General features: G+C 72.6%; 56 protein-coding genes and 1 riboswitch (2 of these 57 cut by a window edge). Of the genes, 26 read left to right on the top strand and 30 right to left on the bottom strand.

What is annotated here, in order from left to right; genetic code table 11:
* The 3 genes in view from ACGFI7_RS08520 to ACGFI7_RS08510 are tightly spaced (at most 6 nt apart) and all read right to left on the bottom strand, a layout consistent with a single transcriptional unit that may run on beyond the window.
* Positions 1–861: the 5' end (the start) of a hydantoinase B/oxoprolinase family protein gene (locus ACGFI7_RS08520; RefSeq protein WP_393400890.1), read on the bottom strand. The gene continues 948 nt to the left of window position 1, outside the view; the window shows 861 of its 1,809 coding nt (coding positions 1–861); it begins with the start codon at positions 859–861; the stop codon falls past the left edge of the window.
* Positions 854–2,857: a hydantoinase/oxoprolinase family protein gene (locus ACGFI7_RS08515; RefSeq protein WP_393400888.1), complete on the bottom strand. Its 2,004-nt coding sequence runs from the start codon at positions 2,855–2,857 to the stop codon at positions 854–856. The genes ACGFI7_RS08520 and ACGFI7_RS08515 overlap by 8 nt, the downstream gene beginning before the upstream one ends.
* A 6-nt stretch (positions 2,858–2,863) precedes the next feature.
* Entirely contained in the window at positions 2,864–3,235 is a 372-nt protein-coding gene (locus ACGFI7_RS08510; RefSeq protein WP_393400885.1) for a hypothetical protein, read from the bottom strand.
* 74 nt (positions 3,236–3,309) lie between these two features.
* Between ACGFI7_RS08510 and ACGFI7_RS08505 the strand changes: the two genes are divergently transcribed.
* Positions 3,310–3,948, top strand: coding sequence for a thymidine kinase (locus ACGFI7_RS08505; protein WP_393400883.1), 639 nt, complete (start codon positions 3,310–3,312; stop codon positions 3,946–3,948).
* On the opposite strand, the gene ACGFI7_RS08500 is transcribed toward ACGFI7_RS08505, so the two are convergent.
* The gene (locus ACGFI7_RS08500; protein WP_393400881.1) at positions 3,909–4,346 is read right to left on the bottom strand and encodes a MarR family winged helix-turn-helix transcriptional regulator; all 438 of its coding nucleotides are present in this window, start codon (positions 4,344–4,346) and stop codon (positions 3,909–3,911) included. The genes ACGFI7_RS08505 and ACGFI7_RS08500 overlap by 40 nt on opposite strands.
* Positions 4,347–4,401: 55 nt before the next feature.
* Here ACGFI7_RS08500 and ACGFI7_RS08495 point away from each other — a divergent pair, with 55 nt between their 5' ends.
* Entirely contained in the window at positions 4,402–5,277 is an 876-nt protein-coding gene (locus tag ACGFI7_RS08495) for an LLM class flavin-dependent oxidoreductase (RefSeq protein ID WP_393401907.1), read from the top strand.
* Here the strand turns inward: ACGFI7_RS08495 and ACGFI7_RS08490 are convergent.
* The 3 genes from ACGFI7_RS08490 to ACGFI7_RS08480 all read right to left on the bottom strand — a co-directional run bounded on the left by ACGFI7_RS08490 (position 5,262) and on the right by ACGFI7_RS08480 (position 7,648).
* Entirely contained in the window at positions 5,262–5,930 is a 669-nt protein-coding gene (locus ACGFI7_RS08490) for a DsbA family protein (RefSeq protein ID WP_393400878.1), read from the bottom strand. The genes ACGFI7_RS08495 and ACGFI7_RS08490 overlap by 16 nt on opposite strands.
* A gap of 38 nt (positions 5,931–5,968) precedes the next feature.
* Complete coding sequence (locus ACGFI7_RS08485) at positions 5,969–6,865, bottom strand: hypothetical protein (RefSeq protein ID WP_393400876.1); 897 nt, start codon at positions 6,863–6,865, stop codon at positions 5,969–5,971.
* Between the two features lie 123 nt (positions 6,866–6,988).
* Complete coding sequence (locus ACGFI7_RS08480; protein WP_393400873.1) at positions 6,989–7,648, bottom strand: carbon monoxide dehydrogenase subunit G; 660 nt, start codon at positions 7,646–7,648, stop codon at positions 6,989–6,991.
* Between the two features lie 264 nt (positions 7,649–7,912).
* Here ACGFI7_RS08480 and ACGFI7_RS08475 point away from each other — a divergent pair, with 264 nt between their 5' ends.
* Together ACGFI7_RS08475 and cydB are read left to right on the top strand one after the other, a co-directional pair.
* Entirely contained in the window at positions 7,913–9,256 is a 1,344-nt protein-coding gene (locus tag ACGFI7_RS08475; RefSeq protein ID WP_393400870.1) for a cytochrome ubiquinol oxidase subunit I, read from the top strand.
* Position 9,257: 1 nt separating this feature from the next.
* A complete protein-coding gene (gene cydB, locus ACGFI7_RS08470; protein ID WP_393400868.1) occupies positions 9,258–10,163 on the top strand; it encodes a cytochrome d ubiquinol oxidase subunit II in 906 nt (301 codons plus the stop codon).
* Here the strand turns inward: cydB and ACGFI7_RS08465 are convergent.
* The 8 genes from ACGFI7_RS08465 to ACGFI7_RS08430 all read right to left on the bottom strand — a co-directional run bounded on the left by ACGFI7_RS08465 (position 10,157) and on the right by ACGFI7_RS08430 (position 18,232).
* Entirely contained in the window at positions 10,157–10,603 is a 447-nt protein-coding gene (locus tag ACGFI7_RS08465; RefSeq protein ID WP_393400866.1) for a hypothetical protein, read from the bottom strand. The two genes, cydB and ACGFI7_RS08465, sit on opposite strands and share 7 nt — an antisense overlap.
* A 32-nt stretch (positions 10,604–10,635) precedes the next feature.
* A complete protein-coding gene (locus tag ACGFI7_RS08460) occupies positions 10,636–11,694 on the bottom strand; it encodes a leucine-rich repeat domain-containing protein (protein ID WP_393400864.1) in 1,059 nt (352 codons plus the stop codon).
* Between the two features lie 25 nt (positions 11,695–11,719).
* Entirely contained in the window at positions 11,720–14,068 is a 2,349-nt protein-coding gene (gene cutA / locus ACGFI7_RS08455; RefSeq protein ID WP_393400862.1) for an aerobic carbon-monoxide dehydrogenase large subunit, read from the bottom strand.
* Complete coding sequence (locus ACGFI7_RS08450) at positions 14,065–14,547, bottom strand: (2Fe-2S)-binding protein (RefSeq protein ID WP_393400859.1); 483 nt, start codon at positions 14,545–14,547, stop codon at positions 14,065–14,067. The genes cutA and ACGFI7_RS08450 overlap by 4 nt, the downstream gene beginning before the upstream one ends.
* Complete coding sequence (locus ACGFI7_RS08445) at positions 14,544–15,410, bottom strand: FAD binding domain-containing protein (protein WP_393400857.1); 867 nt, start codon at positions 15,408–15,410, stop codon at positions 14,544–14,546. Before ACGFI7_RS08445 ends, ACGFI7_RS08450 begins: the two co-directional genes overlap by 4 nt.
* Positions 15,407–16,765, bottom strand: a complete 1,359-nt coding sequence (locus tag ACGFI7_RS08440) for a uracil-xanthine permease family protein (RefSeq protein ID WP_393400854.1) — start codon at positions 16,763–16,765, stop codon at positions 15,407–15,409. Before ACGFI7_RS08440 ends, ACGFI7_RS08445 begins: the two co-directional genes overlap by 4 nt.
* A gap of 166 nt (positions 16,766–16,931) precedes the next feature.
* Positions 16,932–17,141 (bottom strand): RNA-binding S4 domain-containing protein, encoded by a 210-nt coding sequence (locus ACGFI7_RS08435; RefSeq protein WP_393400851.1) that lies wholly within the window; start codon positions 17,139–17,141, stop codon positions 16,932–16,934.
* A 23-nt stretch (positions 17,142–17,164) separates the two neighbouring features.
* Positions 17,165–18,232, bottom strand: coding sequence for an aldo/keto reductase (locus ACGFI7_RS08430; RefSeq protein WP_393400848.1), 1,068 nt, complete (start codon positions 18,230–18,232; stop codon positions 17,165–17,167).
* 95 nt (positions 18,233–18,327) lie between these two features.
* Between ACGFI7_RS08430 and ACGFI7_RS08425 the strand changes: the two genes are divergently transcribed.
* Positions 18,328–19,260, top strand: coding sequence for a LysR substrate-binding domain-containing protein (locus ACGFI7_RS08425; protein ID WP_393400845.1), 933 nt, complete (start codon positions 18,328–18,330; stop codon positions 19,258–19,260).
* Here ACGFI7_RS08425 and ACGFI7_RS08420 read toward each other — a convergent pair.
* Together ACGFI7_RS08420 and ACGFI7_RS08415 are read right to left on the bottom strand one after the other, a co-directional pair.
* Positions 19,226–19,993: a hypothetical protein gene (locus ACGFI7_RS08420; RefSeq protein WP_393400842.1), complete on the bottom strand. Its 768-nt coding sequence runs from the start codon at positions 19,991–19,993 to the stop codon at positions 19,226–19,228. The two genes, ACGFI7_RS08425 and ACGFI7_RS08420, sit on opposite strands and share 35 nt — an antisense overlap.
* Before the next feature lie 81 nt (positions 19,994–20,074).
* Complete coding sequence (locus ACGFI7_RS08415; RefSeq protein ID WP_393400839.1) at positions 20,075–21,676, bottom strand: PucR family transcriptional regulator; 1,602 nt, start codon at positions 21,674–21,676, stop codon at positions 20,075–20,077.
* A 131-nt stretch (positions 21,677–21,807) separates the two neighbouring features.
* On the opposite strand from ACGFI7_RS08415, the gene ACGFI7_RS08410 reads away from it, so the two are divergent.
* The 6 genes from ACGFI7_RS08410 (at position 21,808) to ACGFI7_RS08385 (ending at position 30,036) form a co-directional block, all read left to right on the top strand.
* Positions 21,808–22,683, top strand: a complete 876-nt coding sequence (locus ACGFI7_RS08410; RefSeq protein WP_393400836.1) for a DUF2877 domain-containing protein — start codon at positions 21,808–21,810, stop codon at positions 22,681–22,683.
* Positions 22,680–24,032, top strand: a complete 1,353-nt coding sequence (locus ACGFI7_RS08405; protein WP_393400833.1) for an FdrA family protein — start codon at positions 22,680–22,682, stop codon at positions 24,030–24,032. The genes ACGFI7_RS08410 and ACGFI7_RS08405 overlap by 4 nt, the downstream gene beginning before the upstream one ends.
* Entirely contained in the window at positions 24,029–25,426 is a 1,398-nt protein-coding gene (locus tag ACGFI7_RS08400; protein WP_393400830.1) for a DUF1116 domain-containing protein, read from the top strand. The genes ACGFI7_RS08405 and ACGFI7_RS08400 overlap by 4 nt, the downstream gene beginning before the upstream one ends.
* Before the next feature lie 138 nt (positions 25,427–25,564).
* Positions 25,565–27,820, top strand: coding sequence for a protein kinase (locus ACGFI7_RS08395; protein WP_393400827.1), 2,256 nt, complete (start codon positions 25,565–25,567; stop codon positions 27,818–27,820).
* 59 nt (positions 27,821–27,879) lie between these two features.
* Positions 27,880–28,695, top strand: a complete 816-nt coding sequence (locus tag ACGFI7_RS08390) for an MOSC domain-containing protein (protein WP_393400824.1) — start codon at positions 27,880–27,882, stop codon at positions 28,693–28,695.
* Between the two features lie 51 nt (positions 28,696–28,746).
* Entirely contained in the window at positions 28,747–30,036 is a 1,290-nt protein-coding gene (locus ACGFI7_RS08385; RefSeq protein ID WP_393400821.1) for an MFS transporter, read from the top strand.
* A gap of 106 nt (positions 30,037–30,142) precedes the next feature.
* Here ACGFI7_RS08385 and ACGFI7_RS08380 read toward each other — a convergent pair whose 3' ends face one another.
* Together ACGFI7_RS08380 and ACGFI7_RS08375 are read right to left on the bottom strand one after the other, a co-directional pair.
* Positions 30,143–31,726 (bottom strand): bifunctional 3'-5' exonuclease/DNA polymerase, encoded by a 1,584-nt coding sequence (locus ACGFI7_RS08380; protein ID WP_393400818.1) that lies wholly within the window; start codon positions 31,724–31,726, stop codon positions 30,143–30,145.
* A 20-nt stretch (positions 31,727–31,746) separates the two neighbouring features.
* Positions 31,747–33,231 carry a metallophosphoesterase family protein gene (locus tag ACGFI7_RS08375; protein ID WP_393400816.1) on the bottom strand — a complete coding sequence of 495 codons (1,485 nt, stop codon included), beginning with the start codon at positions 33,229–33,231 and terminating at the stop codon, positions 31,747–31,749.
* 130 nt (positions 33,232–33,361) lie between these two features.
* Between ACGFI7_RS08375 and ACGFI7_RS08370 the strand changes: the two genes are divergently transcribed.
* Positions 33,362–33,769: a hypothetical protein gene (locus tag ACGFI7_RS08370; protein ID WP_393400813.1), complete on the top strand. Its 408-nt coding sequence runs from the start codon at positions 33,362–33,364 to the stop codon at positions 33,767–33,769.
* On the opposite strand, the gene ACGFI7_RS08365 is transcribed toward ACGFI7_RS08370, so the two are convergent.
* Positions 33,770–35,323: an FAD-binding oxidoreductase gene (locus ACGFI7_RS08365; RefSeq protein WP_393401905.1), complete on the bottom strand. Its 1,554-nt coding sequence runs from the start codon at positions 35,321–35,323 to the stop codon at positions 33,770–33,772. It lies immediately after the preceding gene.
* Between the two features lie 31 nt (positions 35,324–35,354).
* Here ACGFI7_RS08365 and ACGFI7_RS08360 point away from each other — a divergent pair, with 31 nt between their 5' ends.
* The 4 genes from ACGFI7_RS08360 to ACGFI7_RS08345 all read left to right on the top strand — a co-directional run bounded on the left by ACGFI7_RS08360 (position 35,355) and on the right by ACGFI7_RS08345 (position 38,959).
* Positions 35,355–35,996 carry a TetR/AcrR family transcriptional regulator gene (locus tag ACGFI7_RS08360; protein ID WP_393400810.1) on the top strand — a complete coding sequence of 214 codons (642 nt, stop codon included), beginning with the start codon at positions 35,355–35,357 and terminating at the stop codon, positions 35,994–35,996.
* Positions 35,993–37,579: a glycerol-3-phosphate dehydrogenase/oxidase gene (locus ACGFI7_RS08355; protein WP_393400807.1), complete on the top strand. Its 1,587-nt coding sequence runs from the start codon at positions 35,993–35,995 to the stop codon at positions 37,577–37,579. The genes ACGFI7_RS08360 and ACGFI7_RS08355 overlap by 4 nt, the downstream gene beginning before the upstream one ends.
* 52 nt (positions 37,580–37,631) lie before the next feature.
* Positions 37,632–38,546: a sucrase ferredoxin gene (locus tag ACGFI7_RS08350; RefSeq protein ID WP_393400805.1), complete on the top strand. Its 915-nt coding sequence runs from the start codon at positions 37,632–37,634 to the stop codon at positions 38,544–38,546.
* A 101-nt stretch (positions 38,547–38,647) separates the two neighbouring features.
* The gene (locus ACGFI7_RS08345; RefSeq protein ID WP_270159808.1) at positions 38,648–38,959 is read left to right on the top strand and encodes a WhiB family transcriptional regulator; all 312 of its coding nucleotides are present in this window, start codon (positions 38,648–38,650) and stop codon (positions 38,957–38,959) included.
* A 337-nt stretch (positions 38,960–39,296) separates the two neighbouring features.
* Here the strand turns inward: ACGFI7_RS08345 and ACGFI7_RS08340 are convergent, their stop codons facing one another.
* Positions 39,297–39,530 (bottom strand): DUF397 domain-containing protein, encoded by a 234-nt coding sequence (locus ACGFI7_RS08340; RefSeq protein ID WP_270159809.1) that lies wholly within the window; start codon positions 39,528–39,530, stop codon positions 39,297–39,299.
* Between the two features lie 126 nt (positions 39,531–39,656).
* Positions 39,657–40,553, bottom strand: a complete 897-nt coding sequence (locus ACGFI7_RS08335; RefSeq protein ID WP_393400801.1) for a helix-turn-helix domain-containing protein — start codon at positions 40,551–40,553, stop codon at positions 39,657–39,659.
* A gap of 126 nt (positions 40,554–40,679) precedes the next feature.
* Between ACGFI7_RS08335 and ACGFI7_RS08330 the strand changes: the two genes are divergently transcribed.
* On the top strand, positions 40,680–41,153 hold the full coding sequence (locus ACGFI7_RS08330; protein WP_393400798.1) for an ATP-binding protein: 474 nt from the start codon (positions 40,680–40,682) through the stop codon (positions 41,151–41,153).
* Positions 41,154–41,330: 177 nt separating this feature from the next.
* Here the strand turns inward: ACGFI7_RS08330 and ACGFI7_RS08325 are convergent, their stop codons facing one another.
* Entirely contained in the window at positions 41,331–41,963 is a 633-nt protein-coding gene (locus ACGFI7_RS08325; RefSeq protein WP_393400795.1) for a phosphoribosyltransferase, read from the bottom strand.
* Between the two features lie 103 nt (positions 41,964–42,066).
* A complete protein-coding gene (rsgA, locus tag ACGFI7_RS08320; protein ID WP_393400792.1) occupies positions 42,067–43,164 on the bottom strand; it encodes a ribosome small subunit-dependent GTPase A in 1,098 nt (365 codons plus the stop codon).
* Positions 43,165–43,506: 342 nt separating this feature from the next.
* Here rsgA and ACGFI7_RS08315 point away from each other — a divergent pair, with 342 nt between their 5' ends.
* The 4 genes from ACGFI7_RS08315 to ACGFI7_RS08300 all read left to right on the top strand — a co-directional run bounded on the left by ACGFI7_RS08315 (position 43,507) and on the right by ACGFI7_RS08300 (position 46,092).
* Positions 43,507–43,995 carry a sigma-70 family RNA polymerase sigma factor gene (locus tag ACGFI7_RS08315; RefSeq protein WP_393401902.1) on the top strand — a complete coding sequence of 163 codons (489 nt, stop codon included), beginning with the start codon at positions 43,507–43,509 and terminating at the stop codon, positions 43,993–43,995.
* Complete coding sequence (locus tag ACGFI7_RS08310; protein ID WP_393400789.1) at positions 43,992–44,696, top strand: anti-sigma factor family protein; 705 nt, start codon at positions 43,992–43,994, stop codon at positions 44,694–44,696. Before ACGFI7_RS08315 ends, ACGFI7_RS08310 begins: the two co-directional genes overlap by 4 nt.
* On the top strand, positions 44,689–44,919 hold the full coding sequence (locus ACGFI7_RS08305) for a PadR family transcriptional regulator (protein WP_393400786.1): 231 nt from the start codon (positions 44,689–44,691) through the stop codon (positions 44,917–44,919). Before ACGFI7_RS08310 ends, ACGFI7_RS08305 begins: the two co-directional genes overlap by 8 nt.
* A 627-nt stretch (positions 44,920–45,546) precedes the next feature.
* On the top strand, positions 45,547–46,092 hold the full coding sequence (locus ACGFI7_RS08300) for a YciI family protein (protein ID WP_393400784.1): 546 nt from the start codon (positions 45,547–45,549) through the stop codon (positions 46,090–46,092).
* 112 nt (positions 46,093–46,204) lie between these two features.
* Here the strand turns inward: ACGFI7_RS08300 and glyA are convergent, their stop codons facing one another.
* From glyA to ACGFI7_RS08270, 6 genes are all read right to left on the bottom strand, one after another.
* Positions 46,205–47,455, bottom strand: a complete 1,251-nt coding sequence (gene glyA / locus ACGFI7_RS08295; protein WP_393400781.1) for a serine hydroxymethyltransferase — start codon at positions 47,453–47,455, stop codon at positions 46,205–46,207.
* Between the two features lie 27 nt (positions 47,456–47,482).
* A riboswitch (ZMP/ZTP riboswitch) is annotated at positions 47,483–47,566 on the bottom strand.
* Positions 47,567–47,588: 22 nt separating this feature from the next.
* On the bottom strand, positions 47,589–48,983 hold the full coding sequence (locus tag ACGFI7_RS08290) for a serine/threonine-protein kinase (protein WP_393400778.1): 1,395 nt from the start codon (positions 48,981–48,983) through the stop codon (positions 47,589–47,591).
* A gap of 48 nt (positions 48,984–49,031) precedes the next feature.
* Positions 49,032–50,552, bottom strand: coding sequence for a protein kinase (locus tag ACGFI7_RS08285; RefSeq protein WP_393400775.1), 1,521 nt, complete (start codon positions 50,550–50,552; stop codon positions 49,032–49,034).
* Between the two features lie 25 nt (positions 50,553–50,577).
* The gene (locus ACGFI7_RS08280) at positions 50,578–51,516 is read right to left on the bottom strand and encodes a YihY/virulence factor BrkB family protein (RefSeq protein ID WP_393400773.1); all 939 of its coding nucleotides are present in this window, start codon (positions 51,514–51,516) and stop codon (positions 50,578–50,580) included.
* A 61-nt stretch (positions 51,517–51,577) separates the two neighbouring features.
* Complete coding sequence (locus ACGFI7_RS08275; RefSeq protein WP_393400770.1) at positions 51,578–51,952, bottom strand: YccF domain-containing protein; 375 nt, start codon at positions 51,950–51,952, stop codon at positions 51,578–51,580.
* 37 nt (positions 51,953–51,989) lie between these two features.
* Positions 51,990–52,769 (bottom strand): TIGR03084 family metal-binding protein, encoded by a 780-nt coding sequence (locus ACGFI7_RS08270; protein WP_393401899.1) that lies wholly within the window; start codon positions 52,767–52,769, stop codon positions 51,990–51,992.
* A 43-nt stretch (positions 52,770–52,812) separates the two neighbouring features.
* Between ACGFI7_RS08270 and ACGFI7_RS08265 the strand changes: the two genes are divergently transcribed.
* The 5 genes from ACGFI7_RS08265 to ACGFI7_RS08245 all read left to right on the top strand — a co-directional run.
* Positions 52,813–52,944 carry a hypothetical protein gene (locus ACGFI7_RS08265; RefSeq protein ID WP_393400767.1) on the top strand — a complete coding sequence of 44 codons (132 nt, stop codon included), beginning with the start codon at positions 52,813–52,815 and terminating at the stop codon, positions 52,942–52,944.
* Between the two features lie 64 nt (positions 52,945–53,008).
* Positions 53,009–53,092 (top strand): putative leader peptide, encoded by an 84-nt coding sequence (locus ACGFI7_RS08260; protein ID WP_354532976.1) that lies wholly within the window; start codon positions 53,009–53,011, stop codon positions 53,090–53,092.
* Between the two features lie 106 nt (positions 53,093–53,198).
* Positions 53,199–54,872: a nitrite/sulfite reductase gene (locus tag ACGFI7_RS08255; protein ID WP_393400765.1), complete on the top strand. Its 1,674-nt coding sequence runs from the start codon at positions 53,199–53,201 to the stop codon at positions 54,870–54,872.
* Complete coding sequence (locus ACGFI7_RS08250) at positions 54,869–55,012, top strand: Insertion element protein (RefSeq protein WP_148030414.1); 144 nt, start codon at positions 54,869–54,871, stop codon at positions 55,010–55,012. Before ACGFI7_RS08255 ends, ACGFI7_RS08250 begins: the two co-directional genes overlap by 4 nt.
* Positions 55,009–55,328: the 5' end (the start) of a phosphoadenylyl-sulfate reductase gene (locus tag ACGFI7_RS08245; RefSeq protein ID WP_393400762.1), read on the top strand. Its footprint extends 409 nt past the window's final position; the window shows 320 of its 729 coding nt (coding positions 1–320); the start codon lies at positions 55,009–55,011; its stop codon lies beyond the right edge, outside the window. The genes ACGFI7_RS08250 and ACGFI7_RS08245 overlap by 4 nt, the downstream gene beginning before the upstream one ends.

Genomic DNA, 55,328 nt, shown 5'->3' with positions numbered 1-55,328 from the left:
TTCGGCGTAGTCGCCCGCGTGGTTGATCGGCCCCTTGGCCTGCGGGGACGTGCCGGTGAAGTCGATGGTCAGCGGCGCCTCGGCGGCGTGGTCGACGGTGAGCGTGATCCGCTGGGCGTGCAGGCGGGGCTCGTCGACGCCGTCGTGCTCGGCGTAGTCCTCCCACACGTAGGAGCCCTCGGGGATCTTGGCCAGCAGCTCGCGCCGGAACGTCTCGGTGGTCTTGCCGATGATGGCGTCGAAGCACGCCTCGACCTCGTCGCGCCCGTACCGCTCGAACAGCTCGCCCAGCCGCCGCGCGCCCATGAGGCAGGCGGAGCACTCGGCGTCGAGGTCGCCGGCGAGCGAGTCGGGCATCCGGGAGTTGCGGGTCATGATGCGCAGCGCGGCCTGGTTGGGCACGCCCTGGTCCCACAGCTTGATCGGCGGGACCATGAGCCCTTCCTCGTACGCCGAGCGGGCGTGCGACGGCATCGAGCCGGGCACGGCCCCGCCGATGTCGTCGTGGTGCCCGAACGCCTGCACGAACGCCACCACCTCGTCCTGGTGGAAGACGGGGACGGTGACGCACAGGTCGGGCAGGTGGCCGATGCCGCCTTCCGACAGGTAGACGTCGTTGTGGAAGTAGACGTCGCCTGGCTTCATGGTGTCGATCGGGAAGTCGCGGACGATCGGCTGGACCAGCGCGCTGTAGGAGCGGCCGGTCAGCTTGCGCATCCTGCGGTCGTGGATGCCCGCGCGGAAGTCGTGCGCGTCGCGGATCATGGGCGACCTGGCGGTGCGCGCGATGGCGGTCTCGACCTCCTTCTCCACGGAGGCGAGAGTGCCCTCGACGATCTCGATCAGGATCGGGTCAGTCACGACGGATCTCCACGTTGCCGTACTCGTCCACCGTGGCGGTGAAACCGGGGTGCAGAGGGATGGTGGAGCCGTACTCCTCGATGACGGCCGGGCCGTGGATGACGGCGCCGGCCTCCAGCGCGGCGCGCTGGATGATCGGGGTGTCGTGCGGCTCCTCGAAGATCACGCGCCTGCTCGCCTCGACGGGCTCGGTCTTCGGGTACGGGTCGCGCCGGATCACCGGCCGGGTGATGGGCCCGATGCCGGAGACGCGCAGGTTGACCCATTCGACGGCGTGGCGGGGATCGTCGCGGTAGGCGTACCCGTACAGCTTCTCGTGCGCGTCGTGGAAGCGGCCGGTGACCTCCTGCCGCCACTCCTCGTCGAGCGGGCCGGCCGGGGCGGGCACCCGCACCTCGTACGCCTGCCCGTAGTAGCGCAGGTCGGCGCTGCGCGCGAAGACGGGCTCGTCGAAGCCCTCGCGTTCGAGCTCCTCGGCGGCCTGGCCCTCCAGCTCGCCGAAGATCTGCGCGGCCTTGCTGAGCGCGAGGTCGCGGGTGACGTACGTGCGCACGTAGTCGTTCTTGACGTCCACGGTGAGCAGGCCGAACGCGGAGACGTTGCCGGGCTCGGGCGGGACGATCACCGCGGGCAGGCCGAGGATGTCGATCAGCCGGCAGGCCAGCAGCGGCCCGGACCCGCCGAACGTCACCAGCGGGAAGTCGCGCACGTCCAGCCCGCGCTTGACGGTGAGCTGGCGGATCGCGTTGCTCTGGTTGAAGGCGCTGATCTCCAGGATGCCGGTGGCGGTGCGCTCGGGGGTGAGGTCGAGCTTGTCGGCCAGCGCCTCGATGCCCATCCGGGCGGCGTCGTAGTCGAGCGGGATCTCGCCGCCGAGCAGGTGGGGCGGGATCCGGCGGAGGTAGACGTGCGCGTCGGTGACGGTGACCTCGGTGCCGCCGCGCCGGTAGCAGAGCGGGCCGGGGTCGGCGCCGGCCGAGCGCGGGCCGACCTTGAGCGTGCCCTCGGGCGAGATCCAGGCGACCGAGCCGCCGCCCGCGCCGACGGTGACGATGTCGATCATCGGGATCTTGCACGGGAAGCGGCCGACGCTGCCCTCGGTGGTGACGGACGGGTCACCGTCGACCACCACGGTCACGTCGGTGGAGGTGCCGCCGCCGTCCAGGGTGATCACGCTCTGGTGCCCGGCGTTGGCGGCGATGAGGGCCGCGCCGAGCGCGCCCGCCGCCGGGCCGGACAGGACGGTGGAGATGGGCTGGTTGACCACCTCGCGGGCCGACAGCACGCCGCCGTTGGACTTCATCACCGAGAACGGGCGGCCGAGCCGGCTGGACAGGTTGGCGATGTAGGCCCGCATGGCGGGCTTGACCGCGGCGTCGACCAGCGTGGTGACGGCCCGTTCGTACTCGCGGTACTCGCGCAGCACGTCGCTGGAGAGCGAGACCACGGCCTCGGGGAACTCGCGGGCCAGCACCTCGCGCATCCGGCGCTCGTGGCCGGGGTTGGCGTAGGAGTGCAGGAAGCAGACGCCGAGCGCGGTGATGCCGCGCGAACGGTACCACCGGGCCACCTCGACGGCCTGGGCCTCGTCGAACGGGCGGACCTCCGCGCCGTGGTGGTCGAGCCGGCCGCCGACGGTCCGCACCAGGTGGACGGGCACGATGCGGGGCGGCTTGACCCAGAAGTAGGAGTTGCCGTAGCCGTCGGGCACGCTCTGCCGCCCGATCTCCAGGATGAACTCGAAGCCCTCGGTCGTGATCAGCCCGAGGTTGGCGATGCGGTCCTCGAGCAGCTGGTTGGTGGCCACGGTGGTGCCGTGCACGATGGCGGACACGTCGAGCTCGCCCAGCTTCTCGATGCCGGCGATGAACCCGTCGGCCGGGTTCGCGGGGGTCGACGGGGTCTTGGTGGTGACGATCTCACCGGTCTCCTCGTCCACCGCCACCACGTCGGTGAAGGTGCCGCCGGTGTCGACTCCGATTCGGACGCTACGCATGGCTCCTCAGCTTCGGCGCCGGCCGAGCACTTCGTCGACGACCCGGGGCGCGTTCTCGGTGCCGACGTAGGCGGCGAGCCGGACCACGAGCTCCTGGGCCTTGGCGAGCTCGGCCTCCACCCTGGCCCTACCCGACTGTCCAGCCTGCACGCCGAAGTACGCTCCGATGATGGTACCGACCACGCCGGCCACGCCGGCGAACAGGGCGGCGGACTCCCCGGTGGCGTACACGGCCGCGCCGAACGCGATCAGTGTCGCGACGATGCCCGTGAGCACCACGAAGAAGCCGTACCGCCACCGCGCCGCGTCGGCCTGGGCGGCGGTGACATCGTCCGGCGTCATCATGGCGTCGAGCGTTGGGGGTTTGTCGGTGACCACGTGTTCCTCCTGATATCCAGAGGAGAAATCTCCCATGAGGTCAGGGATCAAGCCAAGCGCTAAGGTGGCACCCCGTGACTGAAGTGTCCGCGCTCTCCCCTGTGCCCCGTGGGTCCCGTGACGCCCTGCTCAAGTTCTACTTCGGGCCGATGGACTGCGGGAAGTCGACCCTGGCCCTGCAGATGAACTACAACCACGGCCGCCAGGGCAGGCGCGGGCTGGTGCTGACCAAGCACGACCGGTCCGGCCAGCCGAGGGTCACCAGCAGGATCGGGCTCGGCCTGGAGGCCGTCGAGGTGGTCGACTCGATGGACCTGGTGGAGCTGGTGCGCGGGCACGACCGGATCGACTACCTGATCTGCGACGAGGCGTGCTTCTACACGGTGGAGCAGATCGAGCAGCTCGCCGACCTGGTGGACGAGCACGGCGTCGACGTGTACGCGTTCGGGCTGGCCTCCGACTTCCGCTCGGTGCTGTTCCCCGCCGCGCAGCGGTTGTTCGAGCTGGCCGACGAGGTGTGCCGGCTGCAGGTCGAGGTGCTGTGCTGGTGCGGGCGGCCGGGGCTGCTCAACGCGCGGGTGGTGGGCGGCGAGATGGCGCGCACGGGCGAGCAGGTGGTGATCGGTGACACCGACGCCTCACCGGTGCGCTATCAGGTGCTGTGCCGCCGCCATCACCGCTCGGGGCTGCTCGGCGAGGGCACCGGGTCCTGAACGAGCCGGTCGAGCGCGGCGCGCAGCAGCCGGGCGTCCTGCTCGGGCAGCCCGGCCAGGAAGGCGCGCTCGGCGGCGGCCGCGGCCTCCGTGGCCCCGCGCAGGGTCTCGCGCCCGCCGGGGGTCGGCTCGACGGCGTTCTTGCGGCGGTCGGCGGGGTGCGGGCGGCGTGACACCAGGCCCTTGCCCTCCAGGGAGTCGATGAGCGCGACCATGGTGGTGCGGTCGATGTCGAGCCGCTGAGCGGCCTGCTGCTGCGAGAGCGGCTCGGGCGCGTCGAGGACGCGCAGCACGGCCAGCTCGCGCCCGTCGATCCCGTACGGCTCCAGCGCGGGGCCGGTCAGCGCGGCCAGCCTGAGCTGGGCGTGCTTGAGGAGGTACGCAAGAGGTCTCGACACGGCTCGATTCTCGCACTACGTTAATCATCAGTCGTACTGACAATCAGTGGAGCTGATGTACATGCCGAGCTTCGGCATCAAGACCGTGCCCGTCGGCGTCTCGTACCGGGATCTGCTGCGGGTCTGGCAGGAGGCGGACGCCGAGCCCGCCATCGAGCACGCCTGGCTGTGGGATCACCTGCTGCCGCTGTTCGGGCCGGTGGACGCCGACATCCACGAGGGGTGGACCATGCTCGCGGCGCTCGCCGCGCGGACCGAGCGGATCGGGTTCGGGCTGATGGTGACGGGCAATCCGGTCCGGCCGCCGGCGGTGCTGGCGAAGATCGCCGCCACCGTGGACGCCATCGCGCCCGGACGGCTGGTGCTCGGGATCGGCGTGGGCGGCACGCACCAGCCGGGAGACACGTACGTGCCGCGCGAGTACGAGGCGTACGGCCTGCGGGTCGCCACCCCAGGCGAGGGCGTGGCGCGGCTCGCCGAGGCGCTGACGATCATCAAGCGGATGTGGCGCGAGGACGGGTTCGACGTCGACGGGGAGTATTACCGGCTGCGGAACGTCGTGTGCGCGCCGAAGCCGGCGCAGGCGCCGCCCATCATGATCGGCGGGTGGGGCGCCAGGACCCTGCGGGTGGTGGCCGAGCACGCCGACATCTGGAACGTTCCCGGACCGCCGCACAACTCGGTGGGGTATCTCGCCGAGCGAGCCGAGGTGCTCGACGGGCACTGCGCGGCCATCGGCAGGGACCCGGCGGAGATCCTCCGCTCCACGCAGGTCATAGCCGACCTGGACGACCCGGAGGGGACGCGGCGGACCGTGCGCGACCTGCTGGCCGTGGGGGTGACCCACATCGTGATCAACCTCAGGCCGCCGTTCTCCCCGGGGGCGGTGCGGTGGGTGGCCGACGAGATCGTGGCTCAGACCGCGCAGTAGCCGTCGTCGCAGCCGTCGCCCGGGGTGGCGAGCTGCTGGATCGGGGTCTCGCCGACGCGCTCGGCCACCTCGTCGATGGCCGCCGTGAGGGTCGCCAGCGGCTGCGCGCCGGACACCGCGAACTGCCCCTCGAACAGGAACAGCGGCACGCCCGTGATGCCCAGCCGCCGGGCGCGGTCGATCTGGTCGCGGACCTCGGCCGCGCCCTCCCCGGTGTCGCGCACGCCCACCTCGGCGGCGAGCTTGGCGAGCACCTCGGGGTCGCCGACGTTCAGCCCGTCGGTGAAGTGGGCGCGGAACAGCCGCTCGGCCATCTCCTCGCCCAGGCCCTGGCCGGTGGCGACCTCGACGAGGCGGTGCGCCTCCAGCGTGCTGGTGCTGATCGCCCGGTCGAAGCGGAGGTCGAGACCGTCGTCGGCGGCCAGATCGACCACCCGGGTGACCATCTGACTCGCGCCGGGGCCGAACTTGCGCTCCAGCGCCTCCAGCACCGGCTCGCCCTCGGCGGGCGCGTCCGGGGACAGCTGGAAGGGACGCATGACGACCTCGATGGACCCGCCCTTGTCGCGGAACTCCTGTGCGGCGCGGGCGAACCGGGCGTGCCCGACGTAACACCAAGGGCAGACCACGTCGGAAAAGATCTCGACCTTCATGACTGGTGCAACCGCCCGGCCCCGCGGTCCATTCCTGGTCAGCCGGCGGCCAGCTCCTCCAGCCGGTAGGGGAGGTAGGCCGAGTCGTCGACCAGCGCCGACGCGCCGCGCCACCAGCCGAACCACTCGCCGCTGCGCCACATCCAGTCGACCCGCTCGATCGCGGCCACGACGTCGCCGACGGTGTCCCACCGCTCGCCGAGCTGCGCGGCGGTGGCGCCGTGGCGCAGCGCCCACTCGCGCAGGATCCGGGCCGCGGCGGTGTCCACCCGGCGCGCGTACGGGTCGGGCTTCTCCCCCGGCAGCCGGTGCGGCCCCAGCCCCGCCGCCACGCCCCAGCTCCACTGCGCCTCGGCCGGGCGGGAGTAGCGCAGCGAGTGGAAGTCGAGGTTGGAGCCCAGATCGTCGTCCGCCCTGCGCGTCACCACCGCGTCCAGGCGGCCGCCGGCGTCGAAGTGGACCACCAGCCGCTGCCCCGGCCGGACCCCGGGCGGCAGGCCGAAGCGGTCCTCGGCCTGCCACGAGTTCAGGTCGACCGCGGCGACCGGCTTGCCCCACAGCTGGTCGGCGGCGTCGTCGGACACCCAGGCGGCGAGCATCTCCAGCGCCGTCAGATCCGTCCACGGCTCGATCGCCACCGCCGTGCGCAGCACCTCGTCGGGGGCGGGCAGTTTGTCTCCCCTGGGCCGGGTCCACCACTGCTCGCCCAGCTCGCGGGTGCCGACCAGGAGGGCGGCGAGCGCGGCCAGCTCGGCCGAGCGCCGCGTCAGGGACGCGCCCAGCGCCAGCCCGACGCAGCGGTCGCAACGCTCGTCCCCGACGACCGGCCGCGCGTCGGCGATGAGCACGTCGGCGGTCGGGTGGTCCTCGCCCAGCAGGTTGCGGACAACCCGCCGGGCCTCGGTACGCGCGTCTTCAGCGTGAGCCTGCCGCATACCGTCACGCTACGCCCGGAGATCCTTTTCCGCGAGAGTCTCTGACCTGGGTCCTCCCGGCGCACCCGGCGCCGGAGAACGCTCCCCCGGCGGCCGTTCCCTGCCGTGGCGCGTGGGGCGGCGTCAGCGGCGGGCGCGGCCCAGGAGCCAGCCGATGACGGCGCTGCCGAGCGCCACCCCGGCGCCCATGCCGAAGGCGGCCAGCGGCACCCACGGCGGTGTCTCCGTACGGCGCCTGCCGGGCGCCGGCGGGCGCTCGTGGACGACGGGCCTGTCCGGAAGTGCCTGGGGCACGGGAGAGGAGTCCGGGGCTGGCGCCGGGACCGGGGCGGCCGGGGTGTCCGGGGCGGCGGTGAGGTGGCGTTCCACGGCGGCGAAGAACTCACCCGCCGTCTTCCTGGCCACCGAGCCCAGCATCCGCTGCCCCACTCCCCCGATCATCCCGCCGATCACGGCGTCGGCGTCGTAGTCGACGCGGGTCCCGCCGTCGATCTCGCTCAGCCGTACCGAGACGGTGGCGTCCACCGTGCCGGGGGCGCCCTGGCCGCGCGCCCGCAGCACGAAGCGTTCGGGGGCCGAGGGCTCCGCGAGCGCCACCTCTCCCTGATAGACCCCTTTCAGCGAGGCCACCCCGGCGTTGACGGTCATCCGGTACGTGTCGGGCCCGCACTCCTCCAGGCGCTCGCACCCGGGAATGGTGCACACCAGGACGGACGGATCCTGCAAGGCCGCCCACACGCGGTTTCTCTCGACGCCGATCACGGCGCTGCCTGCGACTTTCACACCGTCACTCTAGAAAGCGACGGCCCGCCGCGATAACGGCAACACCTGCCCAACGTCCGCGCGCCCTGTGATCACCGTCCACCGCTGGGCGTACGCGGAAATCCGCCGGGCGGGTGACGCGGCGTGGCGGGGCTGGACGGCATCGTTGTAGGGGCCGAGGGGGGCCTGTGTGACGAAGGTCGCAGCACATTGCTCTACAGACTGTAGTACTACTTTAGGTAGATGTACTACGCGCCGTAGAGCTCGTCGACCCGATGAGGGGACATGGACGCACTTGATCTCGCACGGTGGCAGTTCGGGGTGACCACCGTGTACCACTTCCTTTTCGTGCCGCTGACGATCGGCCTGGGCATCTTCGTGGCCGGGCTGCAGACCGCGTGGCACCGTACCGGCAAGGACCACTACCTCCGGCTGACGAAGTTCTTCGGCAAGCTTTTCGTGATCAACTTTGCGATGGGCGTGGTCACGGGCATCGTGCAGGAGTTCCAGTTCGGTATGAACTGGTCTGAATACTCCACGTTCGTCGGTGACGTGTTTGGGGCGCCGCTGGCCATGGAGGCGTTGCTGGCGTTCTTCCTGGAGTCCACGTTCATCGGGCTGTGGATCTTCGGCTGGGACCGGCTGCCGAAGCGGCTGCACCTGGCCTGCATCTGGGCCGCGACGCTGGCCTCGAACCTGTCGGCGTACTTCATCCTGGCCGCCAACGCCTGGATGAAGCACCCGGTCGGCTACGAGGTCGTCGACGGCCGGGCCAGGATGACCGACCTGTGGGCGGTACTGACCAACTCGACCGCGATCGCGCAGGTCCCGCACGTGCTGGGGGCCGCGTTCGTGGTGGCCGGCGGGTTCGTGCTCGCGGTGTGCGGCTACTGGCTGCTGCGGACGCGCGCGGAGATGTGGCGCTCCGCCGCCAGGGGCGCGCTGGTGATGACGGCGATCGCGGGCGCGGTCGTCGCGGGCACCGGCGACATGTCCGCCAAGCTGATGTACGAGCAGCAGCCGATGAAGCTGGCCGCCGCCGAGGGCCTCGAACGCGACACCGCCGGAGCCCCGTTCTCGATCGCGCCCGGCATCGAGATCCCCAAAGTGCTGAGCTTCCTGTCCACCAACGACCCGGACGCCGTCATCCAGGGCACCGAGGACCTGCAGCGGCGCTTCGAGCAGGAGTTCGGCCCCGGCGACTACCGGCCGGACGGGCCGATCGTGTTCTGGTCGTTCCGGGTGATGCTGGTCTTCGGCATGGCGACCGTCGGGCTGTCGGTGCTCGGCCTGTGGCTGACCCGCCGCCGGCGGGCGCTGCCGGACTGGCTGTCGCGGCTGTTCCTGCTGGCGCTGCCGCTGCCGCTGCTCGCGGTGACGGCCGGCTGGCTGCTGAGCGAGATCGGCCGCCAGCCGTGGACGGTCGCGGGCGAGCTGCTCACGGCGGCCTCGGTCTCCCCCGGGGTGAGCCTGACCGAGGTGGCGATCTCCCTCACGGTCTTCACCCTCCTGTACGGCGCGCTCACCGTGGCCGAGGCCGTCCTGCTGGCCCGGCACGTACGCAAGGGCCCCGAGGAACTCGTGCGCGTCCCCGCGCCCGAGAAGCGCCAGCCGTCGCTCATGTATTGAGGTGCTGACAGTGATCGACCTGTGGTTCATCATCATCGCCTTCCTGTGGACGGGCTACTTCGTCCTGGAAGGGTTCGACTTCGGCGTGGGGCTGCTGGCGCCGTTCGTCAGCAGGAACGGCGACGAGCAGCGGCAGTGCCTGCAGACGATCGGCCCGGTGTGGGACGGCAACGAGGTGTGGCTGATCACCGCGGTCGGCGCCATGTTCGCCGCCTTCCCGGCCTGGTACGCGGGCATGTTCAGCGGCTTCTACCTGCCGGTCCTGCTGGTGCTGGTCGGCCTCATCGTGCGCGGCGTCGGCCTGGAGTGGCGCGGCAAGGTGGACAACCCCGTCTGGTGCGACCTGGGCATCGTGATCGGCAGCGCGCTGCCCGCCTTCGTGTGGGGCACGGTCTTCGCCGACCTGCTGTACGGGAGCGCGACGGCGGCCCTCCTGGGCGGCGCGTTCTCGCTGACGGTCTGCCTCCTGCACGGCGCGGTGTTCCTGGCCCTGAAGACCCACGGCGAGGTGCGCAAGCGGGCCAGGTCGGCGGCGGTCGGCCTGAGCGCGCTCACCCTGCCGATCGGCGTGGTGGCCCTGTCGGGCATGGGCACGATCCCGTCGCTCGCCGCGGTGGCCGCGCTGGCGGCCGCGCCCGCCCTGGTGTGGCGGCGCCGCGAGGGCTGGGCGTTCCTGGCCATGGCGAGCACGATCGTGCTGGTGTCGGTGGCGGTCTTCGCCGAGCTGCGTTCCGCCCCGCTGCCGGGGCTGACGCTGGCCGAGGCGGCGTCCGGCCCGTACACGCTGACGATGCTCAGCTGGATCGGCCTGATCGCGCTGCCGTTCGTCCTCGGGTACCAGGGCTGGACGTACTGGGTGTTCAGGAAGCGGGTCCGGGTGGCCGCCCCGGCGGTGGCCGGTCAGTAACCGGTCCCGGCGGCGTCCTTGCCGGGGGCCGGGGTCTCGCTGACGCGGTGGTCGGTCAGGTGCAGGTCGCCGTCGAGCGGCACCTGCAGCGCCTCCAGCACCTCCAGGTCGCCGAGCACGGTCCACTTGGGCCCGACGAGGTGCGGCTTGTACTCGGGGGCCTGGTCCATCCAGGCGTTCTTGCCGTCCTCCGTGGCGAAGGTGCTCACGAAGAACTCGCCGTCGTCCGTCTTGCAGTAGCCGGTGCGGATGTCGGAGGCGTCGACCTGGATGCGGGGGGCGCAGCCCACCTTGTCGGAGAGCTGCTCCACGGTGAGGGCCGGCGCCTGCTCCTGCTTCTGGCCCGCGGCGACGTAACTGCCGTCCCCTCCGCCGGGGGTGCATGCGACGAGGAGCCCGGCCAGCACCGTGAACGCGGCCAGACGTGGATAAGTCGTCATGTGCGGAGGTACGCAGCCTCAGCGGCCCCGGTTCACCGCAAAATGACGCATCCGCGCGCGGCCAGGTCGCGCAGGGCAGGCGGGTCGCCGTCGAGCTTGTTCCAGCGCAGGTCGAGCTTCTCCAGGGCGGGAGGCAGGGCGGGCAGCTCGCGCAGCCGGTTGTCGCGCAGGTCGAGATGGCCGAGGCGGGCGAGCCGCGACAGGTCGGGCAGCTCACGCAGGAGGTTGTCGCGCAGGTCGAGCACCCGCAGCTCGCCCAGGTCGGCGATGGACGGGGGCAGGGCGGTCAGCCGGTTGCCCTTCAGGTGCAGCTCGCGCAGGGCGCGCAGCCGGCCGAGGCTCTCCGGGAGCGACTCCAGCCGGTTGCCGTAGAGCCGGAGCTCGGTCAGGGCGGCCATCCGGCCGAGGCTCTCGGGCAGCGCGCGCAGCCGGTTGTCGGTGAGGCCGAGGTAGGCGAGCCGGTCCAGCCGGCCGAGCGCCGCGGGCACCTCGGTGAGCAGGTTGTCGCTCGCGTACAGATAGTCGGTGAGCGGCAGGTCGAACAGCTCCGCCGGCAGGGACGTGAGCCGGTTGTGGCCGACGTCGAGCATGCGCAGCGCGGTGAGGCCGCCGACGGCGGGCGGCAGCTCGGTGAGGGCGTTCTCGGCGACGTTGAGCGTCCGCAGCCCGGTGAGCTTCCACAGCGCCGCGGGCAGCTCGGTGAGCCGGTTGCGGCCGGCGGACAGGTGACGCAGCCGGTCGCCGAGGCGGCCGGGGAGCCGCTCGACGGCGTTGCCGTACAGGGAGAGGGTCTCCAGGCCCGGCGGCAGCGGCGGGACCTCGGTGAGGAGGTTGCCGTCGGCGTGCAGGGCGCGCAGTGCCTGCAGGCCGGACAGGTCGGGCAGCGCGCGCAGCCGGTTGCCGTCGAGGCGCAGCTCCTCCAGCGCGGCCAGCCCGCCGACCCACGCGGGCAGGCCGGCCAGCGCGTTCCAGGCCAGATCGACCAGCCGGACGCCGGCCAGCGCGGACGCGGTGCCGGGCAGCTCGGTCAGACCGGCCGCGGGAGCGCGCAGCTCGCCGGCGGCCGGCTCGGCGTGATCTTCTGATGTCATGGGGGCGAGCCTGCCACGGCGCCGGTCAGCCGCGCAGGTCGAACAACTCCGACGGGGAGATCGGCATGCGGTCGATCTCGATGCCCTCCGCGTCCTCGATCGCCGAGGCGATCACCGCCGACACCGGGATGACGCCCGCCTCCCCCGCGCCCTTGATGCCCAGCGGGTTGAGCGGCGACGGGGTCTCCAGGTGGCCGGTCTCGACGTGCGGGATCTCGGTCGCGTACGGCATCAGGAAGTCCATGAACGAGGCGTTTACGAGCTGCCCGTGCGGGTCGTAGACCATCCGCTCGTACAGGGCGCCGCCGATGCCCTGCGCCACCCCGCCGTGGATCTGCCCCTCGACGATCATCGGGTTGATCAGCTTGCCGCAGTCGTGCACGACCGCGTACCTGACCACCTTGATCTCGGCCGTGAGCGGGTCGGTCTCCACGACGGCCGCGTGCATGCCCGCGGCGAAGGTGGAGCGGATCGGCGAGTAGTAGTCGCGGCCCTCCAGGCCGGGCTCGTCTCCCTCGGCGACCGGCGGCTTGTCCGGGGAGGCGGTGCCGGAGAACTGGGTGGCCTTGACGGCCTCGTCGTCGAACGCGTACCGCAGCGGGTTGGCCAGCACCGCGACCGTGGACAGCGGGACGGCCGCCGTCGGGTCGCCGACCACGTGCACCACGCCGTCGGTGATCTCCAGGTCGGCCGGGTTGGCCTCCAGCGCGTCGGCGGCGATGCGCAGCGCCTTGTCGCGGACCTTGCGGCAGGCGAGCGCGATCGCGTTGCCGCTCATGACCGCGGCCCGGGAGGCGAACGTGCCGACCGCGTACCCGAACCTGCGGGTGTCGCCGGTGACCACCGACACCCGGTCGATCGGCACGCCCAGCTCGGTGGCGGCGATCTGGGCGAACGCGGTCTGGTGGCCCTGCCCCTGGGAGGTGAGCCCGGTGGAGACGTGCACCCGCCCGTCGGAGGTGATCTGCACGTGCCCGCCCTCGTACGGGCCGACGCCGGTGCCCTCGACGTAGCAGCCGATGCCGATGCCGCGGTTCGGGGCGGGCTCGAAGTCGTCCCAGCCGATCAGCTCCTTCACCAGGCGGAGCATCTCGGGGTAGTTCCCGCTGTCGTAGATGAGCGGCCGGCCGTCCTGGAAGGTCATGCGCTGGTCGTACGGGAACTCGTCCGGCTGGATGAAGTTGGCCGCGCGCACGTCGGTGCGGTCCTTGCCCAGATGGCGGGCGATCTTGTCCATCGTCCGCTCCATGCAGAACACGCCCTGCGGGCGGCCCGCGCCCCGGTAGGGGGTGACCTGCACGGTGTTGGTGTAGATGGAGGAGAACTCGACCCGGTACGCGCCCAGCTTGTACGGCCCGAGCAGCTGGGTGGAGGTGACGATCGGCACGATGATCCCGTACGGGGTGTAGGCGCCGTGGTCGTGCAGGATGCGCACGTCCATGCCGAGCACCCGGCCCTCGTCGTCGAACCCGACCCGCACGTGCTGCACCTGGCCGCGCTCGTGCGCGGAGGAGATGAAGTGCTCGCGCCGGTCCTCGGTCCACTTGATCTCACGGCCGAGCCGCATGGCTGCCCACGGCACCAGGATCTCCTCCGGCCACGGGTGCACGATCTTGACCCCGAAGCCGCCGCCCACGTCGGGCGCGATGACCTCGACGTTGGTCAGCGGCAGGCCCAGCGCCGCGGCGACGGCCATGCGGACGCTGGTGGAGGTCTGGGTGCTGGAGTAGACGCGCAGGTCGGCGCCGTCCCAGCGGGCGTACACGCCGCGGCCTTCGAGCGGGGTGCTGGCGCTGCGCTCGATGTCGAGCCGGAACGACAGGGTGTGCGGGGCGCCCTCGATGGCGTCCTCGGCGCTCAGCCCGGCCGCGGAACGCACCTCCTGCACCAGGTGGGCGCCGACGTTGCCGGGCACGTCCTCGTGCACGAGGTGGCCGCCCTGCACGGCGTCCTCGACGCCGACGACCGGCTTGAGCGGCTCGTAGTCGACCTCGATCAGCCCGCAGGCGTCCTCGGCGAGGTAGCGGTCGGTGGCCACGACCATGACGACCGGCTCGCCGACGTGCCGCACCACCTCCCTGGCGAGGGGGTAGGCGGTGCGGCCGTGGGTGAGCGCCGGGTGCGGGATGAGCAGCGGCAGCGGCCGGCCGACCCGCTCCGGCAGGTCCTCCCAGGTGTAGATGGCGATCAGGCCGTCGACGTCGAGCGCGGCGGTGACGTCGATGTCGCGGATGCGGGCGTGCGCGTGCGGGGAGCGCACGAACGCGGCGGCGAGCTCGCCGGAGCCCAGGTCGTCGAGGTAGCGGCCCTGCCCGGTGAGCAGCCGGGGGTCCTCGCGGCGCTGCACCGGCTCCCCGAACAACCTGGTGCTCATGACTCCTCCGCCCTCAGCTCGGCGGCGCGGTGCACGGCCTTGGCGATGTTCTGGTAGCCGGTGCACCGGCACAGGTTTCCGGAGATGCCCTCCAGCACCTCCTCGTCGGTGGGCGCCGGGTTGTCCTCCAGCAGCGCCGTGACCGTGCAGAGGAAGCCGGGCGTGCAGAACCCGCACTGCAGCGCGTGGCACTCGGCGAAGGCCCGCTGCACGGGGGACATCCCGTCGGGCCCGGCCAGCCCCTCCACGGTGGTGATCTCGTGGCCGTCGGCGGTGGCGGCCAGCATCAGGCAGGAACGCACCGGCCGGCCGTCGAGCAGGACCGTGCAGCAACCGCACACGCCGTGCTCGCAGCCGACGTGGGTGCCGGTCAGGCCGAGGTCGTGGCGCAGGCAGTCGGACAGCAGCCGCCTGCCCGGCACCCGCACGCGGTGCGCGGTGCCGTTCACGACGAGGGTGATCTCGTGACCGGTGGTCATGCCGCCGCCTCCCTGGCCGCGTCCTTGAGCGCCTGCTCGGTCAGCACCCCGACCAGGTGGAGCCGGTAGGCGGCCGAGGCGTGCACGTCGCCGTCCGGCTCGGCGCGGTCGCGCACGGCCCGCACGACCTCCGGCCAGGGAACGGTCGCGGCGGGCCGGCGGTCGCACGCCTCGGTCACGTCGACCACGATCGGCACCGGGCCGACGCCGACGCAGCCGACCCTGGCGGCGCTGATGTGCAGGTCCTCGTCCAGCGTCACCACCGCGCACACCCCGGCCAGCGCGTAGTCGCCGTGCCGCCTGGCCACCTCGCGGAACGCGGTGCCGGTGCGCGGCGGCAGCGCCGGGAAGAACGCCGAGACGGCCAGCTCGCCCGGCTCGGCCGCGGACTCCATCGGGCCGGTGAAGAACGCGCCCGCCGGCACGTCCCTGGTCGCCGCCCCGCCTTCCGCGCGGCGCGCGAGCCGTACGGACCCGTCGAGCACGGCGAGGACGGCGGGCAGCTCGGCGGCCGGGTCGGCGTGCACGAGACTGCCCACCACGGTGCCCCGGTTGCGGATCACCGGGTGCGCCACCAGCCGGAGCGCCTGGACCATGAGCGGGTGCGGGGCGGCCCGCTCCACCTCGGCGTGCCTGGCCAGCGCGCCGACCGTGACCCCGGCGGGCCCCGCGTCGATCGAGCTCAGCGGGTCGAGCCGGTTGATGTCGACGAGGTGGTCCGGCGCGGCGAGCCGCATGTTGAGCATCGGGATGAGGCTCTGCCCGCCGGCGAGCACCTTGCCGTGCGCCCCCGCCCCGGCCAGGATCTCCAGCGCCTCGCCGAGGTCGCGGGGGGCGTGGTACTCGAACGGCGGTGGCTTCACCCGGCCTCGATCCTGACGGGTTCGGGGGTCCGGCGGGCGATGACCCGCAGCAGGTGCCAGCCGCCCACCACCACGATGGTGCCGAGCGCGATGCCCTCAAGCCTGAAGTCGCTGCTGATCAATTGCTTCACCGGTCCGATGGCCAGGATGATGCCCGCCCCGATCGGGACCATGTTCACGGGATCGGCGAAATCCACCCTGTTCTCGATCCAGATCTTGGCGCCGAGCAGGCCGATCATCCCGTACAGGATGACCGTGATGCCGCCCAGCACGCCGGACGGCGTGGCCGAGACCAGGGCGCCGAACTTGGGCATCAGGCCGAACAGGATCGCGATGACGCCGGCGATGTAGTAGGCGGCGGTCGAGTAGACCTTGGTGGCGGCCATGACGCCGATGTTCTCGGCGTAGGTGGTGGTGGGCGAGCCGCCGACCGAGGTGGCGACCACGGTGGCGACGCCGTCGGCGGCGATCGCCCGGCCCATGTACGGGTCGAGGTCCGTCTTGGTCATCTCGCCGACGGCCTTGACGTGGCCGATGTTCTCCGCCACGAGGGCGATCACGGCGGGCAGGACCAGCAGTACGGCCGAGGTCTGGAAGCTGGGCCAGGTGACGGGCGGCAGGCCCCACCAGTCGGCCGCCGCCACCCCGGAGAAGTCGACCCGGAAGTGGGCGGCGACCTGCACGGCGCCGTCGTCGTAGGCGGGCACCATGCCGAAGACCCGGTCGGCGGCCCAGGAGAGCACGTAACCGGCGACGAGCCCGACGAGGACGGCGATGCGGCCGACGAAGCCCTTGAAGGCCACCACGACGACGAACGTGATCAGCATGGTGATCAGCGCCATCCACTGGTCCTGCGGCCAGTAGACGTCCGCGACCACGTACGCGAGCCCGAACCCGATGAGCATGACCACCGCGCCGGTGACCGGCGGCGGGAAGATCTTGTTGATGATCTGGACGCCGAGGAAGTGCACCGCGACGCCGATCAGCGCCAGCACGAACCCGGCCACCAGGATCGCGCCCACCACGATGCCGTCGGCCTCGGGCGTGTCGCCGCCGAACAGCGCCCGGATCGCCAGCACGCCGCCCACGAAGGAGGCGCTCGTGCCCAGGTAGCTGGGCACCTTCCCCTTGACGATCAGCAGGAACAGGATCGTCGCGACCCCGGACATCATGATCGCCATGTTCGGGCTGAGCCCCATCACCAGGGGGAAGACGAAGGTCGCGCCGAACATCGCCACGACGTGCTGGGCGCCGAACCCCACCATGCGGGGCCAGCTCAGCCGTTCGTCAGGCTTGACCACCTCACCTGGAGCCAGATGCTTGCCGTCGCCGTGCTTGGTCCACCCGAATGCCATGTGAACCCCTTTTCCACCGGGCCGCGTGCTTGCGGGCACATTAGGCCAGCATGGGTGCTGGTACACCGGCATGATCTGCCAAATCTCACCGGTTGACCAGTGTTCCCGTTGCGCACTTCCGGCGGCGGGCTCATGTGATCGTTCCAGTGGCCGCCCGCGCGGGCCCTCAGCGGACGTGGATGGTGTAGCCCTCGCCGGTGACGACCTGGCCGGAGCGGATCTTCGCCGTCTTGCGGAGCTCCACCTCGCCGTCCACCTCCACCATGCCTTCGGCGATCAGCATCTTGGCCATGCCGCCGGTCTCGGTGACCCCGCAGTACTTCAGCAGGTCGCAGAGCGGGATGTAGTCGGAGCGCAGTTCGAAGTCCAGGTCCACGTGTGACCACCCTAGTACCGGGGTCACGAGGGCCACCACGGGCTGCGGGCGCGCAGGGCGGCCTGGCTGCGGCTGACGAGGCCCGCGTACGACTTGCCCGGGTACCACGGCATCGCGGCGAGCCGGTCGAAGCCGGGGATCGTCTCCATGTGGCGGACCATGCGCTCGCGCGTGTCCTGGTCCGGGAGGGGGCCGCGCATGGCGGCCACGTTCTCGGCGAGGTGGTCCGGGTTCGAGGTGGCGGGGATGGCGCAGGTGACGTCCGGATGCGAGATCACCCACTTGAGGAAGAACTGCGACCAGGTCTCGATGCCCAGTCCGGCGGTGAAGCCCGGCAGCGGCCGGCCTTCGACGATCCGATGCAGGCGGGCCTTCTCCAGGGGCATGTTCACCAGCACCGCGGTGCCGCCGGCCCGGGCCGCGGGGAGCACCCGGCGCTCGGCGGCGCGGGTGTGGATCGAGTAGTGCACCTGGACGAAGTCGAGCTCGGCCCGGCTCACCCAGTCGGCCAGGACGTCGTAGTAGACGGGGTCGTGGTGCGTGACGCCGATGAGGCGGACGCGCTTCTCCTTCTTCCAGGCGTGCAGCAGCGGGACCACCACGTCCACGTTGGTGAGGCTGTGACACTGCATGAGGTCGATCGGCCGGTCCCTGGACAGCCGGCGCGCCGAGCGGCGCAGGCTTTCGGCCGCGTGGCTGTCGTCCCACAGGTGGTCGCCGGTCGACCAGACCTTGTTCGCCAGGAACATCCGGTCGTTGATCCGCAGTTCGGTGGCGAAGTCGCCGAGGTTGGTCTCCGATCGCCCGTACAGCGGCGAGACGTCGAACACCCGCCCGCCCGCGCGCCAGTGGCGCCGTGCCACCTCTCTGATCCTTTCGCGGCCCCGGTCGGAGAGCGTGTCGAAGGTCTGGAACGTGCCGAGCCCGATCGCGGGCAGCCGCTCGCCGGTGGCCGGGACGACGCGGGTGATCAGGTCGTCCGGCGCGGGCCGGGTGGCCGGGCCGTCCGCCGCCGCCTGGGCTCCCAGGGGGAGCGCGGCCGCGGCGGAGCCGAGCATGACCTGTCGCCGGGTGGGGGTCCACTCCTGCATGCTGTGCGTCCTTTCCTTGGATTCACCGCCAATCGTGACTTTTCAGGCGCTCGGAGATCCAAGTCCGGTTGGGTGGGGTGAGATACCTTGCAGGTATGCCGGTGGACCTGCGGCTCATGCGCTACGTGATCGCCATCGCCGAGGCCGGCGGGTTCGAGGCCGCCGCCGAGCGGCTCCATATGACCCAGCCGCCGCTCAGCCGCCAGATCCGCGACCTGGAGCGCGAGCTGGGCGTCCCCCTGTTCCACCGCCGCCCGACCCGGCTCACCGAGGCCGGGCAGGTGTTCGTCGAGTCGGCCCGCCAGGTGCTCGCCGACGCCGAGCACGCGGTCGAGCGGACACGCGAGGCCGCCGGCCTGTCCAGCGGCGTGGTCCGGGTCGGCTACACGGTGACGACGGCCTTCGACGAGATGCCGAAGCTGTTCGACGCCATGCGCTCCCGCCACCCCGGCATCCAGGTGGACGCCCGGGAGGCGTGGGACGCCGAGCTGACCGCCGCGGCCGAGGCCGGCGAGCTGGACGTGCTGCTCGGCAGGCATCTGCCGGTCCCGGCCGGGTTCGGCACGGCGGTCCTGCGTACCGAGGACTTCGTCGTGGTCGTCGGCGCCGGCCACCGGCTGGCGGCCCGCCGGTCGGTGAGCCTGCGCGACCTGCGCGGCGAGACGCTGCGGTTCTTCCCGCGCCGCTTCGCCCCGCACTACCACGACCGGGTGCTGGCCGCGCTGGCGAGCACCGGCGAGACCTTCGAAGTGTGGGAGAACCCGCTGCCGGGCCTGCGCAACCTCAATCTCCACCTGCGGCAGGACGGCTTCATGTTCCTGCCCGGGTCGATCGCCCGCCTGCTCCCCGCCGGCATCGCCTGCCTGGCCGTCGCCGACGAGCTGCCCCCGATCGAGCTGGCCGTCTCCTGGAACCGGCGCGGCACCCGGGCCGTGACCGCGCTCGTCCACGCGGCCCGCCGCCTGGCCGGCGAAGAGGGCTGGTCCCGGGGCGTCAGTGCTCCCGCGGCACCTTCACGGGCGCGCTGAACGGGAACACGAAGAGCGGGCCCGTGACGACCGCGTTCTCGCTGCCGGGGCCGAAGGGCAGGTCGGCGGTCTGACGGCAGGTGCCCCGGTCCACGATCTTGTAGACGGGGTCCTGCCCGCCCGGCCCGGCGTTGAAGTAGCCGGTGAGCGAGATGCGGTCGCGCACCCGGCCGCGCTCGTCGACGAAGAACCCGTGGATCGGCGCCGTGGCGGCGAACCCGTCGTCCGTCAGGACCTCCTGGACCAGGTCCGAGATCAGGAAGCGGAGCGTGCGGCCGTCGGCGTCGGTGACGGTGCCGTCGAGCGTGCCGAGGAACGGGGTGAAGATCCCGGGCGCGCCGGCGGCGAACCCCGGCGGGTAGGGCGGGGGCCGGGTGCCGAGGCGGGAGAGCCGCCAGGTGCGCTCGAAGGTGCCGGTCCTGATCGTGTAGGTGCCGTTGCGGCACTCGAAGGGCCGCAGCGTGAGCCCGGTCAGGTCGATCGTCTGCCGTTCGATCGGGTTGCCGGTGGCCGGATCGCCGAACCGTTCCTCGTCGATCCGCACGTCGAGGCCCCGCTTGGACAGGCGGAGCACGAAGCCGGGACCGACGGCCTTGACGTGGGACCGGTTCTCCTTGACCGTCAGCCCCGGCGCGCCCGGCGGCGCGGCCACGGCGGGCGGCGCGACGGCCGCCACGATCAGGGCGGCCAGCAGGGGGACGATGACGCGCAGGACTGGACGACCGGGACTCATGGGTCCTCCTCGCGGGCCGCGACGATCTCGTCATCGTACAGCGGCCCCTTCGGACGGTCGACGGGTCCGGTCAGATGCCGGTCAGATGCCGCGCATCCGCAGCACGTGCAGGGCCAGGGTGAGGTTGAGGCGCAGGTGCGGGTCGTCGGTGAAGTTGCCCAGCAGCCGTTCCAGCTTGCCGATCCGGTAGCGCAGGGTGTTGTAGTGGAAGTGCAGCCGCCGGGCGGTCTCGGCCACGTTGAGGTTGGTCTCCAGCAGGACCTGGAGGGTGCGGCGCAGGTCGGCGTTCTCGGCGTCGTCGTCGGAGGCCAGCGGGCCGAGCGTCTCACGGACGAACGCGTGCAGCTCGTCGGTGTCGTTGACCAGCGACAGCAGCCGGTAGACGCCGAGCTGGTCGAAGTGCGCCACCGCGCCGGGACCGTGCAGCTGGCGGCCCACCCGGGCGGCCTTCAGCGCCTGCGAGTACGCCTCGGGTAACGTCTCCGGGCCGCGGCTCGGCCGCGACGTGCCGGTGGAGAACGTGACGGGCGGGGTGTCGGCGAAGGCCGAGGCGGCGTCCTTGGCGATCCTGGAGCCGTCCACGGCGGCGTCCACCACCGCCACCACCTCGTGGGAGAACCCGGCCACGGCGCCGCGCGGGTCGTGCCGCCGCATCGCGGCGGTCCAGCACGTCACCAGCCGGTCCTGGGCGGTGCGCTCGTCGCCGTCGGGGTCGAGTTCGGCGACCAGCACGGTCACCGGCCGCTCCAGGTCCCAGCCGAACGCCCGCGCCCTGGCCACCACCCGCTCCGCGGAGCCGGCCCGGCCGGTGAGCACGTCGCGCAGGAAGTCGGCGCGATACTTGCTCTCGACCGCGTTGACCGCCTCCTGCCGCGTGACGGCGAGCGCGGCCACGGTGGCGGCCCGTTCCAGGATGCCGACGTCGCTGTCCTGGATGGTCCCCGACGGGCTGTAGGCGACGATGCGGCCGTGGTGGTGCCCGCCCGCGATCACCGGCACGGACACCGAGGTGCGCGGGCCGCCCGCCGCCGGGGCCGACACGCCGGCCGGCCCCTCGCGCAGGATGATCTCGCGCAGCGCCGGCTCGTGCGGCCCGGCCGCCGCCAGCACCCTGCCGCGCCCGTCGACGGCGGCCACCGACACGTCCAGCAGCGCCGCCACCTCCGTGGTGACCTCGTCCAGCCCGCCGCCGGCCAGCACGACCTGCACCAGCGCCCGGTGCGCCTCCTCGGCGCGGACGAGCACGGCCGCCTGCCGGTTGAGTATGTCGGTGAGCACCTGGTTGAGGATGTCGTCGAAGCCGACGTCGTTCGGCAGCAGGATGAGCGGGAAACCGAGCCGGTCCGCCTGCTCGACCATCTCCGGCGGCAGCTCGTCGACATACCGCCCGAGCTTGATGGCGAGCGCCGCCAGCCCGCGCTCGTCCAGGTCGGTCACCAGGCGGCCGAGCGACTGCGGCGTGTTGCGCAGCGGGTAGCCGGTGGTGAGCAGCAGCTCGTGCGGCTTCACCCAGGCCAGGATGTCGGGCACCTCCATGACGTTGAGGCGCTGCACGATACGGCCCAGACCGCTCTCCCCCGCGATCAGCCGGGCCTCCGCGAGAGTCGACACGCCCAGCAGCTCTCCGACGGACACGCCGTGGATGATCGTTCCGGTGCTGGCGAGACGAACCGGGGGCTCCATGTACAGATTGTGGCCCCACATACCGTCTGTCAGGAAGAGCCAGTCTTCACGCTGACTGTTGGCAAATTTCTCCGTACGGGGGGTTGCCGGGGGCGTTCTACGGTCAGATCCAAGGTCGGCAGGGAGGTCCGGTGACGGTCGGTACTCACGCGAGGCGAGTGCGTACGCACGTCACGGGCGCCGCGAGCGCCGCGGTGCGCCCGGTCCTGGAGGGCTCACGGCGGCCCGCCCGGGCGCTCGCCGTGTTCCCCGCGGGCCTCTACCTCGAAGTCAGGACCGACCTGGAACCGTCGGTGATCGCCGTGGTGACCGGCGCCGCCACCCGGCTGCCGAACGCGGTGCTGCTCGCCGGAGCCCTGCCCAGCGTGACCATGGGTGACGAGGCCTTCGTCGGCGACGGCACGGTCGACGTGGGCGGCCTGAGCCTGCGCGCCCGCCGCTGGTGGGACCCGTCGCCGCCGCTGGGCGAGGTCGACCCGGCGGCGCTGCCGCCCGCGTCGGCGCTGGCCGGGCACGGCACGCCGGGCCTGGCGGGCAACGACGCGATCGAGCTGCTGGCGGCCGGCTGCGCCTCCGGGCGGCTGCTCGGCGCGGTGACGGCCGCCGAGCGGCTGGTCGGCCTCGGCCCCGGGCTCACGCCGAGCGGGGACGACGTGCTGGCCGGGCTGCTGGTGACGCTGCGCCACCTGGGGACGGCCACCGGCGCCACGCGGGCGCTCGACCTGGCCGGATGGCTGGGGGCGACCGTCACGTTCGACGCGCGCACCCGTACCACGCCCATCTCCGCGACCCTGCTGCACTGCGCGGCGCGCGGCGAGGCCTGCCCCGAGGTGCTCGCGGTGCTGCGCGGGCTGGCCGGACGGCAGCCGCTGGAGCCGGCGCTGCGCCGGCTGTCCGGCCTCGGCCACACCTCGGGCGCCGACCTGGCGCAGGGCATCGCGATCGGGCTGGAGACGGTACGGGCGCTGAGCGGGCAGGCCGTGGCCGCCCGGAGAGGACGGGGATGAGCGACGCGGTCTTCCTTCGCAAGGGCGTCTACCACGACTCGGTGACGCTGATGCGGGTGAGCAGGGCGCTGTCGGAGCTGCCGGGCACGGAGGTGGCCGTCGTCGCCATGGCCACCGAGCTCAACCTGGAGCTCGCCCGCGACCTGGGATTCGAGCTGCCGGCGGCGGACCCGGGCGACCTGCTGGTCGCGCTGCGCGGGCCGGACACCGCGACGGCCGCGCACGAGCTGGACCGTCACCTGGCCGCCCTCACCTCGGCCGGCCCCGGCCGGGAGAGCGAGCAGCCGCCGCTGACCACCCGCTCGGCCGCCCGCGGCGGAGCGGACCTGGCGCTGGTGTCGGTGCCCGGCGAGCACGCCTTCGCCGAGGCGATGGACGCGATCGAGGCGGGGCTGTCCGTCATGGTCTTCAGCGACGGCGTGCCGGTCGAGCGCGAGCGGCTGCTGAAGGAGCGCGCGGACGAGCGCGGCGTGCTCGTCATGGGGCCCGACTGCGGCACGGCCGTGGTCGGCGGCGTCGGGCTGGGGTTCGCCAACGTGCTGCGCCCCGGGCCTGTCGGGCTGGTGGCCGCGTCCGGGACCGGCGCCCAGCAGGTGAGCTGCCTGCTGGACCTGGCCGGGGCGGGGGTCAGCCATGTGCTCGGCGTCGGCGGCAGGGACCTGTCGGCCGAGGTCGGCGGCCGCTCCGCCGTTCGGGCGCTGCGCATGCTGGACGAGGACCCGGCCACCGAGCTGATCGTGCTGATCTCCAAGCCGCCGGACCCGGCGGTGGCTGAGCGGGTGCGCGAGGTCGTGGAGTCGCTGCGCACCCCGGTGGTGGAGGCGCTGCTCGGCGTCGGCGCGGACCTCACGGCCGCCGCCGAGTCGGCGCTGCGCGCGCTGGGCCGCCCGGTGCCCTCCTGGCCCTGCTGGGACGGCTCGGGCGGCAGGACCCGGGCCTCCGCCGGCGGCCGGTCGCTGATCGGGATCTACTCCGGCGGGACCTTGTGCGCCGAGGCCGCGCTGATCGCCGGGACCGGCGCGTTCACCGACTACGGCGACGACGCCTACACCCGAGGCCGCGCCCACCCGATGATCGACCCGACGCTCCGCCTGGAGGCGCTGGGCAAGGTCCCGCCGGACAGCGTGGTGCTCATGGACGTGGTGCTCGGGCACGCCGCCGACCCCGACCCCGCCACCACGCTCGCCCCCGCGATAGCCGCGCTGCCCGCCGCCGTCGTGGTCGCGCTGATCGGCACCGAGGCCGACCCGCAGGACCTGCACGGCCAGGCCGCGGCCTTCCGCGACGCCGGCGCCGTCGTGTTCACCTCCAACGCGCAAGCCGCCCGCCACGCCAGGGACCTGCTATGACACTGCTCGACGGACCGCCCCGCGTCATCACGGCCGGCGCCGGCCTGCTCGCCGACGCGCTGCGCGAGCAGGCCGCCGACGTCACCGGCGTCGCCTGGCGCCCGCCCCTGGCGGGCACCGCGGACGCCCTGGCCAGGGTGCTCGCCGACCCGCGCAGTCAGGCGGCCAACGACCTCGCGGTGCGCCGCCTGACGTCAGCCAGGCCGCAGCTGACCGGGGTGCGGCGGGCGTCCGAGGTGCTGCGGCAGGGTGAGCGCGCGTTCCTGCACGCGGGCCCGCCGATCACCTGGGAACGGGCCTCGGGGCCGATGCGCGGCGCGCTCATCGGCGCGATGCTGTTCGAGGGGTACGCGCACGACGAGGACGAGGCCGTGGCCCGGCTCTCCGGGGGCGAGGTGCGGCTGGCGCCCTGCCATGGGCACGCGGCCGTCGGCCCGATGGCGGGCCTGGTCAGCCCGTCCATGTGGCTGTTCGAGGTGCGCGACACCGAGCACGGCGGCACCGCCTACTGCTCGCTCAACGAGGGCCTGGGCAAGGTGCTGCGGTACGGCGCGTACGGGCCCGAGGTGCTCGACCGGCTGCGCTGGATGGACACCGTGCTCGGGCCGGCGCTGTCGGCGGCGGTCGAGCTGACCGGGCCGATCGACCTGCGCTCGCTGATCGCCCAGGCGCTGCAGATGGGCGACGAGCTGCACAACCGCAACCGGGCGGCGACCTCGCTGCTGCTGCGCGAGCTGGCCCCGGCGATCACGGACGCGGCCCCAAGTCACGCCTCGGAGGTGCTGCGCTTCATCGCGGGCAACGACCACTTCTTCCTCAACGCGGGCATGGCGGCGGCCAAGGTGAGCACCGACGCGGCCCGGGACGTCCCCGGCTCGACCCTGGTCGTGGCCATGGCCAGGAACGGCACGGACTTCGGCGTGCAGGTGTCGGGGCTCGGCGGGCGGTGGTTCACCGGGCCGGCCGGGGTGCCCGACGGGCTGTATCTGGGCGCGTACGGGCCCGCCGACGCCAACCCGGACATCGGCGACTCGACCATCACCGAGACGTCGGGGCTGGGCGGGTTCGCCATGGCCGCGGCGCCGGCGATCGTCCGGTTCGTGGGCGGCGAGGTCGCGGACGCGGTGGCCGCCACCCGGTCGATGTACGAGATCACGCTGGCGGAGCATCCCGCCTACCAGATCCCGGGGCTCGGCTTCCGCGGCACGCCCACCGGGATCGACGTCACGCTCGTCGCCAGGACCGGCCTGCTGCCCGTGGTGAACACCGGGATCGCGGGCAAGGTCGCGGGGACCGGGCAGGTCGGCGCGGGGCTCGTCAGCCCTCCGGCGGAGGCGTTCACGGCGGCGCTGCGCGCGCTGGCGGACGCGGTCGTTGATCCTTTCGACATATAGCAAAACAGCACGTCAACCCCCAAAAAGTGCGACCACGGTTCCCTCACGGATTCACCTGCCTATATGGTGGCGAATCCCCTAATGTGAAACTACGGCGCGACTTTGTGTTACTTCTGAGGCTTGAGATGGGGGCGGGACATGGCAGCCGACCGCGTGCTCAGCGGCCCCGGCGCTGAGGGCGGCACTCCACAGAGCCAGGGCAAGCTCATCGGCCGGCGCTACCGGCTGATGTCGCCCGTCGGCCGGGGCGGCATGGGCGTGGTGTGGCACGCCCACGACGTCCTCCTGGACCGGGACGTGGCGGTCAAGGAGCTCATCCTCCCGTTCGGGCTGGACCACGCGGGCAAGCAGGCGGCGCACCGCAGGGTGCTGCGCGAGGCCAGGTCGGCCGCGCGGCTGCAGCACCCGGGCATCGTCACCGTGCACGACGTGGTGGAGGAGGACGGCCGTCCCTGGATCGTCATGGAGCTGGTCCGCGCCTGGTCGCTGGAGCAGGCCGTGCGGCAGAGCGGCCCGCTGCCGGTGATCCAGGCCGCGGAGATCGCCATCCGGGTGCTCGACGCGCTCCGGCACGCGCACGCCGCCGGCATCCTGCACCGCGACATCAAGCCGGGCAACGTGCTGCTCACCACCGACCGGGTCGTGCTGACCGACTTCGGCATCGCCGCCATCGAGGGCGACGTCACCATCACCCAGACCGGGCTGCTCATGGGCTCGCCCGCGTACATCCCGCCGGAGCGCCTGTCGGGCCAGCCGATCTCCGCGGCGGCCGACCTGTGGTCGTTCGGGGCGACGCTGTACTCGGCCGTCGAGGGGCGTCCCCCGTACGAGGGGCCGGACGCGGTGGCGGTGCTGGGCGCGGTGCTCACGCAGGAGCCGTCCAGGCCGCAGCGCGCGGGCGCGCTGATGCCGGTGATCGAGGGGCTGCTGCGCAAGAACCCGGCCGAGCGGCTCACCGCCGACCAGGTGGTCGACATGCTGGAGCGGGTGCTGCTGGCGCACGGCTCGGCCCGGCCGCGCAACCCCGAGGCGCCGGCGCCGCTGCCCACCATGGGCGACTCGACGCCGGCGGGGCTGCTGCCGCCGCTGGAGCCGCCGTCCGGGCCGCTGCCCTCGCGGATCGTGGAGACGCCCTCGGGTCCGGTACGCGTCCCGTACGACCCGGAGAGCCCTTCCGGCGGTTATCCCGCCCCGTACGACGCGGCCTCCAGCCCGTCCGGCAGCCACCGGACGGACCAGTTGCCGAGGCCGGACTTCGACGCGTTCTCCTCGGGCCCGCACTCACTGCCGGGGCTCGGCGGCGCGGCGTCGCCACGATCGCTGTCGGACCCGGCTCCCGGGGCGTACTCCTCGCCGGGCAGCGTCTCCGGCCCCTACCCGATGCCGGGGGCGCCGGGCAGCGTGTCCGGCCCGTACCCCGTGCCGGAGGCGCCGGGCGGCGCGTCCGGTCCGTACCCGATGCCGGAGCAGGGCCTGGGCGGGCCGTCGGGACCCTACGCGACGCCGGGCCGGGGCGCCCGCGCGGACGGCCCGTCGTTCCCCGGCCGGGACCGCCCGCTGGGCCCGGACGACTCCGACGACCGGACGGCGCCGCCGATCCTGCCGCTGACCAGCGACAGCCGCAGCGCGGGCGTCTCGTCACGGTGGCCGCTGGCCACCGACGACGACCTGCGTGACCAGTCGCACAAGCTGTCCAGGGACGTCAGCCGCAGCCGTCTGGCCCAGTTGCCGGGCAGCGGCCCGCACCGGCCCACCACCAGCAGGCGCAGGCCGGAGGAGACCGGCAACGCGTGGGTGCGCGACGGGCGGCCGACGCCGCTGCTGATCGTGGCCGCGGTGGCGGCCGTGGTCGCCGTCGTGGCCGCGCTGATGATCTTCGCGTCGGGCGGCCCGGAGGAGCCCGCGGCGACCCCGTTGTCGGTCACCAGCAGCGCCCCGAAGAAGGCCGATGCCTCCCCCGTGCCCGACGGGTACACCGAGGAGACCCCGCCGGGCTTCAGCGCGGGCGTGCCCGAGGGCTGGAAGGTGAGCACGTCGGACGGCCAGACCACGATCACCGGGCCGAAGGACTCGGGCATCGAGGTGGTCGTCGCCCAGGTGGCGCCCCGGAACGACGGCGGCCTGTCGGAGCTGACCCGCGAGGAGGCGGACGGCGGCCGGGACGGCTACATCCAGGTGCAGTTGCAGAACGTCGGCTACCGCGGCTGGAAGGCGACCGACTGGGAGTACACCTACGCCAGCTCGAACGAGGTGCCCAGGCACGCGCTCACCCGGTTCGTCACCGTCGACGACGAGACGGCGTTCAAGATCACCTTCGACATGCCGGAACTCGTCTGGGACGACCAGGCCGAGACCCGCAAGGTCTTCTTCGACACCTTCCGTCAGTCCAGCTGACTCGCGACGCACCTGGTGGAAGCCCCCTGCGGCGCAAGATCATGCTGTACGGTCTGGGCATGAGGATCGGGGCAATCTTCTTCTATCCCGTCAAGTCCACCGCCGGGCACGAGGTCGCCGAGGCGGAGGTGCAGCCCTGGGGGCTGGCCGGCGACCGGCGCTACGTCGTGGTGGACGAGCGTGGCGAGCCGCTCACCGCGCGCGAACATCCGATCCTGCTCGCCTGCGTGGCCCAGCTGGACGGGGCCACGATCAAGCTCACCGGGCCGCACGCCGACCCGCTGCGCGTCACCCCCACGACCCGGCGGTTCACGGCCCACTTCGGGAGCACTCCGGTGGAGGTCACCGACTGCGGTGACGAAGCCGCCGCGTGGATGACGGCGCTGACCGGCCGCCAGGCGCGGCTGGCCTGGCTGGACGACCCGACCCGCCGCCCGGTCGACCCCGCCTACGGACGGCCGGACGACCGGGTGAGCCTGGCCGACGCCTACCCGCTGCTGCTGACCTCGACGGCGTCGCTGGCCCGGCTCGACGACTGGATCGCCGAGACGGCCGCCGAGCGCGGCGAGGAGCTTCCCGGGCCGCTCGACATGCGCAGATTCAGGCCGAGCGTGGTGGTGGAGGACGCCGGCGAGCCGTTCGCCGAGGACGGCTGGCGGCGGCTGCGGATCGGCGAGGTGGAGTTCCGGGCGGTCAAGGGCTGTGACCGCTGCGTGCTGACGACCGTCGATCCGGACACGTACGTCAAGGGCAAGGAGCCGATCCGCACGCTGAGCCGCCATCGCAAGCGGGACGGCCTGGTGTGGTTCGGGGTCAACCTGATTCCCGACGGTACGGGCACCATCAAGCGAGGTGACCCCGTCACGATCCTGTAGTCCCGAAAGCGCCCTTTAAGGCGATCTTTGGGGATATGGGAGACTTCACGGGTGACGAGCACCCCCACGGCCTCCGGCGTCTCCTCCTCAGGACACCTCAAGGCGATCCAGCGCCGCACCCTGATGGTGCTCTCGGCCGCCCAGATCGTGGGCGGCGTCGGCGTCGCCGTCGGGCTGGCGCTCAGCTCCGTGGTCGTGGACCAGCTCTCCGGCTCCACGATGATCAGCGGCTTCGCCGGGACCGCCACCGTGCTGGGCGCGGCCCTGCTGGCGCTGCCGACGGCCAAGGCGTCCGGCCGCGGCGGCCGGCGGTCCGGCCTGGCGCTGGCCTACCTCGCGGCGCTGCTCGGCTGCGCCATCTCGGTCGCCGCGATCAGCATCGGCAACTGGCAGCTGCTGCTGGCCGGGCTGGTGCTGGTGGGCGGCGGCAGCGCGGGCAACCTCGCGGCCCGCTACTCGGCCACCGACCTGTCGCCGAAGAACCACGCCGCCCGGCACCTGTCGCTGGTGGTGTGGGCGGCCACGGTCGGCTCGGTGGCCGGGCCCAACCTGGCCGAACCCGCCGACCGGATCGGCATGGACGCCGGGCTGGTGGAGAAGGCCGGGCCGTTCGCGTTCGCCGCGCTGGCGTTCGCGCTGGCGCTGCTCATCGTCTTCGCCGGCCTGCGCCCCGACCCGCTCAAGCTGGCCAGGGAGCACGACGGCAGGAAGCCCACGACGGACGCGGGCAACCGGACGGTCCGCACCGCCTGGGAGATCCTGCGCACCACGCCGATGGCCCGCCAGGCCCTGGTGATGATCGCCGTCAGCCACACGGCGATGGTCTCGATCATGTCGATGACCCCGGTCAAGCTGCACCACGACGGCGCCGAGCTGGACGTGATCGGCATCGTGATCAGCCTGCACATCGCCGGCATGTACGTCATGTCGCCGGTGGTCGGCTGGCTGGCGGACAAGGTGGGCCGGGTGCCGGTGCTGCTGCTCGGCATGGGCCTGCTGCTGGCCTCCGCCGTGCTGGCGGGCACCTCGGGCCACCGGGTGTGGCAGGTGACCGTGGCGCTGTTCGTGCTCGGCCTCGGCTGGTCGTGCGGGCTGGTGGCCGGCTCCGCGCTGGTCAGCGAGTCGGTCGCGATCGAGGGCCGCCCGGCCGTGCAGGGCCTGTCGGACCTGCTCATGAACGTGTGCGGGGCCACCGGCACGGTCCTGGCCGGCGTGATCGTCGGCGGCCTGTCGTACGGGGTGCTGGGTCTCGGCGTGGGCGTGATGGTGGCGCTCGCCGCCGTGTGGCTGGCCTCGACGGCCCGCCAGTCGGGCGCCATCCGGCGTCCGCGCGACAGCTGAACGCCCGCAGCTCGGGCGCCATCCGGCGTCCGCGTAGCAGCTGACGGCCCGCAGGTCGGGCGCCGTCCGGCGTCCGCGCGACAGCTGACGGCCCGCAGGTCGGGCGCTATTTGGCGTCCGCGTAGCAGCTGACCGCCACCGCCTCCATCAGGAAGCGCACCGGCGTGGCCCCGAACAGCAGCCTGGTGGCCTCCGCCGCGGCGGCCCGCACCGCCGCGCCGACCTGCTCGGCCAGGTCGAGCGGGCAGTGCACGATGACCTCGTCGTGCTGGAAGAACACCAGCCTGGCCGGCTCCGGCAGCAGCCCGCGCAGGACCGCCATCAGCGACAGCGCCCACTCTGCTGCGGTGGCCTGGACCACGAAGTTGCGGGTGAACCGCCCCCGGTCGCGCGCCGCCCGCCCGCCCTCGGGGCCGGAGACGAGCTCACGCCACGACGCGGACGGGGGCGGGCTGGTGCGCCCGAGCCAGGACCGGACCAGCCGGCCCTCCTCCCCCGTCTTCGCGGCGTCCTCGACGAACTGGTAGGCCTTCGGGAAGCGCTGGCGCATGACGTGCAGCAGCCTGGCGGCGTCGCCGCTGGTGCCGCCGTACATCGCCGACAGCATGGCGATCTTGGCGTGGTCGCGCTGGCCGCCGAACGAGGTGGCCAGCGCCGAGTAGAGGTCGATCTCCCCCGCCGCCTCGGCCAGCCGGGCGTCGCCCGCCATCGCGGCCAGCACCCGCGGCTCCAGCTGGGCGGCGTCGGCGACGACGAGGGTCCACCCCTCGTCGGCCACCACCACCCGGCGCAGCACCTTGGGGATCTGCAGGGCGCCGCCGCCGCTGGTGGCCCAGCGGCCGGACACCACGCCGCCGACCACGTACTCAGGCCGGAACCGGCCGCCGCGCACCCACTGGTCGGCCCAGGTCCAGCCGTGGAAGCTGTGCAGCCGGGCCAGCTCCTTGTAGGCGAGCAGCGGCTCGACGGCCGGATGGCCGACGCGCTTGAGCTCCCACGACCGGGTCGACTTGATCTCCACCCCGGCGGTCTTGAACGCCTTGACGAGCTGCCGCACCGAGTCGGGGTTGACCGGATGGCCGAACGCCGCCGAGACCCGGTCGGCCAGCGCCTGCAGCTTGGCCGGGCGCATGCCGTGCACCGGCCGGGGCCCGAGCATCTCGGTGAGCAGGGCGTCGTGCACGTCGCGGCGCCAGGGCATGCCGTCGTGGGTCATCTCGGCGGCGATGAGCGCCCCCGCGGACTCGGCGGCGACCAGCAGCCGGAACCGGCCCGGGTCGGGCAGCGCCGCGATGCGGGCGAGCTGGTCGGCGAGCACCTCGGCCACCGCCTCGGCGGGCAGCGGCTCGGGCCCGAACAGCGTGCCGGGGTGGCCGGGCTGCTCGTCGGCCGGATCGTCGGGGACGGGCAGCCCGTGCAGCCTGGCGTGCGCGGCCCTGACCGAGCGCGGCTCGCCGTAGCGGCCCTCGTGGGCCAGGAGCAGCCCCTCGGTGAGGGCGAGATCGTGGCAGCGGCCGACGCGCACCCCCGCGGCGAGCAGCGGCGGGTAGGTCTCGCGGGTGTCGGCCCACGCCCACCGCGGCCGCCCCGCCTCCAGCTCGCGCACCGCCCCGGGCAGGTCGGCCGGCGCGGCGGCGCGGGACGACTCGCCCACGGGAAGGAGGCTCTGTCCGGCCAGCACCACGTACACGCCTCCAGACTGCCAGGCGCCTACGACAAAGAGATGTGGACCTCGTCCTCGATGGGGGGTTCGAGCTCCTGCCGCAGGCACCCGGTGGCGGCGTGGCAGCGGATGGTGAGCGTGTCAGGGGTGACCGACAGACGCAGGAACTGCTTGAAGAACGGCGGGGTGTCCCAGTCGGACAACTCCGACAGGAAGTGCTGGAAAACCCGGTCCACCGGCAGCCGGAACGGCCATGGCCAGGACCCGAGCAGCCGGGCCGCCCACCGCATCCGCCGGGTGATCGTCACGGCGCCGTCGGCCGGCCGCACCGGCGTGTTGCCGATCTGCTCGGCCATGATGCAGGCGGCCTCGTCGGGGGTGAGGCAGAGCCACTTCATCCGCAGCCGCTTGGCGTAGAGCTGGCTGTAGAACGACAGGGAGTCGCCGCGCAGCGGGTAGCAGCGGTAGTCGTCCTCGTGCACGCCGCCCACCTCGACGCGCCGGATCGTGTGGGTGGCGTGCATGAACGCGCCGCCGCCGCCGGACACGACGTACTGGATCACCCGGTCGCCCACCTGGACGGGGTAGCGCTGATAGTTGTGCACGTCGCCGCCGACGGCGGCCACGTAGCGGTGGCGGGGGTCGCGCACGATGTCGTCGATGGTGCCGCCGCCCTCCAGCGCGGACGGTTTGTAGGCGTTGCCGGTGTAGATCGGCTTGCCGGTGACCAGGAGCTTCGGCCGCGGGTCGAGCGACACGCGGCGCAGCCACGCGGTCTGACCGGCGTCGATGGTGCCCTTGATGCCGGTGTCGACGCCCACGACGAGCAGGCTCGGGGTGTCGATCACCCAGTACGGGCCGGGCTGCCCGGCCTGCTGGGCGGGGCGGCCGCGTAGTTTGCGCGCCTCGGCCAGGGCCGGCTCGTCGATCGTCTCCGGCTTGCGCCACAGCAGCCCGCGCAGCCCCCGGTCGGGCTTGGGCTTGAGGGAGGCGTCGCAGAAGACCCGCATGAACCCGCCGAGCCCGTCGTACCAGTCGTGGTTGCCGGGGACGGCGTAGATCGGCGCGTCGTAGTCCTGGTAGGGCCGGAAGAACTTGTCGCGGTAGTCGTTGCCGGACCCCGCCGGGTAGATGATGTCGCTCGCCAGGATGGCGAACGCGGTGCCCTCCCCCGCCTTCAGCATGCCCGGCACCACCGCGTACTGGGACGCGTCGCCCTCGCCGGTGTCGCCCACGAGCAGGAAGTCGAAACTTTCGCCCACCTCGGGCGTGATCCGGAAGTCGGGGTCGGCCCCGCGCGCGTGCAGGGCGGCCACCCACTGCTCGCGCACGTCGCCGGCCGGGTCGCCGAACAGGCCGGCGAGCACCTCGTTTCTCGATTTCCACAGTGTGACCGGGTTCAGCCAGGTGAAGCCCTGGCCGGCCGGCCGCAGCCGGTCGAACGTGCCGATCTCCTGGCAGGCCCATCCGGCGCCCTCCTCGGACACCCGCGACGAGGCCCGCTTCCCCCGTTCAGCCGCTAATTCCACCATGACTCCATCTTTGCCCGCGGGTCCCATCCCGCGCATCCGAACGGAGCGTGCTGTTGCCGACACAGCTCGTTCACGATGGTGTAGCCTCGACGCCCCAAGCAAGCGGTTGTCGTCGCCAAGGAGGGCTGCCATGGCCCGGAACGGTTCCGATGACGCGCTCAGGCGGAGCACCGCCCGGGTGGATGCCGTCGAGGGCCTGCTCGCGTACGCCGCCACGCGGAGTGCGCGGGCCGCGCTGCGGGAGGTGAGCCGGGCCGTGTCGATGAGCCGCGAGATCGTGGCGGAGCGTCCCGAGCACACCTCGCTGCTGGTGCGGGCCCTGATCGTGGAGGCCGGTCTGCATCTGAGACGCCGGCGCCCGGCCGACGCGCTGCCGGTGGCCGAGGAGTCGGTGGCGCTGGCCAGGCGGGAGGGCGGCGCCCCGCTGGCCCGCTCCCTGATCGCCCTGGCCGCCGCCTACGAGGCGCTGCAGCGCTACAGCGAGGCGGCCGAGGCGTCGGCCGAGGCCTCCAGGGTCATGGAGCACGACGAGCGCTGATCAGACGAGCGCTCCCGGGTTCAGCACACCGGCCGGGTCCACCCGGTCCTTGACCGCGCGCAGGATCGCCACGCCGAGCGGGCCGATCTCGGCGGCGTAGGCGTCGCGGTGGTCGCGGCCGACCCCGTGGTGGTGCGAGATCGTGCCGCCCGCCTCGACGATGGCCGTGTTGACCGCCTCCTTGGCCCGCTCCCACTGCGCCACCGGGTCGCCCTCCTGGGCGGTGACGACGGTGAAGTACAGCGACGCGCCGGTCTCGTACACATGGGAGACGTGGCACATGACCAGCGGTGAGCCGAGCGCGCCGAGCAGCGCCAGCCGGACCGCGTCGTACAGGCGCGGCAGGTTGGCCCAGAAGCCGGCCGTCTCCAGCGTCTCCACGGTGGCGCCGACGGCGAGCAGCGAGTCGCGCAGGTACGGCGCGGAGAAGCGGCCGTGCGCCCACGCACGTCCCGGCTCCTCGCCCAGCGGGACGCCGCCGTGCGCGGTCAGGACCGCGGCGGCGGCCTCGCGGCGGGCGGCGATGGACGCGCCCTCGTAGCCGGCGATCACCAGGCAGCCGGACTCGCCGGCGCCGATCCGGTCGGGGCGGGCCAGGCCGATCATGGTCTCGGTCTCGTCGGAGAGCCGCAGCACGGTGGGCAGCGGGCCGTCCTGGGCGAGCGCCCGCAGCGCGGCCGTGCCGGCGGCGAAGCCGGGGAAGCGCCAGCCCTCGTACGCCTTCTCGGCGGGGGCCCGGCGCACCCGCAGCCGCAGCGAGGTGATGACCCCGAAGGCGCCCTCGGAGCCGAGCACCAGCTGGCGCAGGTCGGGCCCGGCCGCCGACTTGGGCGCCCGGCCCAGGTCCAGGTCGCCTTCCGGAGTGGCGACGGTCAGCCCGGCGACCATGTCGTCGAACCGGCCGTAGCCGGCCGACGCCTGGCCGCTGGAGCGGGCCGCGGCGAAACCGCCGAGCGTGGCGTACTCGAAGGACTGCGGGAAGTGGCCCAGCGTGAGGCCGTGCGCGGCGAGCAGCCGTTCGGCCTCGGGGGCGGGCACGCCCGGCTCGAACACCGCGGTCATGGACTCGGTGTCGACCTCCACCAGCCGGTTCATCCGGCGCACATCGAGCGAGATCACCCCGGCGAAGCCGTCGCGGCCGGCGGTGAGCCCGCCGACGACCGAGGTGCCGCCGCCGAAGGGCACGACCGCGATCCGCTCGGCCGCGCACAGCCGCAGGACCTCCGCCACCTCGTCGTGGCCGCCGGGCAGCACGACGGCGTCGGGCGCGCCGTCGCCGTCGCCCGCGCGCATCCGCAGCAGGTCGGGCGTGGACTTGCCGCGGGCGTGCCGAACCCGCTCCTCGTGCGTGGTCAGCACGTGACCGTCGCCGACCAGGCCGGTCAGCGCCGCCAGCAGCCGGGGCGCGAGCGCGGCGGGCGGCACCCGTACGGACTCGAGCTCGGCGGCGGGCGTCGCCGGGGCGCGCACCCCGAGCAGGTCGTGCAGCAGCCGGCGGACCTGATCCGGCAGTTCGCGGGCCTTGGCCGGATCTCCCCAGCCGGACCAGAGCATCGGTTCCGAAGTCACCGTTACACTGTGACACATGACGGCTATACGTCACAATGACGGCGTGCTCGACGCGGCCCGCGACTGCGTGCTGGCCTACGGGGTGCGCCGCACCACGCTCACGGACGTGGCGCGGCGGGCCGGGGTGTCGCGGATGACGATCTACCGGCACTGGCCGGACATGCGGGCGCTGGTCGGCGACCTGATGACCCGGGAGTGGGTTGGCGTGATCAGCGGGCTCGACCTGGCCGATCCCGTGACCGCGGTCGTGGCCGGGGTGCGCGGGCTGCGCGAGCACCCGCTCTGGCGCAAGATCGTGGAGGCCGACCCCGAGCTGCTGATCCCCTACCTGCTCGACCGGCGGGGCGCCAGCCAGGAGGCGGTGCTCTCGGCGCTGGAGCCGGCGCTCGGCGACCCGCGCAGGGCCAGGGCGGTGCTCCTGGTCGCGCAGTCGTTCCTGCTGTCGGCGCCCACCATGCTGGACCCGGTCACCCTCGACGAGCTCGACGCCGAGCTCGCCACGCTGCTGAGGGCCTACCTCGGCGGGCACGAGGGCGGCGCGGGCCTCAGCGGGCACAAGGGCGGTGCGGGCCTCGGCGGGCACGAGGGCGGCGCGGGCCTCAGCGGGCACAAGGGCGGTGCGGGCCTCGGCGGGCACGAGGGCGGTGCGGGCCGATGAACAGCTCGCTGAACGCCGCGAGAAGGGCCCGTGAGCTGGCGCGCACCGCCGAGGAACCGGTGGACGTGCTGGTGGTCGGGCTGGGCGCGACCGGGGCCGGCGCGGCGCTGGACGCCGCCTCGCGGGGTCTGAGCGTGGCCGCGATCGACGCCCACGACCTCGCCTTCGGCACCTCCAGATGGAGCTCCAAGCTGATCCACGGCGGGCTGCGCTATCTGGCCAAGGGGCAGGTCGGCATCGCGTACGAGAGCGCGGTCGAGCGCGGCATCCTGCTCACGCGCACGGCTCCGCACCTGGTCCGGGCTCATCCGTACGTGCTGCCGCTGACGCCGGGGGTCACCGGGGCCCAGGCCGCGACGGTGATGGCCGGCTACGTGCTCGGCGACGGGCTGCGGCGCGCGGCGGGAACGCCGCGGCGGCTGCTGCCCGGCCCTTCGACGCTGACGGCGGCGCGGGCCCGCGAGGTGGCCCCGGCGCTGCGCGCGGCGGGGCTGCGCGGCGGCCTGCTGTCGTGGGACGGGCGGGTGCTGGACGACGCCCGGCTCGTGGTGGCGCTCGCCAGGACGGCGGCCGCGCACGGCGCCCGGGTCCTCACCCGCTGCCGCGCGCTGGAGCTGCGGGAGAGCGGCGCCCGGGTGCGTGACGAGCTGACCGGCGAGGAGTTCGAGATCCGGGCGCGGGCGGTGGTCAACGCGACCGGCGTGTGGGCCGGCGGGCTGGACCCCCAGGTGCGGCTGCGGCCTTCGCGCGGCACCCACCTGGTGCTCGCGCCGGGCGCGCTGCCGGGCCTGCGGGCGGGGCTGCACGTGCCGATCCCAGGCGAGAGCAACCGGTTCGCGCTCGTCCTGCCGCAGGCCGACGGGCGGGTGTACGTGGGCCTCACGGACGTGGCGGTGGACGGGCCGGTGCCCGACGTCCCTGAGGCGCCCGAGGAGGACGTCAGGACGCTCCTGGACGTGCTGAACGGGGTGCTGGAGATCGAGTTGCCGAGAGACGCCGTGGCGGGCGCGTACGCGGGCCTCAGGCCGCTGCTGGCGGGGGTGCACACCGATGGGCGGACCAGAGGGCGGACCGGCGGGCACGCTGACGGACACACGGGCGGGCGCGCTGACGGACACAGCGGCGGGCACGCCGGCGGGCACCCCGGTGGGCACACGGCCGATCTGTCGCGGCGGCACGCGGTGCTGTCGTCGGGCGGGATCGTCACGGTCGTGGGCGGCAAGCTGACCACCTACCGGCGGATGGCGCAGGACGCGGTGGACCGGGCCGTGGCGGTGCGCGGGCTGCGCGCCGGGCCGAGCCGGACGGCCGCCGTCCCGCTGGTGGGAGCGGGCAGGCCGGCCGCCGGGGTGCCGCGCAGGCTGGCCGAGCGCTACGGCGCCGAGGCGGCGGCGGTCCACCGGCTCGTGACGGCGCACCCCGAGCCGGTGGGTCTCGGCCTGACCCGGGGCGACCTCGTCTGGTCCGTGCGGCACGAGGGCGCGCTCGACGCGGCCGACCTGCTGGACCGGCGCACGCGGATCGGGCTGGTGGCCGCAGACCGCGATCGGGCGCTGGCGGTCGCCGAGGGTGTGTTCGGCTGAACCTCTCCCCTCCGTTAGGTTAGTCTTACCTAATTACTGGAAGGGGGACGGTGTGGCGAAGGGCTGCGAACATGCGAGGGGATGCCATACCGGCGGCATCCCCACTCTGGCGAGCGCCACGACGGGCGCGCGGCTCTGGCTCCTCATCGAGTACGCCGGCCCGTGGCCGTCCCATCTGGAAAGCTTCGAACTTCCTGAGAACATCGCCGAACTGGTGGCGCGGGCGCTCGCCCGCGACATCCGGCCGCAGCTCATCCGCCGTCCCGGACGCCGCACCCGGACGCGGGAGCAGGGCATCCGCGTGCTAGTCGGGTACGGGGTCGGAGACCGGCCATGGCTCGCCGGCGGCGTCGTCGCAGGTCCTGACGATCTTGACCTGGACGCGCTGGTGGCCGGAGTGGTCCCCGAGTCCTGCATACTTGAAGACGAGCCGGTATTTCTGGTGTGCACGCATGCCAAGCGCAACGCGTGCTGCGCCCGCATTGGATTGCCCCTCGCCCGAGCTCTGGCGGAAAAACTGCCAGAAAGGGTGTGGGAAACGTCACACGTTGGCGGCGATCGGTACGCTGCCAACCTCGTGTGCTTGCCACACGGAATTTTCTACGGCAGCATGTCTCAGGCTGCTGCGATCGCAGCGGCTAACGCGTACCGGTCGGGCGAGATCATTCTCGACCGTTTCCGGGGACGCGCGGGCATCCCTGAGCCATTGCAAGCCGTCGAGCACTTCGCCCGAGCCCATACGGGAGAGTGCTCTGTCGGCGCGGTGGCCGTGGAATCCTCCAAGTCGGACGGCGACGTCACCGAAGCCATCGTGCGCTGCGGCGGCGTCCGGCTCAAGGTTGTGGTCCGGCCCTCGGCGTGGCAAGCGCCGTGCGGCTCGGTTTGCGCCGACAAGGCCACCACCTACCGGCTGGTTTCGCTGGACAGGCTTACGCCTGTGCGGTACGCCACGCCTGCCTTCGCCTGACCAAGGGAACATCACGGTCCTGCATTGCGTTGGAACAGTGACGCCCAAAGCGTCCAATGCGGCTCAATTACCGAAATACCTCTCACGAAGGTGGTTTTCTCATGTCTCAGGTACGTCGGCAGCTCGCCCGCCCGCGCCCCAGCTGGGGTTGGCAGGATGATGCCGCGTGCCGGGGTGAGGACCTCGTGCTCTTCTTCGGCCCCGACGGGGAGCGGCAGCCCGAGCGTGACGTACGTGAGCGGAAGGCCAAGGCGATCTGCGCCGGGTGCCCCGTCCGCACGGAGTGCCTTGACTACGCCCTGTCCCGGCCCGAGAAGTACGGCACGTGGGGTGGCCTCAACGAGGACGAGCGCGCCTCCGAGCGTCGCCGTCGCATGCGCCGCGCCGCCAGCGCCGGCATCTCCGCCGCCTGACACACCCGGCAGCGTCTCGAACGATCGCGTGATCGCGCAGTTGTCCCGATGACCCGGGGCCCGGCACGTCGGGCCCCGGAGAACCCGGTCGGGACAACTGCCTGATCAGGCGCACCTCGCCCCGCGCACGAAAGAAGCCGCCGTCCGAACCGGACGGCGGCTTTCGCATGCCCGCCGAACGGCGGGCGATGGCGGTTGTCGCGTACCCGCCGAACAGCGGGCCTACGGGGGCTTTTCGGCAGCCCGCCGGACGGCGGGCGATGACAGCTTTCGCGCACCCGCCGGATGGCGGGACGGCGGGTTTCGGGTGCCCGCCGGGTGGCGGGCCTATGGCTGATCAGACCAGCAGGTCGTCGAACTCTCCGTCTTTGGCGCCCAGGACGAACGCGGTGATTTCGGCTCGTGTGTAGACGAGCGCGGGACCGTCCGGGAATCGGGAATTACGCATGGCCACCTCGCCGGTGGGCAGGGTCGCCACCTCGACGCAGTTGCCGTTGGGGTTGCTCCGCGCGCTCTTGCGCCAGTCGACGGGGAGACGACGGGCGGGCGTTCCGTTGCGGAACTCGTGCATGGGTGTTGCTCCTCGTCCCTTACGGATGCACGTGCATCCGCGCTTACGAGTCGAGAATAGAGGGACAGACCCAAGCGCATATACCGGATGGCCAAATTCCCGTATGTGATGGCTCACACGAGACTCTTACCTGTTCAGGAGCTTCTCCAGGAACCGCCGGGTTTCACGCGGTTGCTCCGCCTGGACGCTCAGCCGGTCCATCACCTTCATGTAGTGCTCGGAATCGCCCACCTTGTCCAGATAGAGCGCGCTGGTCAGCTGCTCCATGTAGACCACGTCGGGCAGCTCCGGCTCGGGGAAGCGCAGGATGCTGAACGGCCCGCCGGCCGCGGCGTGCCCGCCCCGGTCGAACGGCATCACCTGGAGCGTGACGTTGTTGTGCGCGGTGATCTCCAGCAGGTGCTCGATCTGCCCGCGCATCACCTCGGGCCCGCCCAGCACCCGGCGCACCGAGGCCTCGTCGATCACCGCCCAGAGCGTGATCGGGTTGTCGCCGGTGAGCCGCCGCTGCCGGGCCGTCCGCAGCTGGACCCGGCGCTCCATCTCGGCGGACGGGGCGCTCTCGTGGGCCAGCGCGATCACCGCCCTGGCGTAGTCAGGCGTCTGCAGCAGACCGGGCACGAACTGGTTCTCGTAGGTACGGATGATCGAGGCCGCGCCCTCCAGCCCGATGTAGACCTCGAACCAGCCCGGCAGCAGGTCGCTGTACTTGTGCCACCAGCCGGGCGCGTTGGCCTGCTTGGCCAGGGACAGCAGCGGCGCCCGGTCCTCCGGGTCGGTGACGCCGTAGAGGGTGAGCAGGTCGGCCACGTCGCGTTCCTTGAAGCTGACCTGGCCCAGCTCCAGCCTGCTGATCTTGGCGTGGGAGGCGCGGATGGAGTAGCCGGCGTCCTCGCGGGAGATGCCCTTCTCGGTACGGAGCCGGCGCAGCTGCGTGCCGAGCAGAATTCTCAGGACCGTCGGGCTGCCCGGCGAGTGTCTCAGGAGGTCGCTCCCCACCGGTTCGGCCCGTTCCACGCTCACCCTTGCTCCTTGATCAACTGCACGTGCATTTGCGATTTGCATCCGCAAATCACGGAAGAGTCTTGCATCACAGCCGTAGCGCCGTAAAGATGGTCTTGGACACCAGAACGCGCTTCGGGGGCCAGCATGACGACTTTCGACGCCGGACCGCAAACGACCAGCGGTCTCCGGCCACCAGGATGGCTTGCCGCCGTCCTGATCGAGGGTCGGCCCCTCGAACGCGATCATCGGTTCGGCTTCCACGAGCTCAGCACGTTCGAGCCGGGCTGTGTCTCGGTCGCCCGGCGGTTCGTGGACCAGACGCTCGGCTCGTGGGGGGCCGAGCGTGCCGTCTTCGACGCCCAGCTCATCGCCTCCGAACTGGTCACCAACGCCATGCGACACGGCGGCGGCGCCATCGACCTGCGGCTGCTGATGGACCGCACCGAGCTCGCCTGCGTTGTGAGCGATCACAGCCCGGCCGCGCCGATCACGGGCGAGGCCGACGTGTTCGCCGAGTACGGCCGCGGACTGCGCCTGGTCGGCGCCCTCTGCCGGGCCTGGGGCTGGCTCACGCCGGGCGGCGCGCGCAAACTCGTCTGGGCGGTACTGGCCGTCTAGCGGCCGTCTCCGCCCAGCGACCCCCGACCTCACACGGCTCCCGCCGTCACGCAGCCCCCGGCCGTCCAGCGGTGCCCGCCACCTAACCGTCCCGGCCGCGTCCAGCCGCCCGGCGTCCCCACCGTCACACGTTTCCCGCCGTCACACGGCCCCCGGCCGTCCAGCGGTGCCGGCCGTCTAGCCGGGCGCGGGGTTTCGGGCGAGGACGGCGAGGACGTCGGCGTCGGAGAGCTGGTCGAAGTGCTCGTACCACTGCCCGACCGCGCGGAAGTCGACCGGTGCGCAGAGCACCACCACCTCGTCCGCCTCGTCCCGCATGGCGTTGACCGTCTCCCGCGCGCCCACCGGCACCGCCAGCGTGACCCGCCCGGGCCCGGCCTCGGCCACCGCCCGCAGCGCGGCCCGCGCGGTCACCCCGGTGGCCAGGCCGTCGTCGGCCACCACCACCTCGCGCCCCGCCAGGTCCGGCAGCGGCCGGTCGCCCCGGTAGGCCGCGACCCGCCGGGCCAGTTCCCGCCGCTCGGCGGCCACCTCCTCGGCGAGTTCGTCCGGCGTCAGCCCCAGCCGGTGCAGCAGCGGCAGGTCGAACACCGGCTCGCCGCCCTCGGCGATCGCCCCCACGCCGAGTTCGGGCGACGGCGGGTAACCGATCTTGCGGGTGACGAGCACGTCCAGCACGCCGCCGATGCCGCGCACGATGGGCTCGGCCACCTCCACCCCGCCCCGCGGCAGCGCGAGCACCACCGCGTCGTGGATGCCCGTCAGCCGCTCGGCCAGGCGCATCCCCGCTTCCGCACGGTCGACGAACACGCACTCCATAGGACCCTCGTACCCGCTCTCCCGCACCCACAACAGGAGGGCCACGGCGCGGCGCGGGCGCGCCCCGGGAGAGCCGGGAGCGCCCGCGCCCGGCTCACGGCCGGTTGCGGCCCGAGCGGCGCATCTCCTTGTGGATGGACTTCCACCTGCTCTGCAGGTCCTTACGCAGCCTGGCGTCCGTCCTGGAGGCCATCCAGGCAGCCTCCCGCTGGAGCTTGCGCCAGCTCTCCAGCCGGCGCTCCGGCAGCTCCCCGTTCTCCAGCGCGGCCAAAACCGCGCACCCGGGCTCGGTCTGGTGGCCGCAGTCGTGGAAGCGGCACTCCGCCGCGAGCGCCTCGATGTCGGAGAAGACCAGGTCCACGCCCTCGTTCATGTCGTAGAGCCCGACCCGTCTGATCCCCGGCGTGTCGATGACCAGGCCGCCGCCGGGCAGCGGGATGAGCTCCCGGTGGACGGTGGTGTGCCGGCCGCGGCCGTCGGCGGCGCGCACCCGCTGGGTCTCCATCACCTCGCCGCCGGCGAGCGCGTTGACCAGCGTGGACTTGCCGGCGCCCGAAGGGCCGAGCACGACGGCGGTGCGGGAGCCGTCGAGGTAGTCGCGGACGAGTTCCACGCCCTCGCCGCGGATCGAGGAGACGGCGTGCACGTCGACGCCGGGCGCGGCCTGCCGCACGTCGTCGAGCAGGTCGCCCAGGCCGTGCCCGAACAGGTCGGACTTGGTGACCAGCACCACCGGCGTGCCGCCGGACTCCCAGGCCAGCGCCACCAGGCGCTCGATGCGGCCCAGGTCGGCCAAGTCGGTGGCGTGCATGGACGGTTCGGCGACGAACACGACGTCGACGTTGGCCGCGAGCACCTGGCCCTGGCCGTCGCCGGAGAGCCCGCCCCGGGAGTCGCGGCTGACGCCGCCCCGGACGAACGCGGTGCTCCTGGGCAGCACCTCGTCGAGTTCGTAGCGGCCCTCGGGCAGCGGCTTGAGCGCGGCCCAGTCGCCCACGCAGGGCAGCGCGACGGGATCGGCGGCGGACGCCCTGCGGACACGGGCGCCGAAGCGGACAGAATGCTGGCCGTCGGCGGCGATGACCTCGGCCGCCCCGCGGTCGACGCGGGAGACCCTGCCGGGCACGGTGCCGTCGGGCAGTTCGGCGGAGCGGGAATCGGTCCAGCCGAGCAGAGAAAGATCGAAAGACAACGGAAGACACCTTTGATGTCGAGAAGGAGACCGGGCGGTCAGGCGAGCACCCGGAGGGGGACTGCAGGCAGGCAGAACAGGACAACCCGCATGGTCCTCACCTCCTCGATCCGTTTCGCGGCGACTCTACGCAACCGGTACGGGAACGCGCAACGGCTTTTCGGCCACCCCCGGTTGAACCGTTGAGGTGGGCTCGCCCGTACCACCTGCCGACGGACTCGAGAAAGGGGAATGATGCGACTGAGCACGTATCCCCCACCCTCGGCCGAGGGAGCAGCCCCCATGGGCAAGCCGCGGTTACGGCACTTCTTGAGGCGCGTACGGCCTGACCCCGAGATGGTCGTGTCCGCCCTCTACCGGCAGTACCACCGGCCGTTGCTGGCCTTCGTCGTGCGCCTGACCGCGGGTGACCGGCAGTGGGCCGAGGACGTCGTACAAGAGACCATGATCCGCGCCTGGCGCAGTGCCGAACAGCTCGATCCGGAAGCGGCCTCGCTCATGCCCTGGCTGGCGACCGTCGCACGACGTATCGTGATCGATGACCGGCGGCGAAGGGACGCCCGCCCCCAGGAGCAGGGTGACGGCCCGCTGGAGCACATGCCCGTGCCGGATGAGATGGAGCAGCTGCTGCACCAGGTGGTCGTGTCCGAGGCGCTCAAGGCGTTGTCGCCCGCGCACCGGGAGATCCTCAACGAGACGATCCTGCGGGACCGTTCCGTGAACGAGGCCGCGCAGGCGCTCGGCATCCCCGTGGGCACCGTCAAGTCCCGGGTCTACTACGCGGTGCGCGCGCTGCGCGTGGCGCTGGAGGAGAGGGGGGTGACGGCGTGACCTCTCGAGTGGAACACACCGACGTGGGCGCCTACGCCCTGGGCCTGCTGGACGAGGACGACCGGCTGGCGTTCGAGACGCATCTCCTCGGCTGCCGTTCCTGCGCGGCGGAGCTCTCCGACCTGGCGGGCGTCGCCCAGGCGCTGCACGGGCTGGGGCCGGTGACCGACGACCCTCCTGAGGAGGAGCCGGCCGAGGTGATCGACCTGCTGCACCGTAAGCAGGCGGCCGACCGGCGCTCCCGGAGAGGGACGTTTCTGATCGGTCTCGCGGCCGGGATCGCCCTGGTGGCGGGCGGGCTGGTGCTCGGCGCCCAGATCGGCGCGCAGAACGCGCCGCCCGCCGCGCACACCCAGCTGGGTCCCGCGGAGCAGTTCTACGCCATGGGCACGCCCGTGCCGGGCACCGGCAGGGACGGCGTGACGGGCGGGCTGGTGCTGGAGTCCAAGGGCTGGGGCACCCACGCGGCGCTCAAGCTGTCGGGGGTGAAGGGCCCGCTGGAGTGCGAGCTCGTCGCCATCGGCAAGAACGGCGACCGGCGGGTCATGATGGGCTGGTCGGTGCCGCCCGACGGCTACGGCACCGAGGCCAACCCTCAGCCGCTCTACATGCACGGCGCGGCCGCGCTGCCGGCCGAGCAGATCGACCGGTTCGAAGTGATCACCGCGACCGGGCGCAGCCTGCTCACGGTCGATGTCTGACTTCGCGACGGCCGGCACCCTGTACGCCGCCTTCGACCGGCTCCGGGAAGAGGGCCTGATCGACGAGGACCGCGAGGAGATCGTCGGCGGCCGGGTGCGCCGCTCCTACCGGCTGACCGGCGACGGCACGGCGCGACTCGCGGCCGGGGCGGAGCGGACGCGCAGGCACGCCACCGCGGCCACCGCCCGCCTGCGGGCGCTCGGCTCGGGCACAACGGCCTGAACCCGCCGGACCCGCCTCCATCCGGCCGACGCGGTGGATCTGGTGCGGGGCGCGGCTGCGCGTCCACGCGCGCAGAGCCTTCGGCCCCGCCTCCACGATCGTTCCCCGGCGGGCCTTCCTGGTGTGGGGCCGCTCGCCGTCGTCGCACCGGCTGCCGGCAAGGCCGTCGTGCGCTGGGTGGACGTGACAGCCCTCCATGACGTCGTGTCCTGCCGGCGGCGGAGCGCCCCGAGACGCGTTTCCTGATTTTTGGCGGTACGGGAGATTTCTTCGGGATTCTTTGAACCCGTGGCGAACCGGGAGCCGTACTGCTTGCCAGAACAGGGACTCCTCCAAGGAAGTGACCGGCATGTCAGGGGACATGCCGGTCACCCCGAGCCCCTCACGGCGAAGATCCGCAAGGACGTTCGGGAGCCGTCCGAACGGATCGTCCGGCCGGCGGCGGCCCTCCCCACACCTCCGCCGCCCGGCCGTCGCCACCGGGGATGTCCGGCCCGCCCCGGCCGCGACAACGTCCCGCCGCACCCGGGAGCCCGTGCGGCGGGACGTCCCACCCCGCCTCAGTCCCACTCCGCCTCAGTCCCACTCCGCCGCATATGAAGCCGGTTCATGGTAGGCACTCCCGTTATGGAGTTCTTCTGTTATCACCGTGATCGTCCCGGTTCCGCGGCGCTGCGCGACGAGCTGATAGAAGCGCACTGGTCCTACATGGACGGGTACGAGGCGGAACTGATCGCCCGGGGCCCGACGCTGGACCCTTCCGGCGACGTGGCCACCGGCAGCGTGCACATCGTCGACCTGCCGGACCCGGCCGCCGCGCGGGCGTTCGCCTTCGACGAGCCCAACTACCAGGCCGGGGCGTACCGGGACGTGCTGCTGCGCCGGTGGCGCAACGTACTGGGGCGGACCATGTGGGAGTTCCCCGGCGGCCGGGAGGGCGGCGACAGGTATCTGGTGCTCGGTTTCGGCTCGGGTGAGGCCGCCGACCTCACGCCGCCGCCCGGCGACGACCTGATCGCCTACGGGCCGCTGCTGTCGGACGACGGCGCCGCCTGGCTGGGCACGGCCCTGCTGATCCGGGCCACGGACCCGGCCGAGGCCCGCGCCGCCCTGACGCCTGACCGGTACGCCGCCATCGAGGTGCACCCCTGGACCTTCGGCGGCCGCCGATGACCGCTCACCGGTGAGACGCCGCGCGGGGCAGCGCGACGAGGACGGGGTCCGATGAGAAGGGCCGTGCGGATGGGAACCCGCACGGCCCTGGGTGACGTCGCTCGTCCGGTGGTTACAGGCCCGGAGCGGGGAACTGGGCGGTGAGGTCGCTGACCTCGCGGTGCACCCGGGTGATGACGTCCTCGGCGTCGCCCTTGGCCAGGGCGGTGACGACCTCGTCCATCCAGGCCCCGATCTGCCGCATCTCCGCCTCCTTCATGCCGCGCGAGGTGACCGACGGGGTGCCGATGCGGATGCCCGACGGGTCGAACGGCTTGCGGGTGTCGAACGGCACCGCGTTGTAGTTGGTCTCCAGGCCCGCCCGGTCGAGTGCCTGGGCGGCGGGCTTGCCGCCGATGCCCTTGGGCGTGAGGTCGAGCAGGATCAGGTGGTTGTCGGTGCCGCCGGAGACGAGGTCGAAGCCGCGGGAGGCGAGCTCCTCGGCGAGCGCCTTGGCGTTGGCCACGACCTGGTGGGCGTAGGCCTTGAACGCGTCGGTGGCGGCCTCGTGCAGGGCGACGGCGATGGCGGCGGTGGTGTGGTTGTGCGGGCCGCCCTGCAGGCCGGGGAAGACGGCCTTGTTGAGCGCGGTGGCGTGCTCGTCGGACGTCGCCATGAGCATGGCGCCGCGCGGGCCGCGCAGCGTCTTGTGGGTGGTGGTGGAGATGACGTCGGCGTGGCCGACGGGCGACGGGTGGGCGCCGCCGGCGACCAGCCCGGCGATGTGGGCGATGTCGGCGGCCAGGACGGCGCCGACCTCGCGGGCGATGGCGGCGAAGCCCTCGAAGTCGATGGTGCGCGGGATGGCGGTGCCGCCGCAGAAGATCAGCTTGGGCCGGTGCTCCAGGGCCAGCTCGCGCACCTCGTCGAGGTCGACGCGGCCGGTGTCCTTGCGGACGCCGTAGCGGACCGGGTTGAACCACTTGCCGGTCGCGGAGACGGACCAGCCGTGCGTGAGGTGACCGCCGAACGGCAGGCCCATGCCCATCACGGTGTCGCCCGGCTGCAGGAACGCCATGTAGACGGCGAGGTTGGCGGGAGAGCCGGAGTAGGGCTGGACGTTGGCGTGGTTGACGCCGAACAGCGCCTTGGCCCGCTCGACGGCGAGGGTCTCGACCTGGTCGATGACCTGCTGGCCCTCGTAGTAGCGCTTGCCGACGTAGCCCTCGGAGTACTTGTTGGTGAGGACGGTGCCGGTGGCTTCGAGCACGGCCTTGGAGACGTAGTTCTCCGAGGCGATGAGCTTGACGGTGTCGGCCTGACGGCGCTCCTCCGCCTTGATCAGCTCGGCGATCTGCGGGTCGACGCTAGCGAGAGAACTCATGACTCTCCTGTCATCATTGACGTCCCTTGCGAAGACCCAGGCGCACGGCCTCCGCTCCTTCCCGCTCCCCGGTGGTCGTTCCCACCTGATGCGCCAGTCGCGACGCCATTGACGATACTGGATGCGGCGGGGCTCACTTCGCCGTGATCAGCACGTTCCTGACGACTCCGGGGTTGCGGAAGTCGACGTCGACCCTCGTGACGTCCTCCGGCACGCCGGAGAAGACGGCGAAGAAGCGCATCGACTCACCCGCCGCGATGGTGTCGCCCGATTCCCAGGACGTGCACGCACACCGGCCTTTCCGGGTCGTCGGCTGCCACCGCAGCGACTTGCCGCGGGCGATCAGTTCGACGGAGGAGGCGTTGGAGTCGCCCAGGTATCTCGTGGTGTGGAAGTGGTAGAGGGTGATGCGCTCACCGGCGGCGTCGTTGATGATCGTCCACTCGAGTTGGACGTCGGCGCCCTGGCGGCGGAGCGCGTCGATCCTGACGCGGGCGCGGGCCTTCTCGCTCCTGGTGTTGGTGTGCGTGAAGGAGATCTCCGCCGGAGAGGTGATCGTACGGGTCGTGACGGGCGGCGGGGGCGTGCGGAGCCGCGAGAAGGCCAGGACGCCCGCCAGCGTGACGGCGACGGCCAGGACGACGGCCGCCACCGGCGCGAGCAGGCGACGCCGCGGCCCGGCTCCCTGCGGCGGGGTCCAGGAGTCGCTCACCATCTGGCCGGCGGCGTCCACCGTGGCGCTCGGGCGGCCCATGAGGCGGTCGAGGAGTTCCTGGGCCGTCGGACGCCTGGCGGGATCCTTGTGCAGGGCCTGCTCCACCAGAGGGCGCAGCCGCTCGTCCAGGCCGTCGAGCGCGGGCACGTGGTGGACGACGCGGTAGAGCACCTCGGGCATCGCGCCGGTGCCGAACGGCGGGCGGCCGGTGCCCGCGCAGGCGATGACCCCTCCCCAGGCGAACACGTCGCTCGCGGGCGTGGTGGGCAGGCCGTTGGCCTGCTCGGGAGCCATGTACGCGGGCGTGCCGGAGACGGTGGCCGACTGGGTGGCGCCGGCGTCGGCGAGCCGGGCGATGCCGAAGTCGATGACGCGCGGCCCGACGGCGCTGAGCAGGATGTTGGACGGCTTGAGGTCCAGGTGCACGACGCCGGCCTGATGGATGGCGACCAGCGCGGTGGCCACGCCGACGGCCAGCGCCTCCAGATTGGCCCCGGTCATCGGGCCCCGGGCGTCGATGACGGACGACAGGTCCGGGCCGTCGACGTACTCGGTGACGAGGTAGGCCGTGTCGCCGTCGAAACCCGCGTCGAGCACGGGCGCGGTACAGAAGCGCGCGACCCGGCGGGCGGCCTCGGCCTCCCGGTCGAAGCGCCGCCGGAAGTCCTCCCGCGCGGCCAGCTCGGGATGCAGGACCTTGAGCGCGACGGTGGCGGAGCCGGCGTCGCGGGCGAGGTAGACGGTGCCCATGCCGCCCCGGCCGAGCGTACGGATGAGGGTGTACGGCCCGATGCGGCGGCTTCGGTGGGTCACATCGCCATTGTGGCGACAGGCCCTGAAACGTGGTTGCCGCTCGCTTGATCAGGCCGCGGTGATCGCGACGTTCTTGACGACGCCGAGCGGGCCCATGTCGATGTCGACGCGCTCCACGTCCTCCGGCACGTTCTCGTAGATGGCGAACAGCTGCACCCGCTGGCCCGAGGTGAACGGCGCGTACGGGATCTGGGTGCACCGGCAGGCGCCGTCGTCGCGGGCGGGGTAGATCGGGGCGCCGACGCCGGGCGGGACCAGGTTCACCCGGGAGACGGTGTTGTCGAGGGCGCCGCCGCCGAGCTCGCCGGCGAGCGGGGCGTTCTCCTCGCCGACGTTCTTGACGGTCCATTGCAGGCGTACGGTCCCGCCCTGCCGGACGAGGGCGTCGACGCGGATCTCCAGCTTGCTGTCGAGCGCCTCGACGGTCTGGACGGTCTCGGGGGTGCCGGGCTCACCCGCGCCCGGCCCCCAGGGGCGGACGACGGCCAGCGTGACGCCCACCCCGGCGACCGCCGCGAGCACGGCGGTCAGCACGGGCACCCACCAGCGCCGGCGCGGCCGGGGCGCGGTGGAGGCGGGCGCGTGCGGGAGGGCCCCCTGCCCCGGACCGCCCGCGGCGGCGTGGGGGGCCGGAGAGCCCACAGGAGTCTGGGACCCACCGGAGCCGGCAGGGGACGTGGGCACGCCCGCCGGACCCTGGGGCGGAGGGCCTGCGTGGGGCCGCGGGAGCGGGGTCCAGCGGTCGGTGACGACCTTGGTGGCCGTGTCGACGCGTACCTCGGCCCGGCCGAGCAGCCGGTCGAGGAGCTGCTGGGCGGTGGGCCGCCGGGCCGGGTCCTTGTCCAGGGCGCGCTCCACCAGCGGCCGGAGGCTCTCGTCCAGCCCGTCGAGCAGCGGCGCGTGGTTGACCACCCGATAGACCAGCTCCGCCACCCCGCCGCTGCCGAACGGCGGCCTGCCGGTGCCGGCGAACGTCATCAGCGACCCCCAGGCGAACACGTCGCCGGCGGGCGTGACCTGCTCGCCCTTGGCCTGCTCCGGGGACATGTAGGCCGGGGTGCCCATGCTGTGGGCGAGCGTGAGCGGGGCCTCGGGGCCGGCGAGCTGGGCGATGCCGAAGTCGATGACGCGCGGGCCGACGGGGCTGAGCAGCACGTTGGACGGTTTGAGGTCGCGGTGCACGACGCCGGCCTGGTGGATGGCGGCCAGCGCGGTGGCCACGCCGACGGCCAGCGCCTCCAGGTTGGAGCCGGTCAGCGGCCCCCGCTGCCGCACCACCTCGGCCAGGTCGGGCCCGTCGACGTACTCGGTGACGAGGTAGGCGGTGCCGCCGTCGAACCCGGCGTCGAGCACGGGCGCGGTGCAGAAGCGCGCCACCCGGCGGGCGGCCTCGGCCTCCTTGCCGAACCGGCGCCGGAACTCCTCGCGGGCGGCCAGCTCGGGCCGCATCGTCTTGACCGCGACGTGGCCGCCGGACGGGTCACGGGCCAGGTGGACGAACCCCATGCCGCCTTCGCCCAGTTTGCGGAGCAGGACGTACGGACCGACCTGTGCGGGTGGCGACTCCATCTGAGGGATTATCGCGGACGCGATCTCATTTCGCACGGCCGTCGCCGGGCCACAACCGGTCGACCTCGGCGTTGAGTATCGCCCCGATGAGCACGGCCAGGGCGGTGATGTAGAGCCAGAGCAGCAGGGCGATGGGGGCGGCGAGCGACCCGTACACGGACACGGGCGAGAACCAGGCGGCGAGCACGGCGCGCAGCACGGCGGCGCACACGATCCACAGGAACAGCGCCAGGATGGCCCCGGGCAGCTCGCGGAACCAGCGGGTGCGCACGGGGACGCTGACGTGGTAGAGCACGCTCAGGAAGAGCACCGACCCGACGATCACCACGGGCCAGTAGAGCAGGTCGATGGCGCCGCCGTAGTCGGCGGGCAGCGCCCCTTTGAGCAGGGTCGGGCCGATGACCAGGATGGGCATCACGACGATGCCGACGACCAGGCCGACCACGTACAGGCCGAAGGACATCAGCCGGGTGCGGATGATGCCGCGCTCCTCCCCCAGCCCGTAGGCGACGGAGATGAGGTCGACGTACACGTACAGCGCCCGGGACCCGGACCAGAGCGACAGCAGGAAGCCCAGCGAGATGATGGACACCTTGCTGGCGTCGTCCCTGAGCACGTCGGCGATCAGCGGGCGGACCACGGTGTCGATCGTGTCGGCGGTGAACAGCACGCCGGCCTGCTGGATGACCCACAGCTCGATGTCGCGCACGGCCTGCTTGCCGATCCAGCCGCCGAGCTTGGACAGCACGCCGATGAGGCCGAGCACGAACGGCGGCAGCGACAGCAGGGCGAAGAACGCGGCCTCGCCCGCCAGGCCGGTGACGCGGTAGGTGACCCCGGCGTTGGTGGCGGCGCGTACGGTGGCCCACGACCTCGTGTCGCGCACCCAGATGAGCCGGGCGCGGGTGACCGCGGAGCGTGACCTCTTCGGCTTCGACCCGCTACGCGCTTCCGTGGACGTCATTGGCACCCAACGCTCTGTCGCAGTGACTCTCCGGCACAGCTTACGTCCAGGTTGTCCTGCCCTACTCGTTCTCGACGATGCGTGCGCCCAACGGCAGCAGCGAGACCGGGATCATCTTGATGTTGGCGATGCCCAGCGGGATGCCGATGATCGAGACGAACAGCGGGATGGACGTGATCACGTGGCCGGCGGCCAGCCAGATGCCGGCCACGACGCACCAGATGATGTTGCCGACCGTCGAGAGGACGCCGGCCTCCGGATCGCGCACCACGGTCCGGCCGAACGGCCACAGGGCGTAGGCGGCGATGCGGAACGACGCGATGCCGAACGGGATCGTGATGATCAGGATGCAGCAGATGATCCCGGCGACGGCGTATCCGATGGCCAGCCAGAGCCCGGCGAAGACGAGCCAGACGACGTTCAGGATGGTGCGCATGACTCCAGCATGTCACCAGGAACCCCAGCGTGCGGCCTCAGGTCGCGCGAGGTCTCCCGCTGCCGGGCGGGCCCGCGTACGCCTGCGCGATCCGCATCCATGTGACGGCCGGCTCGCCGGTGATCTCCAGGGCGGTTTCGGCGGGGTGGGCACGCTGGGTGACGGCGAGGCAGAAGTCGAGCATCGGCCCGCGCACCACGCCCGCCGCGCCCTCGGGGCCCGCCGTCCACGGCTCGCCGCCGGGCGTCACCAGCTCCACCCGCACCGGCTCGGCGGGGACGGGCAGGCCCCGTACGGTGAAGGAGTAGGGCAGGGCCATGACCCCGATGCGGGCGACGTGGCGCAGCCGGTCGGTGGGCTCGCGGGTGCGGCCGAGCGCGTCGGCGACGTCCTGGCCGTGCGCCCACGTCTCCATCAGGCGGGCGGTGGTGAACGACGCCGCCGACATGTCGACCCCGTACCAGGGCAGGCGCTGTTTGGGCGGCAGCGGGGCGAGCGCGCCGATGAGCCGGGCCCGCGCGGCGCCGAACCAGGCGCGCAGCTCGCCGGCGGGCATCGCGCGCGACTGCCTGGCCAGGTCGTCGGGGGTGGTGGCGGGCTCGGCGCCGAGCATGGAGCCGAGCATGGCGCGGAAGGAGCCGGGGTCGGCGATCGCGGTGTGGGCGGCGTCGTCGAACCAGGCCAGATGGCTGACCTGGTCGCGGATCGCCCAGCCCGCGGCCGGCGTGGGCAGCTCCCAGTCGCCGGGGCCGAGCGGGTCGAGGAGGGCTTCGAGCGAGGCGGTCTCGGCGCGGAGGTCGTCGAGCAACTCGGCCATGAGGTCCACGGCCGTCAGCCTAGCCGAGAGCGATAATGCTGTCGTGATCTGCGACAGCTGCAAGGACAGGCGGCACGACGACTGCCGGGGCGGCTCGTGGTGCGACTGCCAGCATCAGCCCGCCGAGCAGGAGCGGGAGTCGGAGCCGGACCTCGGATGGCCCCGGCAGGGATGATGATCGAGTCCAGACTCTGGACCCGGTATTGGACATCTCGGACGGCCCGAGTATCTTCATAAGCATGCCAGCGGACCCCATGCTCGTAGGCCGACGCCACGTCGACCTTCTGCGTGTCCGCAGTGCCATCTGTTGCGACGCCCGGTAACCACTCGTCTCTCACCGCTGAGCGCGTCGCACTCCCTCTTCCCCTGCACTCGATGACGAGGCAGGAGGTCGCCCGTGCGCGCGCCCATGAACTCAAAGGACGCGCAATGAGCACCCCTGCCAGCCGGCACCACAAACGCCCGCGCGGCGAAGGTCAGTGGGCTCTCGGTTACCGGGAGCCGCTGAACAAGAACGAAGAGCTGAAGAAGAACGACGACGGGCTGAACGTCCGTCAGCGGATCATCGACATCTACTCCAAGCGGGGCTTCGACTCCATCGACCCTGCCGACCTGCGTGGCCGCATGCGCTGGTACGGGATCTACACCCAGCGCAAGCCCGGCATCGACGGCGGCAAGACCGCGATCCTGGAGCCCGAGGAGCTGGACGACCGCTACTTCATGATGCGCATCCGCATCGACGGCGGTCAGCTCGACCTGCGCCAGCTCCGGGTGATCGCCGACCTGTCCAACGAGTACGGGCGCGGCACCGCCGACGTGACCGACCGGCAGAACATCCAGCTCCACTGGATCGCGATCGAGTCGGTGCCCGACATCTGGGAGCGGCTGGAGGCCGTGGGCCTGTCGACCACGGAGGCGTGCGGCGACACCCCGCGCGCGATCCTGGGCTGCCCGCTGGCCGGGATCGACGAGGAGGAGGTGTTCGACGCCACCGAGGAGATCCGCGAGATCCACGAGCGCTACATCGGCGACCCCGCCTACTCCAACCTGCCGCGCAAGTTCAAGTCCGCGCTGAGCGGCTGCCCGGCCCACTGCACGGTGCACGAGATCAACGACGTGGCGTTCGTCGGCGTGGTCAACGAGCACGGCGAGAAGGGCTACGACCTGTGGGTCGGCGGCGGCCTGTCGACCAACCCGATGCTGGGCAAGCGCCTGGGCGTGTTCGTGGCGCCCGAGCGGGCGAGCGACGTGTTCGGCGGCGTCATCGGCATCTTCCGCGACTACGGCTACCGGCGGCTGCGGCACCGGGCCCGGCTGAAGTTCCTGATGAACGACTGGGGGCCGGAGAAGTTCCGCGAGGTGCTGGAGACCGAGTACCTCAAGGAGCCGCTGCCCGACGGGCCGGCGCCGGAGCAGCCGCGCGGCAACCGCCGCGACCACGTGGGCGTCTTCCGCCAGAAGGACGGCAACTTCTACGTCGGCTTCGCGCCCAGGGTCGGCCGGCTCAGCGGCGACCGGCTCCACCTCATCGCCGACATCGCCGAGCGTCACGGCTCCGGCCGGGTGCGCACCACGGTCGAGCAGAAGATGGTCATCCTCGACGTCGCCCCCGACCAGGTCGACTCGCTGGTGGCCGAGCTGGAGGCCAACGACCTGCGGGTCAACCCGTCCACGTTCCGCCGCCAGACGATGGCCTGCACCGGCATCGAGTTCTGCAAGCTGGCCATCGTCGACACGAAGAACACCGCCGACCACCTGATCGACGAGCTGGAGCGGCGCCTGCCGGAGTTCGCCGAGCCGCTCACCATCAACGTCAACGGCTGCCCCAACTCCTGCGCCCGCATCCAGACGGCCGACATCGGGCTCAAGGGCCAGCTCGTCCTGGACGAGAACGGCAAGCAGGTCGAGGGCTTCCAGATCCACCTCGGCGGCTCGCTGGGCGTCAACGCGGGCTTCGGCCGCAAGGTGCGCGGGCTCAAGACCACCGCGGCGGCGCTGCCCGACTACGTGGAGCGGGTGGTGCGCCACTACGACGACCAGAAGAAGGAAGGCGAGACCTTCGCCGACTGGGTGCAGCGCGCGGACGAGGCCGATCTCAAATGAGCGGCCGCGCGGTTCCGTTCCACTGCCCGTACTGCGGCGACGAGGACCTGGAGCCCTACCAGGACGACGGGGGCTGGTACTGCCGGTCCTGCGCTCGCGCCTTCAAGCTGAAGTTTCTCGGAATCGGGGTGAACATATGACGCTCGCCGACATCGAAGTCGACCTGCGGCAGCAGCGCGGCGCCCTGGACCTGCAGGACATCGTCGAGTCCGCTGCGCTGTTCCTGGAGGGGGCGCCCGCCCGCGAGATCGTCCGCTGGGCGGCGGCCACGTTCGGCGACCGGCTGTGCCTGACCTCCTCCATGAGCGACGCGCTGCTGATCGACCTGGTCAGCCGGGTGAAGCCGGGTGTGGACGTCTTGTTCGTCGACACCGGCTACCACTTCGCCGAGACGGTCGGCACCCGTGATGCCGTGCAGCAGGTCTATGACGTCAACGTGATCAACGTGCGGCCCTC

The organism is Nonomuraea sp. NPDC048826 (assembly GCF_043198225.1).
Classification (GTDB): Bacteria; Actinomycetota; Actinomycetes; order Streptosporangiales; family Streptosporangiaceae; genus Nonomuraea.
This window is presented reverse-complemented; position numbering and strand designations above follow the sequence as displayed.

Coding starts and splice junctions, on each gene's coding strand:
- ACGFI7_RS08475 (WP_393400870.1), top strand. CDS start 7,913: ATGGACGCACTTGATCTCGCACGGTGGCAGTTCGGGGTGACCACCGTG.
- ACGFI7_RS08460 (WP_393400864.1), bottom strand. CDS start 11,694: ATGACATCAGAAGATCACGCCGAGCCGGCCGCCGGCGAGCTGCGCGCT.
- ACGFI7_RS08440 (WP_393400854.1), bottom strand. CDS start 16,765: ATGGCATTCGGGTGGACCAAGCACGGCGACGGCAAGCATCTGGCTCCA.
- ACGFI7_RS08415 (WP_393400839.1), bottom strand. CDS start 21,676: ATGGAGCCCCCGGTTCGTCTCGCCAGCACCGGAACGATCATCCACGGC.
- ACGFI7_RS08490 (WP_393400878.1), bottom strand. CDS start 5,930: ATGAAGGTCGAGATCTTTTCCGACGTGGTCTGCCCTTGGTGTTACGTC.
- ACGFI7_RS08340 (WP_270159809.1), bottom strand. CDS start 39,530: ATGCACGAGTTCCGCAACGGAACGCCCGCCCGTCGTCTCCCCGTCGAC.
- glyA (WP_393400781.1), bottom strand. CDS start 47,455: ATGAGTTCTCTCGCTAGCGTCGACCCGCAGATCGCCGAGCTGATCAAG.
- ACGFI7_RS08345 (WP_270159808.1), top strand. CDS start 38,648: ATGTCTCAGGTACGTCGGCAGCTCGCCCGCCCGCGCCCCAGCTGGGGT.
- ACGFI7_RS08285 (WP_393400775.1), bottom strand. CDS start 50,552: ATGGAGTCGCCACCCGCACAGGTCGGTCCGTACGTCCTGCTCCGCAAA.
- ACGFI7_RS08395 (WP_393400827.1), top strand. CDS start 25,565: ATGGCAGCCGACCGCGTGCTCAGCGGCCCCGGCGCTGAGGGCGGCACT.
- ACGFI7_RS08255 (WP_393400765.1), top strand. CDS start 53,199: ATGAGCACCCCTGCCAGCCGGCACCACAAACGCCCGCGCGGCGAAGGT.
- ACGFI7_RS08280 (WP_393400773.1), bottom strand. CDS start 51,516: ATGACGTCCACGGAAGCGCGTAGCGGGTCGAAGCCGAAGAGGTCACGC.
- ACGFI7_RS08305 (WP_393400786.1), top strand. CDS start 44,689: ATGTCTGACTTCGCGACGGCCGGCACCCTGTACGCCGCCTTCGACCGG.
- ACGFI7_RS08465 (WP_393400866.1), bottom strand. CDS start 10,603: ATGACGACTTATCCACGTCTGGCCGCGTTCACGGTGCTGGCCGGGCTC.
- ACGFI7_RS08390 (WP_393400824.1), top strand. CDS start 27,880: ATGAGGATCGGGGCAATCTTCTTCTATCCCGTCAAGTCCACCGCCGGG.
- ACGFI7_RS08360 (WP_393400810.1), top strand. CDS start 35,355: ATGACGGCTATACGTCACAATGACGGCGTGCTCGACGCGGCCCGCGAC.
- ACGFI7_RS08515 (WP_393400888.1), bottom strand. CDS start 2,857: ATGCGTAGCGTCCGAATCGGAGTCGACACCGGCGGCACCTTCACCGAC.
- ACGFI7_RS08420 (WP_393400842.1), bottom strand. CDS start 19,993: ATGAGTCCCGGTCGTCCAGTCCTGCGCGTCATCGTCCCCCTGCTGGCC.
- ACGFI7_RS08300 (WP_393400784.1), top strand. CDS start 45,547: ATGGAGTTCTTCTGTTATCACCGTGATCGTCCCGGTTCCGCGGCGCTG.
- ACGFI7_RS08275 (WP_393400770.1), bottom strand. CDS start 51,952: ATGCGCACCATCCTGAACGTCGTCTGGCTCGTCTTCGCCGGGCTCTGG.
- ACGFI7_RS08355 (WP_393400807.1), top strand. CDS start 35,993: ATGAACAGCTCGCTGAACGCCGCGAGAAGGGCCCGTGAGCTGGCGCGC.
- ACGFI7_RS08260 (WP_354532976.1), top strand. CDS start 53,009: ATGCCAGCGGACCCCATGCTCGTAGGCCGACGCCACGTCGACCTTCTG.
- ACGFI7_RS08430 (WP_393400848.1), bottom strand. CDS start 18,232: ATGCAGGAGTGGACCCCCACCCGGCGACAGGTCATGCTCGGCTCCGCC.
- ACGFI7_RS08330 (WP_393400798.1), top strand. CDS start 40,680: ATGACGACTTTCGACGCCGGACCGCAAACGACCAGCGGTCTCCGGCCA.
- ACGFI7_RS08370 (WP_393400813.1), top strand. CDS start 33,362: ATGGCCCGGAACGGTTCCGATGACGCGCTCAGGCGGAGCACCGCCCGG.
- ACGFI7_RS08400 (WP_393400830.1), top strand. CDS start 24,029: ATGACACTGCTCGACGGACCGCCCCGCGTCATCACGGCCGGCGCCGGC.
- cutA (WP_393400862.1), bottom strand. CDS start 14,068: ATGAGCACCAGGTTGTTCGGGGAGCCGGTGCAGCGCCGCGAGGACCCC.
- ACGFI7_RS08450 (WP_393400859.1), bottom strand. CDS start 14,547: ATGACCACCGGTCACGAGATCACCCTCGTCGTGAACGGCACCGCGCAC.
- ACGFI7_RS08365 (WP_393401905.1), bottom strand. CDS start 35,323: ATGCTCTGGTCCGGCTGGGGAGATCCGGCCAAGGCCCGCGAACTGCCG.
- ACGFI7_RS08270 (WP_393401899.1), bottom strand. CDS start 52,769: ATGGCCGAGTTGCTCGACGACCTCCGCGCCGAGACCGCCTCGCTCGAA.
- ACGFI7_RS08485 (WP_393400876.1), bottom strand. CDS start 6,865: ATGCGGCAGGCTCACGCTGAAGACGCGCGTACCGAGGCCCGGCGGGTT.
- ACGFI7_RS08495 (WP_393401907.1), top strand. CDS start 4,402: ATGTACATGCCGAGCTTCGGCATCAAGACCGTGCCCGTCGGCGTCTCG.
- ACGFI7_RS08405 (WP_393400833.1), top strand. CDS start 22,680: ATGAGCGACGCGGTCTTCCTTCGCAAGGGCGTCTACCACGACTCGGTG.
- ACGFI7_RS08375 (WP_393400816.1), bottom strand. CDS start 33,231: ATGGTGGAATTAGCGGCTGAACGGGGGAAGCGGGCCTCGTCGCGGGTG.
- ACGFI7_RS08425 (WP_393400845.1), top strand. CDS start 18,328: ATGCCGGTGGACCTGCGGCTCATGCGCTACGTGATCGCCATCGCCGAG.
- ACGFI7_RS08250 (WP_148030414.1), top strand. CDS start 54,869: ATGAGCGGCCGCGCGGTTCCGTTCCACTGCCCGTACTGCGGCGACGAG.